Source organism: Leifsonia sp. Ger2509 (genome assembly GCF_055231915.1).
This window is the reverse complement of record NZ_JBUYVB010000003.1, coordinates 512447-568060: the sequence shown is the minus strand read 5'-3', so window position 1 is coordinate 568060 and position 55614 is coordinate 512447. Positions and strand designations below refer to the sequence as shown.

Annotated in this window: 61 protein-coding genes (2 of these 61 only partly in view); 34 read left to right on the top strand and 27 right to left on the bottom strand. The window is 67.3% G+C overall.

From position 1 onward, the window contains the following. Positions 1–12 carry the beginning of a serine hydrolase domain-containing protein gene (locus ACV7NN_RS03000; RefSeq protein ID WP_463348101.1) on the bottom strand. 1080 nt of this gene lie to the left of the window's left edge, so only the first 12 of its 1092 coding nucleotides appear in the window; it begins with the start codon at positions 10–12; the stop codon falls past the left edge of the window. A gap of 94 nt (positions 13–106) precedes the next feature. Then, positions 107–1321: a citrate/2-methylcitrate synthase gene (locus tag ACV7NN_RS02995; protein ID WP_463348100.1), complete on the bottom strand. Its 1215-nt coding sequence runs from the start codon at positions 1319–1321 to the stop codon at positions 107–109. Positions 1322–1412: 91 nt separating this feature from the next. Here ACV7NN_RS02995 and ACV7NN_RS02990 point away from each other — a divergent pair, with 91 nt between their 5' ends. Beyond that, positions 1413–2681 carry a citrate/2-methylcitrate synthase gene (locus ACV7NN_RS02990; protein ID WP_463348099.1) on the top strand — a complete coding sequence of 423 codons (1269 nt, stop codon included), beginning with the start codon at positions 1413–1415 and terminating at the stop codon, positions 2679–2681. Positions 2682–2812: 131 nt separating this feature from the next. Then, complete coding sequence (locus ACV7NN_RS02985; RefSeq protein ID WP_463348098.1) at positions 2813–3451, top strand: putative glycolipid-binding domain-containing protein; 639 nt, start codon at positions 2813–2815, stop codon at positions 3449–3451. A 21-nt stretch (positions 3452–3472) separates the two neighbouring features. Here the strand turns inward: ACV7NN_RS02985 and ACV7NN_RS02980 are convergent, their stop codons facing one another. Together ACV7NN_RS02980 and ACV7NN_RS02975 are read right to left on the bottom strand one after the other, a co-directional pair. Further along, positions 3473–4777, bottom strand: a complete 1305-nt coding sequence (locus ACV7NN_RS02980; protein WP_463351224.1) for an MFS transporter — start codon at positions 4775–4777, stop codon at positions 3473–3475. An 80-nt stretch (positions 4778–4857) separates the two neighbouring features. Next, the gene (locus ACV7NN_RS02975) at positions 4858–5298 is read right to left on the bottom strand and encodes a hypothetical protein (protein WP_463348097.1); all 441 of its coding nucleotides are present in this window, start codon (positions 5296–5298) and stop codon (positions 4858–4860) included. A 152-nt stretch (positions 5299–5450) separates the two neighbouring features. On the opposite strand from ACV7NN_RS02975, the gene ACV7NN_RS02970 reads away from it, so the two are divergent. From ACV7NN_RS02970 to ACV7NN_RS02950, 5 genes are read left to right on the top strand one after another with little or no spacing between them, the layout of a single operon-like run. Beyond that, positions 5451–5804: a hypothetical protein gene (locus ACV7NN_RS02970; protein ID WP_463348096.1), complete on the top strand. Its 354-nt coding sequence runs from the start codon at positions 5451–5453 to the stop codon at positions 5802–5804. Position 5805: 1 nt separating this feature from the next. Then, complete coding sequence (locus tag ACV7NN_RS02965; RefSeq protein WP_463348095.1) at positions 5806–6789, top strand: FAD:protein FMN transferase; 984 nt, start codon at positions 5806–5808, stop codon at positions 6787–6789. Next, the gene (locus tag ACV7NN_RS02960; RefSeq protein WP_463348094.1) at positions 6782–7339 is read left to right on the top strand and encodes a ferric reductase-like transmembrane domain-containing protein; all 558 of its coding nucleotides are present in this window, start codon (positions 6782–6784) and stop codon (positions 7337–7339) included. The genes ACV7NN_RS02965 and ACV7NN_RS02960 overlap by 8 nt, the downstream gene beginning before the upstream one ends. Continuing rightward, positions 7336–8589 (top strand): NADH-ubiquinone oxidoreductase-F iron-sulfur binding region domain-containing protein, encoded by a 1254-nt coding sequence (locus ACV7NN_RS02955; protein ID WP_463348093.1) that lies wholly within the window; start codon positions 7336–7338, stop codon positions 8587–8589. The genes ACV7NN_RS02960 and ACV7NN_RS02955 overlap by 4 nt, the downstream gene beginning before the upstream one ends. Positions 8590–8601: 12 nt before the next feature. Continuing rightward, positions 8602–8829, top strand: a complete 228-nt coding sequence (locus tag ACV7NN_RS02950) for a ferredoxin (RefSeq protein WP_463348092.1) — start codon at positions 8602–8604, stop codon at positions 8827–8829. Between the two features lie 13 nt (positions 8830–8842). Here the strand turns inward: ACV7NN_RS02950 and ACV7NN_RS02945 are convergent, their stop codons facing one another. The 6 genes from ACV7NN_RS02945 to ACV7NN_RS02920 all read right to left on the bottom strand — a co-directional run bounded on the left by ACV7NN_RS02945 (position 8843) and on the right by ACV7NN_RS02920 (position 15723). Beyond that, on the bottom strand, positions 8843–9916 hold the full coding sequence (locus ACV7NN_RS02945; RefSeq protein ID WP_463348091.1) for a hypothetical protein: 1074 nt from the start codon (positions 9914–9916) through the stop codon (positions 8843–8845). Next, a complete protein-coding gene (locus tag ACV7NN_RS02940) occupies positions 9913–10539 on the bottom strand; it encodes an ATP-binding cassette domain-containing protein (RefSeq protein WP_463348090.1) in 627 nt (208 codons plus the stop codon). The genes ACV7NN_RS02945 and ACV7NN_RS02940 overlap by 4 nt, the downstream gene beginning before the upstream one ends. Beyond that, positions 10530–11351 carry a peptidoglycan-binding domain-containing protein gene (locus tag ACV7NN_RS02935; protein ID WP_463348089.1) on the bottom strand — a complete coding sequence of 274 codons (822 nt, stop codon included), beginning with the start codon at positions 11349–11351 and terminating at the stop codon, positions 10530–10532. The genes ACV7NN_RS02940 and ACV7NN_RS02935 overlap by 10 nt, the downstream gene beginning before the upstream one ends. A 220-nt stretch (positions 11352–11571) precedes the next feature. Then, on the bottom strand, positions 11572–12156 hold the full coding sequence (locus tag ACV7NN_RS02930; RefSeq protein WP_463348088.1) for a hypothetical protein: 585 nt from the start codon (positions 12154–12156) through the stop codon (positions 11572–11574). 633 nt (positions 12157–12789) lie between these two features. Next, on the bottom strand, positions 12790–13098 hold the full coding sequence (locus ACV7NN_RS02925; RefSeq protein WP_463348087.1) for a lactococcin 972 family bacteriocin: 309 nt from the start codon (positions 13096–13098) through the stop codon (positions 12790–12792). 177 nt (positions 13099–13275) lie between these two features. Then, entirely contained in the window at positions 13276–15723 is a 2448-nt protein-coding gene (locus ACV7NN_RS02920; RefSeq protein ID WP_463348086.1) for an ATP-dependent DNA ligase, read from the bottom strand. A 105-nt stretch (positions 15724–15828) separates the two neighbouring features. On the opposite strand from ACV7NN_RS02920, the gene ku reads away from it, so the two are divergent. Both ku and ACV7NN_RS02910 read left to right on the top strand, forming a co-directional pair. After that, positions 15829–16668 (top strand): non-homologous end joining protein Ku, encoded by an 840-nt coding sequence (gene ku, locus ACV7NN_RS02915; protein ID WP_463348085.1) that lies wholly within the window; start codon positions 15829–15831, stop codon positions 16666–16668. Beyond that, entirely contained in the window at positions 16665–17630 is a 966-nt protein-coding gene (locus ACV7NN_RS02910) for a DNA topoisomerase IB (protein ID WP_463348084.1), read from the top strand. Before ku ends, ACV7NN_RS02910 begins: the two co-directional genes overlap by 4 nt. Positions 17631–17644: 14 nt before the next feature. Here ACV7NN_RS02910 and ACV7NN_RS02905 read toward each other — a convergent pair whose 3' ends face one another. Next, complete coding sequence (locus ACV7NN_RS02905; protein WP_463351223.1) at positions 17645–19051, bottom strand: MFS transporter; 1407 nt, start codon at positions 19049–19051, stop codon at positions 17645–17647. Between the two features lie 244 nt (positions 19052–19295). Between ACV7NN_RS02905 and ACV7NN_RS02900 the strand changes: the two genes are divergently transcribed. Next, positions 19296–20207 carry a sigma-70 family RNA polymerase sigma factor gene (locus tag ACV7NN_RS02900; protein ID WP_463348083.1) on the top strand — a complete coding sequence of 304 codons (912 nt, stop codon included), beginning with the start codon at positions 19296–19298 and terminating at the stop codon, positions 20205–20207. A gap of 47 nt (positions 20208–20254) precedes the next feature. On the opposite strand, the gene ACV7NN_RS02895 is transcribed toward ACV7NN_RS02900, so the two are convergent. The 3 genes from ACV7NN_RS02895 to ACV7NN_RS02885 form a co-directional block, all read right to left on the bottom strand. Next, complete coding sequence (locus tag ACV7NN_RS02895) at positions 20255–20428, bottom strand: hypothetical protein (protein WP_463348082.1); 174 nt, start codon at positions 20426–20428, stop codon at positions 20255–20257. A gap of 108 nt (positions 20429–20536) precedes the next feature. Beyond that, positions 20537–20881, bottom strand: coding sequence for a DUF7882 family protein (locus ACV7NN_RS02890; RefSeq protein WP_463348081.1), 345 nt, complete (start codon positions 20879–20881; stop codon positions 20537–20539). A 103-nt stretch (positions 20882–20984) separates the two neighbouring features. Beyond that, the gene (locus tag ACV7NN_RS02885) at positions 20985–21542 is read right to left on the bottom strand and encodes a MarR family winged helix-turn-helix transcriptional regulator (RefSeq protein WP_463348080.1); all 558 of its coding nucleotides are present in this window, start codon (positions 21540–21542) and stop codon (positions 20985–20987) included. A 77-nt stretch (positions 21543–21619) separates the two neighbouring features. On the opposite strand from ACV7NN_RS02885, the gene ACV7NN_RS02880 reads away from it, so the two are divergent. Genes ACV7NN_RS02880 through ACV7NN_RS02855 form a run of 6 tightly spaced genes read left to right on the top strand, consistent with a single transcriptional unit; the run spans position 21620 to position 26705 of the window. Next, positions 21620–22690, top strand: a complete 1071-nt coding sequence (locus ACV7NN_RS02880) for a polyprenyl synthetase family protein (RefSeq protein ID WP_463348079.1) — start codon at positions 21620–21622, stop codon at positions 22688–22690. Next, on the top strand, positions 22687–23601 hold the full coding sequence (locus ACV7NN_RS02875) for a phytoene/squalene synthase family protein (RefSeq protein ID WP_463348078.1): 915 nt from the start codon (positions 22687–22689) through the stop codon (positions 23599–23601). The genes ACV7NN_RS02880 and ACV7NN_RS02875 overlap by 4 nt, the downstream gene beginning before the upstream one ends. Beyond that, on the top strand, positions 23598–25187 hold the full coding sequence (crtI, locus tag ACV7NN_RS02870; protein WP_463348077.1) for a phytoene desaturase family protein: 1590 nt from the start codon (positions 23598–23600) through the stop codon (positions 25185–25187). Before ACV7NN_RS02875 ends, crtI begins: the two co-directional genes overlap by 4 nt. Continuing rightward, positions 25184–25507, top strand: a complete 324-nt coding sequence (locus ACV7NN_RS02865; protein WP_463348076.1) for a lycopene cyclase domain-containing protein — start codon at positions 25184–25186, stop codon at positions 25505–25507. Before crtI ends, ACV7NN_RS02865 begins: the two co-directional genes overlap by 4 nt. After that, on the top strand, positions 25504–25824 hold the full coding sequence (locus tag ACV7NN_RS02860) for a lycopene cyclase domain-containing protein (RefSeq protein ID WP_463348075.1): 321 nt from the start codon (positions 25504–25506) through the stop codon (positions 25822–25824). The genes ACV7NN_RS02865 and ACV7NN_RS02860 overlap by 4 nt, the downstream gene beginning before the upstream one ends. Further along, positions 25821–26705 (top strand): prenyltransferase, encoded by an 885-nt coding sequence (locus tag ACV7NN_RS02855; RefSeq protein WP_463348074.1) that lies wholly within the window; start codon positions 25821–25823, stop codon positions 26703–26705. Before ACV7NN_RS02860 ends, ACV7NN_RS02855 begins: the two co-directional genes overlap by 4 nt. Here ACV7NN_RS02855 and ACV7NN_RS02850 read toward each other — a convergent pair. Genes ACV7NN_RS02850 through ACV7NN_RS02835 form a run of 4 tightly spaced genes read right to left on the bottom strand, consistent with a single transcriptional unit; the run spans position 26695 to position 28797 of the window. Beyond that, positions 26695–27504 carry an alpha/beta fold hydrolase gene (locus ACV7NN_RS02850; protein WP_463348073.1) on the bottom strand — a complete coding sequence of 270 codons (810 nt, stop codon included), beginning with the start codon at positions 27502–27504 and terminating at the stop codon, positions 26695–26697. The genes ACV7NN_RS02855 and ACV7NN_RS02850 overlap by 11 nt on opposite strands. Further along, positions 27501–27995, bottom strand: a complete 495-nt coding sequence (locus tag ACV7NN_RS02845) for an SRPBCC family protein (RefSeq protein ID WP_463348072.1) — start codon at positions 27993–27995, stop codon at positions 27501–27503. The genes ACV7NN_RS02850 and ACV7NN_RS02845 overlap by 4 nt, the downstream gene beginning before the upstream one ends. Then, the gene (locus ACV7NN_RS02840) at positions 27992–28366 is read right to left on the bottom strand and encodes an ArsR/SmtB family transcription factor (RefSeq protein ID WP_463348071.1); all 375 of its coding nucleotides are present in this window, start codon (positions 28364–28366) and stop codon (positions 27992–27994) included. Before ACV7NN_RS02840 ends, ACV7NN_RS02845 begins: the two co-directional genes overlap by 4 nt. Before the next feature lie 59 nt (positions 28367–28425). Then, a complete protein-coding gene (locus tag ACV7NN_RS02835; protein ID WP_463348070.1) occupies positions 28426–28797 on the bottom strand; it encodes a glyoxalase superfamily protein in 372 nt (123 codons plus the stop codon). A 202-nt stretch (positions 28798–28999) separates the two neighbouring features. Here ACV7NN_RS02835 and ACV7NN_RS02830 point away from each other — a divergent pair, with 202 nt between their 5' ends. Together ACV7NN_RS02830 and ACV7NN_RS02825 are read left to right on the top strand one after the other, a co-directional pair. After that, positions 29000–29947: a J domain-containing protein gene (locus tag ACV7NN_RS02830; RefSeq protein WP_463351222.1), complete on the top strand. Its 948-nt coding sequence runs from the start codon at positions 29000–29002 to the stop codon at positions 29945–29947. Positions 29948–30016: 69 nt separating this feature from the next. Then, a complete protein-coding gene (locus ACV7NN_RS02825; protein WP_463348069.1) occupies positions 30017–30406 on the top strand; it encodes a VOC family protein in 390 nt (129 codons plus the stop codon). 5 nt (positions 30407–30411) lie between these two features. Here ACV7NN_RS02825 and ACV7NN_RS02820 read toward each other — a convergent pair whose 3' ends face one another. From ACV7NN_RS02820 to ACV7NN_RS02810, 3 genes are read right to left on the bottom strand one after another with little or no spacing between them, the layout of a single operon-like run. Further along, complete coding sequence (locus ACV7NN_RS02820) at positions 30412–31254, bottom strand: DUF72 domain-containing protein (protein ID WP_463348068.1); 843 nt, start codon at positions 31252–31254, stop codon at positions 30412–30414. After that, complete coding sequence (locus ACV7NN_RS02815; RefSeq protein WP_463351221.1) at positions 31251–31634, bottom strand: RNA-binding S4 domain-containing protein; 384 nt, start codon at positions 31632–31634, stop codon at positions 31251–31253. Before ACV7NN_RS02815 ends, ACV7NN_RS02820 begins: the two co-directional genes overlap by 4 nt. Beyond that, the gene (locus ACV7NN_RS02810) at positions 31631–32077 is read right to left on the bottom strand and encodes a hypothetical protein (protein WP_463348067.1); all 447 of its coding nucleotides are present in this window, start codon (positions 32075–32077) and stop codon (positions 31631–31633) included. The genes ACV7NN_RS02815 and ACV7NN_RS02810 overlap by 4 nt, the downstream gene beginning before the upstream one ends. 72 nt (positions 32078–32149) lie before the next feature. Here ACV7NN_RS02810 and ACV7NN_RS02805 point away from each other — a divergent pair, with 72 nt between their 5' ends. After that, positions 32150–32671, top strand: coding sequence for a hypothetical protein (locus ACV7NN_RS02805; protein ID WP_463348066.1), 522 nt, complete (start codon positions 32150–32152; stop codon positions 32669–32671). Here the strand turns inward: ACV7NN_RS02805 and ACV7NN_RS02800 are convergent. Beyond that, the gene (locus ACV7NN_RS02800) at positions 32658–33482 is read right to left on the bottom strand and encodes a DUF1295 domain-containing protein (protein ID WP_463348065.1); all 825 of its coding nucleotides are present in this window, start codon (positions 33480–33482) and stop codon (positions 32658–32660) included. The genes ACV7NN_RS02805 and ACV7NN_RS02800 overlap by 14 nt on opposite strands. A 58-nt stretch (positions 33483–33540) precedes the next feature. On the opposite strand from ACV7NN_RS02800, the gene ACV7NN_RS02795 reads away from it, so the two are divergent. From ACV7NN_RS02795 to ACV7NN_RS02780, 4 genes are all read left to right on the top strand, one after another. Continuing rightward, complete coding sequence (locus ACV7NN_RS02795; protein ID WP_463348064.1) at positions 33541–34161, top strand: CDP-alcohol phosphatidyltransferase family protein; 621 nt, start codon at positions 33541–33543, stop codon at positions 34159–34161. Between the two features lie 4 nt (positions 34162–34165). After that, positions 34166–34672, top strand: coding sequence for an FHA domain-containing protein (locus ACV7NN_RS02790; protein WP_463351220.1), 507 nt, complete (start codon positions 34166–34168; stop codon positions 34670–34672). A gap of 38 nt (positions 34673–34710) precedes the next feature. Continuing rightward, positions 34711–35409, top strand: coding sequence for a transcriptional regulator FtsR (ftsR, locus tag ACV7NN_RS02785; RefSeq protein ID WP_463348063.1), 699 nt, complete (start codon positions 34711–34713; stop codon positions 35407–35409). 120 nt (positions 35410–35529) lie between these two features. Next, positions 35530–36078 carry a MerR family transcriptional regulator gene (locus tag ACV7NN_RS02780; RefSeq protein ID WP_463348062.1) on the top strand — a complete coding sequence of 183 codons (549 nt, stop codon included), beginning with the start codon at positions 35530–35532 and terminating at the stop codon, positions 36076–36078. An 80-nt stretch (positions 36079–36158) separates the two neighbouring features. Here ACV7NN_RS02780 and ACV7NN_RS02775 read toward each other — a convergent pair whose 3' ends face one another. Beyond that, a complete protein-coding gene (locus tag ACV7NN_RS02775) occupies positions 36159–36965 on the bottom strand; it encodes a ParA family protein (RefSeq protein ID WP_463348061.1) in 807 nt (268 codons plus the stop codon). 79 nt (positions 36966–37044) lie between these two features. Between ACV7NN_RS02775 and ACV7NN_RS02770 the strand changes: the two genes are divergently transcribed. The 5 genes from ACV7NN_RS02770 (at position 37045) to ACV7NN_RS02750 (ending at position 44653) form a co-directional block, all read left to right on the top strand. Next, complete coding sequence (locus tag ACV7NN_RS02770) at positions 37045–40452, top strand: pyruvate carboxylase (RefSeq protein ID WP_463348060.1); 3408 nt, start codon at positions 37045–37047, stop codon at positions 40450–40452. Positions 40453–40527: 75 nt separating this feature from the next. After that, positions 40528–41868 (top strand): MinD/ParA family ATP-binding protein, encoded by a 1341-nt coding sequence (locus ACV7NN_RS02765; RefSeq protein WP_463348059.1) that lies wholly within the window; start codon positions 40528–40530, stop codon positions 41866–41868. Continuing rightward, positions 41858–43279 carry a mycothione reductase gene (locus tag ACV7NN_RS02760; RefSeq protein WP_463348058.1) on the top strand — a complete coding sequence of 474 codons (1422 nt, stop codon included), beginning with the start codon at positions 41858–41860 and terminating at the stop codon, positions 43277–43279. The genes ACV7NN_RS02765 and ACV7NN_RS02760 overlap by 11 nt, the downstream gene beginning before the upstream one ends. 16 nt (positions 43280–43295) lie before the next feature. After that, positions 43296–43787 carry a peptide deformylase gene (gene def, locus ACV7NN_RS02755; RefSeq protein WP_463348057.1) on the top strand — a complete coding sequence of 164 codons (492 nt, stop codon included), beginning with the start codon at positions 43296–43298 and terminating at the stop codon, positions 43785–43787. Between the two features lie 20 nt (positions 43788–43807). Then, positions 43808–44653 (top strand): NAD-dependent epimerase/dehydratase family protein, encoded by an 846-nt coding sequence (locus tag ACV7NN_RS02750; RefSeq protein ID WP_463348056.1) that lies wholly within the window; start codon positions 43808–43810, stop codon positions 44651–44653. 103 nt (positions 44654–44756) lie between these two features. Here ACV7NN_RS02750 and ACV7NN_RS02745 read toward each other — a convergent pair whose 3' ends face one another. Then, entirely contained in the window at positions 44757–46586 is a 1830-nt protein-coding gene (locus ACV7NN_RS02745) for an AMP-dependent synthetase/ligase (RefSeq protein ID WP_463348055.1), read from the bottom strand. Positions 46587–46766: 180 nt separating this feature from the next. Between ACV7NN_RS02745 and ACV7NN_RS02740 the strand changes: the two genes are divergently transcribed. From ACV7NN_RS02740 to ACV7NN_RS02730, 3 genes are all read left to right on the top strand, one after another. Continuing rightward, positions 46767–47717, top strand: a complete 951-nt coding sequence (locus tag ACV7NN_RS02740; protein WP_463348054.1) for an ROK family glucokinase — start codon at positions 46767–46769, stop codon at positions 47715–47717. Positions 47718–47752: 35 nt separating this feature from the next. After that, positions 47753–48442, top strand: a complete 690-nt coding sequence (locus tag ACV7NN_RS02735; protein ID WP_463348053.1) for a lysophospholipid acyltransferase family protein — start codon at positions 47753–47755, stop codon at positions 48440–48442. 120 nt (positions 48443–48562) lie between these two features. Continuing rightward, complete coding sequence (locus ACV7NN_RS02730; RefSeq protein ID WP_463348052.1) at positions 48563–49912, top strand: class II 3-deoxy-7-phosphoheptulonate synthase; 1350 nt, start codon at positions 48563–48565, stop codon at positions 49910–49912. 18 nt (positions 49913–49930) lie between these two features. Here ACV7NN_RS02730 and pknB read toward each other — a convergent pair whose 3' ends face one another. Further along, positions 49931–51844: a Stk1 family PASTA domain-containing Ser/Thr kinase gene (pknB, locus tag ACV7NN_RS02725; RefSeq protein WP_463348051.1), complete on the bottom strand. Its 1914-nt coding sequence runs from the start codon at positions 51842–51844 to the stop codon at positions 49931–49933. Between the two features lie 67 nt (positions 51845–51911). Continuing rightward, on the bottom strand, positions 51912–52949 hold the full coding sequence (locus tag ACV7NN_RS02720; protein WP_463351219.1) for a LysM peptidoglycan-binding domain-containing protein: 1038 nt from the start codon (positions 52947–52949) through the stop codon (positions 51912–51914). Between the two features lie 303 nt (positions 52950–53252). Here ACV7NN_RS02720 and ACV7NN_RS02715 point away from each other — a divergent pair, with 303 nt between their 5' ends. Continuing rightward, entirely contained in the window at positions 53253–53594 is a 342-nt protein-coding gene (locus tag ACV7NN_RS02715) for an Rv2175c family DNA-binding protein (protein WP_463348050.1), read from the top strand. Between the two features lie 28 nt (positions 53595–53622). Here ACV7NN_RS02715 and ACV7NN_RS02710 read toward each other — a convergent pair whose 3' ends face one another. Next, complete coding sequence (locus tag ACV7NN_RS02710) at positions 53623–54741, bottom strand: polyprenyl synthetase family protein (RefSeq protein WP_463348049.1); 1119 nt, start codon at positions 54739–54741, stop codon at positions 53623–53625. Positions 54742–54816: 75 nt separating this feature from the next. On the opposite strand from ACV7NN_RS02710, the gene ACV7NN_RS02705 reads away from it, so the two are divergent. Together ACV7NN_RS02705 and mraZ are read left to right on the top strand one after the other, a co-directional pair. Beyond that, entirely contained in the window at positions 54817–55206 is a 390-nt protein-coding gene (locus tag ACV7NN_RS02705) for a DUF3040 domain-containing protein (RefSeq protein ID WP_463348048.1), read from the top strand. Between the two features lie 254 nt (positions 55207–55460). Beyond that, positions 55461–55614: the start of a division/cell wall cluster transcriptional repressor MraZ gene (mraZ, locus tag ACV7NN_RS02700; RefSeq protein ID WP_463348047.1), read on the top strand. 278 nt of this gene lie beyond the right edge of the window; only the first 154 of its 432 coding nucleotides appear in the window; the start codon lies at positions 55461–55463; its stop codon lies off the right edge, out of view.

Below are 55614 nucleotides of genomic sequence, written 5' to 3'. Positions count from 1 at the left end.
GACGTCTGACACTCTTCGCGTGTACGTTCGCGCGGGTGCCGCGAGGCCGAGAGCGTCACTTCCGGCCGAGCGGGTCAGGCGTACCGTTCACGCTCGACCGCACGTGTCACGCTCGATCGCCCGGCGCAGGCGCCGGCGCGGCAGGCACCGGCGCGGCCGGCGCGGACCCAGCCGGCGGGTGAGCGGGCGGCCCGACGTACCGCGACGACGGCCGGATGATCTTTCCCTCGGCCGCCTGCTCGAGGATGTGCGCCGTCCAGCCGACGACACGCGCCGCCGCGAACGTCGGCGTGAACATCTCCCGCGGAATCCCGCAGAGCTCCATCACGACCGCAGCGTAGAACTCGACGTTCGTGTGCAGCTCCCGCCCGGGTTTGAGCTCGGCCAGGAGCGCGAGCACCCGGGATTCGACGGCGGTCGCGAAGGCCACCCGCTCGCCTCCGAAGCCGAGTGCGATCGATCGGAGCATCCGCGATCGCGGATCTTCCGTGCGGTACACCGGATGCCCGAACCCCATGATCCGGTCGCCGGACAGCACGGCATCCGTCACCCACTCGTCGATCCGGTCGGGGGTCCCGATCGCATCGAGCGTGTCGAGCGCCCGGCTGGGTGCGCCCCCGTGCAACGGGCCGGACAGGGATCCGATCGCCCCGACGACCGCCGATCCCAGGTCTGCCCCGGTTGAGGCGATCACCCGCGCCGTGAAGGTGGAGGCGTTGAAGCCGTGGTCGATCGCGGCCGTCATGTAGGCGCTGATCGCATGCTCGGTGCGCGCATCCGGGACCGTGCCCGACAGCAGGTACAGGTAATTCGCCACGTGTCCGAGGTCGCGCCGTGATGGGAGGACGCGTTCGCCGCGACCCAGCCGGTGGAGGGCGGCGAGGACCGGGGGAGTGACCGCTGCGATCCGGATGGCCGCGTCGGCCCGCGCATCCGCGGACGTGTCGAAAAGCGGACGGATACCGTCCGCTGCCGCCAACGCACCGAGCGCGATCCGCAGCCCCGCCAGCGCATCCGAGCCTGTGACGTGCGAGATCGAGGGAAGCATCGCGCTCACCGCATCCGGAATCGACCGCGCCGCGGCCACGCGCCGCCGGAACGCCTCCAGCTGGGCGCGCGACGGCAGTTCGCCGAATAGCAGCAGGTACCAGGCCTCCTCGAACGTGCGCGAGCTCGCGAGTTCCACGGCCGAGTACTGCCGGTAGTGGTAAAAGCCTTCGTGTCCGCGCACGTCGCCGAGCGCGGTCTCTGCGGCGACGACGTTGGTGAGTCCTCGGGGCACCTCGATGAGCGTGTCGTCCATGCGGTCGGTGGTGAGCATCGCCGTCTCCCTTGTCTCCGTTGGTGCTATCGTCAGTCTGATATTGCTCTAAGCGCACGTCAACGTTGATTCGATCAACCTGGAGGACGCTATGACCGAGACGGACCTGCCGACGCTGACGGCCGAGCAGACGGCCGCGCGGCTCGGAGTAAAGCTCGAGACCCTCTACGCGTATGTCGCGCGCGGACGCCTCGGCCGCACACGAGGACCGCACGGCTCGGCCTTCGACCCCCTCGAGGTGGAACGGTTCGCAGCAGCGCGCCGACCACGCACCACGCCCGCAGTGAGTCAGGGGATACACGGCCACTCCGACGGACGGCCGCTCATGGTCGTCGAGACCGACCTCGCCCTGATCGAGGACGACCAGCTCTTCTACCGTGGCCGCGATGCGACCGAGCTCGCGGCGCACGAGCCATTCGAACAGGTCGCCCACTGGCTGCTCACCGGTGTCGACGATCCGGATGCGCGATTCCGCGCGCATCCGGAGGCGGTCGCGCGGGCGCGTTCTGTCACGGATGCGATGCCCGCCTCCGCCACACTCCGGGACCGACAGCAGGTGGCCGTCACGACGCTCGCAGCTCTCGATCCCCTTCGCCATTCGCTCGACCCGGCCGACGTCGTCCCGGCGGGCGAAGCGCTCGTCGCGGGGATGGTGGCCGTGCTTCCCGACGCAGGTCCTGTCCCCGCCTCGGCGTTCGGCGCGGCATCGGGTCCACGCGATTCCCGCCTCGCCGACGTGCTCTGGTCGAAACTCTCTGCACATCCAGTGCAGCCAGCCGGCATCGCGGCCCTCAACGGCGCCCTCATCCTCCTCATCGACCACGACATGTCCATCTCGACGCTGGCCGCGCGTGCTGCCGCATCGGCCCGTGCCAACGTGTACGCCCTCGTCACAGCCGGTCTCGGCGCACTGGACTCGCTGCTCCATGGCAACGCGAGTGTCGAGGCGGCCCGGATGCTCGCGCGCATCGTCGCTGGTGAGACCCCGGAGCGCGTCGTCGCGGACACGGTCGCCGCGCGCGGCGGAGCCGTTCCCGGGTTCGGGCAGCCGCTCTACTCCGGTATCGATCCACGGGCCCGCGCAATCCTGGGGATGCTCGCCGACATCGAGGGAGCACAGCCCGTGCTCGAGGCGGCGCAGCGGACGGCGCGGGTGATCTTGGCGCGCACGGGGGCGCATCCGAACGTCGACTTCGCGCTGGCCGCCCTCACACTCGCGACCGGCATGCAGGCCGACGCCGGCGAAGTGATCTTCGCGACAGCGCGCTCGGTCGGCTGGATCGCGCACGCTCTCGCCGAATTCCGGGAGCGGCCGCTGCGGCTGCGCCCTGTCGGCCGCTACGTCGAGCCGGTCGCGTGAACTCATTGAGCCCGGGAAAAGTCCGCCTGATTCGCCCGAATCGCGGATTTTTCCCGGGCTCGACTCCTGTTGGGAGCGTCGGGGGATGCGCGTAGCGTGTCGAGCGGACCGAGCGACCAGAGGAGGGGCCCGTGAGTACGAACCCGGAACGCACACGATTCGTCGCCTGGCACGGCGACGAGGACCCCGACCGGCTCGAAGCCGCCACGATCACGCTCGCGGCCGACCGCTTCAGCGCGCTCGGCACCTCGCGCGCCGCCGACTACACGACGAGCTGGTCGCTCGAAACGGGTCCTGGATGGGTGACCGAACGTCTCGAGGTCGGAGTCACCGGCCACGGCTGGTGGCGTCACCTCACCCTCATTCGCGAGCCGTCCGGCCGCTGGCGCTTCGAGGTCGAGCTGGACGGCGACGCCGGCCTTCCCGCGCCCGGCATCGTGGATGCCGCGTCGATCGAGGGCGCCCTGGACTGCGATCTCGCTCTGTGCCCGGTGACGAACTCGATGCCGATCCTGCGGCTGGGGCTCCTCGACGCTGCAGGAACCGAGACTCCGCTGGTCATGGCGTGGGTCGATCTGCCGTCCCTGCAGGTCATCCGCAGCGACCAGGTCTACCGCGGAATCCGGCCGTTCGACGCGGGGGAGGACTCCGCGCTCGTGCGGTACGAGAGCGCCAACCGTTCGTTCATGGCCGACCTCACCGTCGACGATGACGGCCTCGTGATCGACTATCCGTGGCTTGCGAAACGGATCGCACCGACCGGCGAATGACACGCGCGCGCGGCGGGAGCCTCAGGGGGTGGGGGAGAGGGCGTCGTAGTGGCGGAAACTGCGCTGGACGCGCACGATCACGCCGACCGCCACGATGATGACGAGACCACCGAGCAGCGGCGGGAACCAGAGCACGCCGGTCAGCGCGAGGACGCCGACGTACAGGTCACCGAGGCGCGGACCGCCGGCGACGACGACCGTGAAGATGCCCTGCAGGCGGCCGCGCATCACGTCCGGAACCGAGGCTTGCAGGATCGTGGTGCGGAAGATGGCGCTCACATTGTCGGCGGCGCCCGATCCGGCCAGGAACACCGAAGCGATCACCAGGGCGGGCAGGTTGGCGTCCGCGATGTTCTGGCCGACAGCGCCGCCCTTGTTGCCGAAGGCCACGACCGCGAGCACGATGCCGAACCCGAGGATGCAGCCTCCGTACGCCATGATTGACCGCCCGACTGCCCGTCCCTGCCAACGCACATGCCCGATGCGGCCGGAGAACACACTGCAGACGAGCGTACCGACCGCGCCGGCGGCCGTCAGGATGCCCACGGTCACCGGCCCGCCGCCGATGAGCAACGCTCCGACCGCCGGGAACAGGGCGCGGGGCTGCCCGAAGGTCATGGCGATGATGTCCAGGATGAACGTCATACGGATGTTCGGAGCCGACTTCAGGAATCGCAACCCGAACATCACCGATTCGAGCCCAGCGCTCTGCCGCTCGCCTTCCGGGATGATGCGGGGAAGGGTGAAGATCCCGAGGAACGCCGCCGTGAACAGGACGACGTCGATCGTGTAGGTCCACGGGATGCCGACGGTAGCGACCAGGAGGCCTGCGAGCGCGGGGCCCACCGTCACCATGACGCCCATACTGATGCCGCTGAGCGCGCTGGCGGCGGGGAGCAGCCGGTTCGGCAGCAGGCGGGGCGTGATCGCCTGCCGCGTGCTGCCGATCACGGTGGCCGCGACCGCGTTGATCGTCGTGAGAACGTAGAGCGGCCAGACGACGCGGATGTCGAGCCAGGCGAAGACGGCGATCCCTGCGGTCGAGGTCCACGCGAGGATCGCGGACACGAGTGCGACGGTCCGCCGGTCGAATGCATCGGCGAGCACACCGCCGTACAGGCCGAAGACGACCATCGGCGGCAGTGCGAACAGCGCCACGAGGGAGACGGCGAGGGTCGAACCCGTAATGGCGAAGATCTGCAGGCCGACGGCCACGATCGTCATCTGGCCGCCGATGCCGGAGATGGCGCCTCCGACCCACAGGCGCGCGAACGCCGGGGATTCCTTCAGCGGCGAGAGGTCGACGAAATGGCGCCTTCGGGACAGTGTCGGGCCATCCGGCCCTGCGGGTGGTGCGTGCGGTTCGAGCGGCTCCGCGTCGTCGCTTCGGTCGCGGATCCGGCCGCTCAGAATCGGGGCTTCTTGCTGAGCGCCACCGCAGCGACCGAGAACACGACACCGGCGAGCATGATCGTCACGGTGACGGCCTGCAGCACGACCATGAAGAACGGCAGGAAGGGTGTGACGGATACCCAGAGCCAGAGGATCGCTCCGATGAGCGTGATCACGTAGCTGAACGTGCGGCGTGCGTAGAGGGCGTTGAGGGCCACGACCGTCGCGGCGATGGAGACCTGGAACAGGGGGAGTGCGTTCTGCGGCTGGTAGGTCCAGGTGGCGACGAGGCTCCAGACGCCGAAGACAAGTGTCGCCAGCACGACCAGTGTGGCGAGCAGGTTGCCCAGGGCGCTCGGCAGTTCAGCGCTGAGGCTGCGGACGAGTCCGCCCACTTCGTCGTCTTCGACGATCTCGATGGTCTGCTGGGTCGGTGCGATCTCTGCGTGGCTCACAGCGAGAATCCTACGCTGCGACGGCCCTCATCCGCGAAGCGCTCCGCCACCGGGTCCTAGACAAATGATGGGTAACGCTCAGGGTGCTTGGACGCCGATGTCCGAAAGTCGATTCATCAACAGGAGAACACTCGACCCCGGAGGTGGAAGACATGGATACTCGCTCAGCAGGCAAGCGCACAGCGGCACGGGTGACGGCGTTCGTCGGGCTTTCGAGCCTGGCCGCAGCAGGCATCACGTCGGTCGTGCTGTTCTCGGGTTCGCAGTCGACGGCGTCCACAGGATCGTCGACCTCAGGGTCCGGGACCTCCCATTCGTCGTCGGATGATTCGTCGACGGGCTCGTCCTCGTCGGACGACTCGTCGACCGGCTCCGACTCGTTGTCGACCGGCACCGGTTCCTCATCGTCGGGTTCCTCCTCGTCGTCAGGAACCAGCTCGTCCGGTTCCTCATCGGTCGGCCAGAGCCAGGGCGGCCCGTCCCAGGGCCAGTCCTCGGGGTCGTGACATGAGTGCTGCCACCGCCGACTGGGATCTCTGGAGCACGACCGCCCACCTCGTCGTGACCAAGCCGAGCGTTCTGGCGCGGGCCGAGCGCATCGCGCGCGAAACCACCGATGCTGTCGGGCTGGCCTGCAGCCGGTTTCGCGACGACTCTGAACTCTCACGGGTGCAGTCCGTGCCCCGCTCGGGTGCGTCCATGCGGGTGAGTCCCCTCCTCGCCGACCTCATCCGTGCCGGATTGTGGGCCGCAGCGCTCACGGACGGGGCCGTAGATCCGACGCTCGGGAACGATCTGCTCGCGCTCGGCTACGACCGCGACCTCGCCCGTCTGGAACCGTCGCCGGTGAACCGCCCGTTCACGGTGGCGACGGTGCCGGCACGCCGTCCCGGCTGGCGAGGTGTCGGCCTCGACGGGAATCGCCTGACCCTTCCCGACGAGGTGCGACTCGACCTGGGAGCTTCGGCCAAAGCGTTCGCCGCCGACCGCATCGCCGAGCGCATCGCGACCGAACTGGGCTGCGGCGTGCTCATCTCGCTCGGGGGCGACATCGCGACCGCGGGACCCGCCGTAGGTGGCAGCTGGGAGATCCTGGTGCAGGACACCCCTGCGGATCCCGCCCAGCAGGTCGCCCTTCCCGCGCGTAACGCCATGGCGACGTCCAGCACGCGCAAACGGCGCTGGAGCCAGTCCGGGATCCCACGACACCACATCCTCGACCCGCGGTTCGGACTCCCGGTCGACCCGGTCTGGCGCAGCGCGACGGTCGCGGCATCGTCGTGCCTGCGCGCCAACGCGCTGAGCACGGCCGCGATCGTGCGGGGGGCGGATGCACCCACCTGGCTGGGCAGGATGGGCGCGGATGCGCGCCTCATCGACCAGGCCGGTCGCGTCGTCATCACCGGCGGCTGGCCCGCGGACCCCGAACACACCGCCTCCGCCGCACCTCGTTTCGCTGCCCGAACCCTCTCGGAGGTCCACCATGGATGAGGCGCTCTGGGCCTTCGGCCGCGCCAGCGGTCTCATCGCGCTCGGCCTGTTCACCGTCTCGGTGCTGCTGGGCATCACCAACCGGTCCGGGCGTCCGCTGCCCGGGATGCCGCGGTTCTCCGTGGCGCTCGTGCACCGTAACGTCGCACTGCTCGCATCGATCTTCCTCGTGCTCCACGTGGGCACCCTCATTCTCGATCCGTTCTCGAAGCTGACCATCGCGGACACCGTGGTGCCGTTCCTCGGCGCGTTCAAGCCGTTCTGGCAGGGTCTCGGCACGGTCGCCTTCGACCTCGTGATCGCGATCGTGGTCACGGGCCTGCTGCGTCGCCGGATCGGTGTCCGCACGTTCCGGTTCGTGCACTGGTTCACCTACGCCATGTGGCCGATCGCGGTCCTTCACTCGATCGGAAACGGAACCAACGGTACGAGCGGATGGTTCATCCTCTTCTCCGTCGTCGCATCCGCACTGGTGCTCGCCGCCGTGATCTGGCGCGTCTCGGCGCGCTTCGGCGAGACCGCCCGAACCCGGCAGGAGACCCTCTCGTGACCATCGTCGACGACAACCCGCGCGTCGGACTCCAGGACGAGGTGCCCGTGGACCTGAACCGTCTCTTCGCCGCCGGAGCCGGCGCAGACTACTCGACCCATCTCCGCGCACACGGGGCATTCGACCCGCGAGGTGCCGCCCTGCCTCTGCAGCGCGAGCTGGAGCGGTCCGGGCTGACCGGCCGCGGCGGCGCCGGGTTCGCCGCCTGGCGGAAATTCGATGCCACCGCGGCGGCCGCGGGCGAACGCGCCTTCGCAGGATCGGCGACGGTGATCGCCAACGGTGCCGAAGGAGAGCCGCGCAGTTGGAAGGATGCGGTGCTCCTGAAGAACGCCCCCCACCTCGTCATCGACGGTCTGCTCGCCGCGGGCGCCGCGCTCGGGACCTCGCGGCTGTACGTCTATGCGTCGCCGGCGAGCCTGGAGACCGTGAGCGCGGCGGTCGCCGAACGACGCGACGCGCGCGGGATCACCCTCGTCGCCGCGCCCGACACGTTCATCTCGGGTGAGGCGTCGGCGGTCGTCAACTCGATCGAGAACGACGATGCCCGTCCCCGCGATCATGTGCGCCGACTCAGCGAGAGCGGTCTGCGCAAGCGCCCCACTCTCGTGCACAATGTCGAGACGCTCGCCCATGTCGCGCTGGTCGCACGGCACGGAGCGGACTGGTTCCGCTCTGCGGGAACCGCCCGCGACCCGGGAACCCGACTCGTGACGGTGTCGGGGGATGTGGGGCGCGAAGGCGTCTTCGAGATCGCCGGCGACACGCGGGTGCGGGATGTGCTCGCCGCGGCGGGTGTCGACCGCGCGAGCGCCTCCGCCGTGCTCGTCGGCGGCTATCACGGCACGTGGTTGCGGGGGGACCAGCTCGACCTGCCGATCTCGGTCGCCGGACTCGCCCCTGCCGGCGCGTCGCCCGGTGCGGGGGTGCTCGTCGTATTGGGCCGCAACCGGTGCGGACTCGCGGCGACAGCCGACATCGTGGAGTACCTGGCAGCCGAGTCCGCACAGCAGTGCGGACCGTGCATGTTCGGTCTCCCGGCGCTCGCTCAGCGGATGTCCGGACTGGCCGCCGGGCGTGTCAAGCGCGACGCGGTGGCGGACGCCATCCGTCTCGCCGACTCCGTCACGGGCCGCGGCGCCTGCCACCATCCCGACGGCTCAGCGCGTCTCGTACGGAGTGCGCTCGTAACCTTCCATGACGATGTCCAGGCGCACCTTCATGGCCGCTGCACACGGGCTGCCGGCTGAGGAGGATGTGAGATGGCCGGAACACGACTGCACATCGACTGGACCGCCTGCGATGGGCGCGGACTGTGCGCCGAGCTCTTGCCGCGCGTCATCACCCGGGACGAGTGGGGTTACCCGGTCGCGCGCGGCGGCGATGCCTCGGCGCGCAGCGACATCCCGATCCGGGCGGCGGATCTCGAGGCGGCGGACGAGGCCGTTGCGCTGTGCCCGCTCGTCGCCCTGCGGCTGCTCACCGACTAGGGTCGCTGCGGCCTCAGCGCTCTTTGAAGTACCGGAACAGGTGCTTCTCACGCGTCAATGACAACGCAACGGTCGTGCCGGCGGCGACACCACACAGCGCGGCCAACGGAATACGGAGGCCCGACACCAGCGTGGACATGACGTCCTCAGGATTGCCGGTTGCGGCGAACAGTGCGGCGGCTGCAGCGCAGACGCACAGGACGGGCACGACCCAGCTCGTCGTTTCGAGGCTGACCGTGGCTGCGAGGCCACTTCGACGTACCCCGCAGTGGAGACTCGAGGCGAATTCCATCCGTCTCAGCCTGACAGCGAGGAGACCGAGCGTTGCGCTGGCCACGAATGCGGCGGGAACTGTGAACCGCGTGATCCGATCGTCGAGGCGTCGCTGGCCGTCGAAGCTCGTGCCGAGGCTGGCGTTGAGCTGGCCGAGCACGGGTTTGGTCTCGCCGGTCGTGGCCGACGGCTTGAGAGTGGTCAGGAGGACGGAGGCGAGGTTCGGCATCGCCGGCCAGACGTCGACCCAGCATTCATCGAAGGCTCGGTCCGTCGACGTGACGATGAGAGCCGCGTAGCCGTACCCAAGCCGTCGGCCGTCATCGGGGTAGTCGTACGTCCCCGCGACCTTTGTCGCTCCGCTGGTCGTCTCGAGGATGTCACCCGTGCTGCGCCCCAACGTCTCCGCGGCGTCGGATGACAAGATGACACCCACGCCATGCACCGGCTGGTTCGTCAGGAGGCGCGCGAAGCCAGCGGTCACCTCTTTGACGGCGATCGGCGAACTCGGCAACGCCGAGGCGCGTATTCCGGGCTCTCGGTTCCGCACCGCTCCGGCCGCAGTGACCCCATCGATCGAGTTCAGTGACTCGCAGGCGCTGCCCTCAATGTTCCCTTCGGCGGCGAGTGTCAGCGTCGACGCGCCGGACGTGCGGAACCGGTTCGCGTCCTCGACGATCTGCCGGATGGCGAGTTGGTCCGCACAGAGAAGAGTCACGGCCACGACGCACAGTGCGAATGCGAACGTGAGCGTCCGGGTCGTGCCAGAGCGGATGTTCCTCCAGGACTCGCGAACGATCGCCTGCGCCTTCATCCGCGATCCCTCGACGCCGACGAGGCGAGCGCGCCGAGGTCGATGTGGTCGGTGCAGGCATCCCGTGTCCGGGCGTCGTGGGTGGCCACTACGACGATGGTGTCCGCGTCGGCGGTCAGGGCGATCGCTTCGTTCACAGTGCCGGCGGTCGACGGGTCGAGCTGAGCGGTCGGTTCGTCGACGAGAAGGATGCTCCGCCGGCCGGCGATCCCGCGTGCGAGCATCAACCGCTGGGCTTCACCGCCCGACAGCTCCCGAAAGGGGCGCTCGGCGACCTGGTCGAGTCCGAAACGCCGGAGCAGTTCGATTGCTCGCTCGTCCGCTTCGGTCGGCGCGTAACCGTGAGCGAGATAGGGAAGGGCGACGTGGTCGACTGCGCTGCGTCGGGCGACGCCGTGCGGGTTCTGGAACACCCAGCTCACCGTCGTTGCCGTGTCCGTCGTCACTTCGCCTTCGGTCGGATGGGTCCAGCCGGCAAGGATGCTGAGGAGGGTGCTTTTGCCCGACCCGGATGGGCCGGTCAAAGCGTAGACGTGACCGGGGACAAGCGTCGCGTCGAGCCCCCGGAACAGCCAGGGTCGGCCCGGGAACTTGTGCCCCACATTCTCCAGCGTCACCGACATGACGGCTTCTTCCTCGGCGCGATGTCCACGACTGTCGGGTGCGTTCGCCCCTCAAAGAGGACGAACGTTTGTCCGAGTTGCGATCCGGCCACCGTGACGGGGATGCTCGTGCCGCCGGACCTCACGCACCCCTGGGACGCGACGACGCCGTAGACGGAACTCGGTGGCACCACCGCCACAGCGATGGGCGAGGTGAGAGCCAGGCTCACGCTGATGCTCGGGTTCTCTTCGCCGGGCTGAAGTGCTCGTGAACCAGCGCTCGCTGTCAGGATGCCCAGGGCTTCGCCGACCAGTTCGCCGTCAGTCGTGACCGGGATCTTCGTATCCAACACGGTGACGACCCGGTCACCGGCGACCAGATCGGTCGGCCATGCTCGGATGGCGGCCTGCGAGATCGACCCGGCCAGATGCGAGACGGGAGCTCCCTGATCGACCGTCGTACCGGCAGACGCGTCGCACGCGGAGAGCGTCGCTGTCGGCGACGGGATCCAGACGATGCGCGACAGCGGTGTTCCGGGCGTCGAATCCGTGGTGCTCCCGATGTCGCGGAATGCGGCCGCGAGGGCCGAGGCCGTGGATTTTCCCATGACGCCATCGACGTCGACGGTATGGCCGAGCCGCGTCAGTTCGGTTTGCAGCGCCCGAACGTCGTCGCCGCGGTCACCGGGCGCCAGGTCGCGCCAGAGCGGTATGGATGTCGACAGGGTGAGCATCGGCTGACCGTCGATGGACAGCAGCGAGGTACCGGACGCGATCTCAGCCCCGACACGGCAGTCCGAGCGAGTGATCCGCCCGCTTCGCGGTGCCGTCACGGGGACATCCGGCTGGCGGGAGATCTCAAGTTCAACCGATCGTTCGTCACTGAACGTCGATGCGATCACCGGTGCCGTCGATGCGTCCCGTGCTGGACTGAGAACGCCCGGCGATGAAGGCGCAAGGTAGATCGCAGTCCCCGCTGCACCGAGCGCCAGCGCAGCCACTGCGCCCACGAGCCCCGCAGTCCACGAGCGCGCTTGCGGGCGACGATTCGAGTTATCGCCCATTGATCAGTCCAAGCGGGTCCGAAGCACAGTCGTCGTACGCCTTGACCAGGCTCGATTCGTTCACAATCGAAAAGGCTCCCGTGTCGAGGTCGCGACGATAATCGTCATGCGTGTACGTTCCAGGGACTTCGCCACTCTCCACAAGGCATGCGGCCATGATCGCGTCGTCGTCAAGGTTTTCCGGATTCTTCTTGATCCAGAAATAGAGGGATGAGATCAGGTCTTCGCCTGCCTCTCTGGAGCACCGCACTTCTGCCGCGTGCGCCTTGTCCGGTCCGAGCGACGGTGAGAATGTGGTCTCCATCCCTCCGTCGGGCTTGAACTCGGTGAACGTCACGCCCGCCGCCGCGAGACAGCGCCGGAACTTATCGGTCATCTCCGCCTGCTCCTGGTCCGTTATGGTTCCGTCCTCGAGCACACCACGGACGAAGTCGGATGTGGCCTCCAGGTAGTGTTCTCTGAACTCTGCGGCCCAGGGCCCCGAAAAGGTCGGAATATTATCGTCCTTCTCGGGGCCCTGCGGACCGTCGGTCGCGCAGCCGATGAGCACGGCAACAGCTGGGATGATCCCCAATGTTCCGATTCTTCGGCGCCGCGTGCGAGTCCGCATTGGGCGGTCCTTCCTACTGCCCATAGACCAGCCCTAGCGGGTCAGTCGCGCACTCTCTGTACGCCACTCGCCCCGACTCCGAATCGTCAAAGGAGAAGTGGCCCACTTCGTTTTCTCTTGCGTACTGAGTGACGTCATAGTCAGGCGGGACCACGCCCTTCCTGATGAAACACGCAGTCATGATGGTGTCGTCGTCGAGCCGCTCGGGGTTCGCTCGGACGGTCTTATACAGGTACCCAATCGGGAACTCACCGGACTCATCCGAACAGCGACTCTCTGCCGCATGGGCACGGTCTGGCCCGAGAGAAGGGGAGAACGTGTATTCGGACAGGCCTTCCGAATTGGATTCTGTAAATGTGAGGCCGGCCGACGTCATGCACGATCGGTATCGGTCCGTCATTTCCGCGTACTCTTGATCACTAATCTTGCCGTCTTCGAGCGCTTGTCGAATGAAGTCAGACTTTGCGTCGGCATAGAGTTCAGCGAACTCGGATGCCCACGGCCCTTCAAATCCTGGAACGGTACGCGCTTCAGTCGTTGTGCACCCCCAGAGGCATGTGAGCCCGACGAAGACGCAGAGCGCTCGGGTGGTCGCCCTCACTGGACGTCGTAATATGCCGTATTGCCAAAGCTGCCTGCTGAACGTGAGGCATTCGCTGGCTTTCGTGGATCTATCCAGTCGGTCTTCGCACACCCGGAGGTAGCGCATGCGGATGCTTTGTGGCGTCTGGTGTTGTGCAGATACTCCGAGTACACCTGCTCGTTGCTACCGCCGACCCAGCGAACGCCGTAGTTCCATGTCCCGCCCTCCGGGTAGGACGTCGTGGCGTTCGCGGCGACCCCTCCGCCGAGGACGAGTGCGGCGACGATGCCGGCTACGGAAGCTGTCTTTCCGAGTGTTTTCATTGCTATCCCAAGCACTGCTCTGTGATGCCGCGGCACGGTGCCACGGCCCGTCGATCAGGTAATCAGGGCCCGGGCAACCATGGGCGTGGGAGAGCCCGATTTGGGCGTGTTCCACAGCGGTTTAGGCGTTCCTCATTCCGCTTCGGGCAGCCGAGTAGGCAGGGATCGGCGTGACGCCTATGCCTCCGCGGTGTTGATCTCCGCGACCGTCTTGTCGGGCCTCAGGCCTCGCCACGACGGCTGCCGCAGCCGCCGCGTCGGCGTCCACTCCGCGAACTCGACCTCTCCGACCAGGTCGGGCCGCACCCAGTGAGCGTCACGTGCATCCAGCGACGGTACATCCGACACCGGTGGCGTCTTGCGAGCCCGAGGTCGCAGGAGCTTCATCAGGTCGTCGAGTTCCGCATCCGTGAACCCGGTGCCGACGCGGCCGACGTAGCGCAAGCCGTCACCGTCGGGGAAGCCGAGCAGCAGCGAGCCGACCGTGTTCGCGCGTCGTCCGTTGCCCGGGCGCCACCCCGCAATGACGATCTCGAGGTCGCGATGGTTCTTGATCTTGATCCAGGTGCGCGACCGGCGCCCGGCCGAATACGTGCCATCGCGCTCCTTCGCCATGACGCCTTCGAGGCCGAGCTCCTTGCTGCTGGCGACAGCGTGGGCGAGGTCCCCGGCGAACGCCGGCGGAACCTGGATGCTGCTTCCCTTGCGCGGCCGCACCAGCTTCTGCAGCGCGTCCCGTCTCTCGTCGTAGGGCTTCTTCAGGAGCGTGGTCCCGTCGAGTTCGAGCAGATCGAAGAGCATGAAATGCGCCGGCGCCCGCTTCATCGCCGCTTCCACCTCGTGGGGGCGTGTGAGCTTCATGCGCGTCTGCAACAACCCGAAGTCGGGGCGGCCGGAGGCGTCGAGCGTGACGATCTCGCCGTCGAGCACGGCGGTATGGTCGCCGACGAGCTCGACCAGCTGCTCAAGCTCCGGATAGCTCACCGTCTGGTCGATCCCGTTGCGGCTCGTGAGATGCAACCCACTCTCGTCCACCGTGGCGATGGCGCGGATGCCGTCCCATTTCATCTCGAACGCCCAGTCCGATTCGTCGAAGATGTCCGCGGCGCTGCCGAGCGTCGCGAGCATCGGCGCGATGGTCGACGCGGGTGCACGTGGGGCCGACGAGACCGGCTCCCGTTTGGTCGCTGAGGCGGCGCTCCGCGGCTTGGCGTCCTTCTCGTCGGCGGGCTTCATCAGGTGGATCAGCCAGTTCTGGTCGGCTTTGCCCTCGCCGCCGGTGTGGATGAGCGCGAACCGCTTGTCGCCGTCGAGACCGCCTCCATGCGATCCGTGCAGCGTGACGATGACCTCCTTGCCGTCGCGCCACTTCTCGACGTCGTAGTCGCCGGCATCCCAGATGTCCACATGCCCTGCGCCGTATTCCCCGTGCGGAATGTCTCCCTCGAACGCCCCGTATTCCAAAGGGTGGTCCTCGACGTGCACGGCCAGGTGGTTGGTGCCGGTGTCGGTCGGGACGCCTTTGGGGAGCGCCCAGCTGACGAGCACCCCCTCGTGCTCGAGTCGGAAGTCCCAGTGCAGCCGCCGCGCGTGGTGCTCCTGGATGACGAACGTCCGACCGGTCGTCGAATGCGGGACCGCATCCGGCACCGGCTCCGGCGTCTTCGAGGCGTCGCGCTTGCTGCGATACGTCGTGAGGCGGTCCGCCGCTGCTGCGTGCGGGTCGTCGAGCTCGGCAGCAGACAACTCGCCGAGTGGGTCGCCGCGTTTCTTCACCCGGCGGAGGACCTCCTCGAAGTCGAGATGCGCGAGGTCCTTCGACGCGAGCTCCTTCCAGGTACGCGGCGCCGCGACCGTCGGATGCAGACGCCCACGGAGCGAATACGGAGCGATGGTCGTCTTGGCGGCGTTGTTCTGGCTCCAGTCGACGAACACCTTGCCGGAGCGGATGGCCCGTTTCATGTCACTGACCACCAGATCGGGGTGATCGGCTTCGAGCGCACGCGCGAGTTCGTGGGCGACGGCGGAGACCGCCTCCGAATTCTGGCTGCCGTCGAGCGCGGCATACAGGTGGATTCCCTTGCTGCCGCTCGTGACCGGGAACGGGTCGAGCCCCATGTCGGTGAGGATGTCGCGGGCGAAGCGGGCGACCTCGGCGCACTCCGCGAGTGTCACGCCCTCGCCGGGGTCGAGGTCCAGCACCAGGCGATCGGGATTCTTCGGCTGTCCGTTGCGGCCGAACCGCCACTGGGGCACGTGGATCTCGAGCGAGGCGATTTGGGCGAGCCAGACCAGGGTGGCCCGATCGTCGACCAGCGGATAGGTGTTGGTGCTGGTCTTGTGCGAGATCGTCCCGCGGTGCAGCCAGTCGGGCGCGGAGGAGTCCAGGTTCTTCTGGAAGAACACTTCGCCCGGGTCGTCTTCGGTGCCGACTCCGTGAACCCAGCGTTTGCGCGTCGCCGGCCGTCCGCGGGTGTGGGGGAGCATGACGTCCGCGACTGTGGCGTAGTAGTGGATGACCTCGGCCTTGGTCGTCCCGGTGGCCGGATACATGACCTTGTCGAGGTTGGTGAGCTTCAGCCGGTGGCCGTCGATGTCGACGATCTCGGTGTCTGTGGTCGCCATTCCGTCCTCGTCCGTCCGTCGGGGTCGCCGTGCGCACAACGCTACGCCGGGCCAAAACGTCAAGTAAAGGTTGAAATAGGGCCGATCAGTGGTGGAATAGGTGCCATGAGGGCCATTTGGACGGGCGCCATCACCTTCGGACTCGTGAACGTACCGGTCAAGGTGTACAGCGCGACGGAGGATCACGACGTGCAGCTGCACCAGGTGCACGATGCCGATGGAGGGCGCATCCGCTATCAGCGCCGCTGCGAGATCGACGGCAAGATCATCCCCTACGAGCACATCGCGAAAGCGTACGAGGCGGGGGACAAGACCATCATCCTCACCGACGAGGATCTCGCGTCGTTGCCCGCCGAGCGCAGTCGCGAGATCGACGTCGTCGAGTTCGTGCCCAGCGACCAGATCGACCCGATCATGTTCGACCGCAGCTACTATCTCGAACCCGACTCGAAGTCGGTGAAGGCCTACACGCTGCTGCGCAGGACTCTCGAGGATGCGGACCGCACGGCGGTCGTCCTGTTCGCGCTCCGGCAGAAGACGCGCCTCGGAGCGCTTCGCGTGCACGGCGATGTGCTGATGCTCCAGACGCTGCTCTGGGACGACGAGGTGCGCGAAGCCAACTTCCCTGCGCTCGAAGAGCGCACGCGCCTGACCGAACGCGAGCTCGACCTCTCGAATGCGCTGATGGAGAGCTTCGCCGGCGACTTCGCGCCCGAGAAGTACGCGGACGAATACCAGGAGGAGCTGCGCAAGCTCATCGACGCCAAGCTCGAACGGGGCGACGCCGTCGACACGGCCGAGACCTTCGGCGAGGAGGCCGAGAAGCAGGCGGGCGGAGGCGAGGTCATCGACCTGATGGAGGCGCTGCAGCGCAGCGTCGACCGGAGCCGCGCATCCAAGAAGCCTGCGAAGGCCGCTGCGGGCAAGAAGCGCAAGCCGGCGTGACCCGCCTCCGGCACAGCGACCCGGCAGGACCCGGATACCGTCGTCTCTCGTCGCGCACGGGCCCGCGGTACGTCGACGAGGCCGGCAACCCGATCGTCGACGAGCGCGAGCTGGAGCGCATCCGCTCGCTCGTCATCCCGCCAGCCTGGACCGATGTCTGGATCTGCGCGGAAGCCAACGGGCACATCCAGGCCGTCGGCACCGACCAGGCCGGGCGGCGGCAGTACCTCTACCACGAGTCGTGGCGGCGGCGTCAGGACCGCATCAAGTTCGACCGCGCACTGCAGCTCGCCGGGACACTCCCCGCGGCCCGCAGGCGCGTGACCCGCGACCTGCGCGTCGACGGTCTGGGCAGCGACCGTATCCACGCCGCCGCGTTCCGGATCATCGACTTGGGCTCGCTGCGGATCGGAAGCGAGGAGTACCTGCACGCCAACGGAAGCCGCGGCCTCACGACCCTCCTCTGCCGGCACGCGACGATCGCGGGCGACGAGGTGACACTGACCTTTCCGGCGAAGAGCGCACAACGGTGGATCTCGACGATCACGGATTCCGATGTCGCGCGCGTTCTCGGCGAGATCGTGGAGGAGCGCGGTCCCCGTTCGCGACTCCTGTCGTGGCGCGACACGCGCTGGCACAACATCCGCCCCGCCGACTTGAACGAGTACATCAGGGCTGCGGCCGGAGGCGAGTTCACCGCCAAGGACTTCCGTACCCTCCACGGCACCATCGTTGCGGCAGAAGCGCTCGCGCAGCTGGGCACGGCAGGCACGGACTCTCAGCGGAAGAAGCGGATGACATCGGCCGTTGCCGAGACCGCCGCCGCTCTCGGCAACACGCCGGCCATCGCCCGCAACAGCTACATCGATCCGAGGGTCTTCGACCGTTACCGTTCGGGTGAGCTCATCGATGTCTCGGGCGGCCGTGCACCGGAGCCGGCGCTGCTGGAACTGATCGGCTGAGCCGACACCGATCGTCAGCCTTCCGGGCTGGATTTCGAGAGCGGCTCGGCGATGTCCTCGAGCGTCTTGCGTTCCGCATCGACACCGAGGAAGACCTCGACGAGACCCGCGGCGATCATGAGGCCTGCACCGATGTAGTAGCCGATCGCGACCGCCTGGATGCCGCCGTTGATCAGCTGCCCGAAGAGGATGGGGCCGGTGATGCCGCCGATTCCCGTGCCGATCGCGAAGAAGAAGGCGATCGCCATCGCCCTGGTCTCCATCGGGAAGATCTCGCTCACGGTGAGGTAGGCAGCGCTCGCACCCGCTGACGCGAAGAAGAAGACGACCATCCAGCAGACCGTGAGCCAGAACGCGTCGAGCGCTCCCGCCGAGAACAGCATCGCGGTTCCGACCAGCAAGACGCCCGACCCGATGTAGGAGGCCGAGATCATCAGTCGACGGCCGAGCGAGTCGAAGAAGTGACCGAGTGCGATCGGACCGAGCAGGTTGCCGATCGCGATCGGCACGAGCGACCAGGGCGCGACGTCGGCAGGAACGTGGAGGAGCTTGGTGAGCACGAGCGCGTACGTGAAGAAGACGGCGTTGTAGAGGAAGGCCTGGCCGATGAACAGCGACAGGCCGAGCACGACCCGCTTCGGATACTGGGTGAACCCGACGCGTGCGATCTCGCCGAACCCGGTGGACCTTCGCTGCCGGATCTCGATGGCCTTGTCGTCCGTGACCTCGGGGAGTCGCTGCTCCGTCTGCTCCTCGATGTCGTGCTCGATCTCGGTGACCAGCTTCTCCGCATCCTGGTCGTGGCCGTGGATGAACATCCACCGCGGCGACTCAGGAACGTTGCGCCGGACCAGCAGAATGACCAGGCCCAGCACGGCGCCGAGACCGAACGCGAGCCGCCAGCCCAGCTCCGGCGGGAAGATGCTCGTGTCGAGCAGGAACACCGTCAGCACGGCTCCGAACGCCGTACCGAGCCAGTACGAGCCGTTGATGGCGAGGTCGACGGTTCCGCGACGGCGGGCCGGGATCAGCTCGTCGATCGCCGAGTTGATGGCCGCATACTCGCCGCCGATGCCCGCGCCGGTGAAGAACCGGCAGATGAAGAACACGATCGGCGTGAACGAGAAAGCGGTCGCCACTGTCGCCAGCAGGTAGAGGCCGAGCGTGATGATGAAGAGGCGCTTTCGGCCGAATCGGTCTGTGAGATAGCCGAAGACGAGGGACCCGGTGCAGGCCCCTGCAACATAGATCGCCGCGGCGAGACCGACCTGCGCGGTCGTGAGTCCGAGGCCGCTGGAGGGCTCTGTGAGACGGCTCCCGACCGCGCCGACGATCGTGACTTCGAGACCGTCGAGTATCCAGACGGTGCCGAGGCCGACGACGACGAGCCAGTGGAAACGGGACCAGGGGAGCCGGTCCAGGCGCGCCGGGATGAGGGTGGTGATCGTCTTGAGCTTCGTCGCATCGGTAGTCACGTGATGAACGTACGATCGTCGCCCGGCCGCCGTCAGGGGTTGACAGTACATCCGCGTCGTGGTGGCCCCTAGCCGATCGGCGAGCACGATGTCAACCCCTTTCGGGGGACGTATCCGCATGTTTAGCCTTGGCGTGGCCCGGGTGCCCGACTGTACCCGACCACGACAAGAGAACACGACGGAGACCGCCATGACTGCCCTCGAAGTAACGACTGATCCGGTTCGCGACTATCTCAATTCCATCGGCCGCACACGGTTGCTGACGGCCGAAGAGGAAGTCTCTCTCGCAAAACGCATCGAAGTGGGCGTCCTCGCCGACGAGCGCCTGCTCACCCGTACCGGCCTGACGCCCGCACAGCGTCGTGAGCTCATCTGGCTCGCCGAAGACGGCCGTAAGGCTTTCGACCGCTTCATCGAATCCAACCTGCGCCTCGTCGTGAGCATCGCCAAACGCTATGCAGGACGCGGCCTGCCGGTCATGGATCTCATCCAGGAAGGGAATCTCGGGCTGGTTCGCGCGGTCGAGAAATTCGACCACCGCACCGGGAACAAGTTCTCGACCTACGCGACGTGGTGGATCCGCCAGTCGATCCTTCGAGGCATCGCGGACACGGCGCGGATGATCCGCATCCCTGTGCACACGGTGGAGAAGATCGACAAGCTCGACCGCATCCGCCGCGACCTCGGCGGTGAGCTCGGCCGCACTCCCACGCTCGCTGAACTGTCCGAGGCCTCCAACCTCCACCCCGACCAGGTCCGCAAGCTCGAGCGGAGCAATTCGGAGACCGTCTCGCTCGCGGTGCCGGTCGGTGAGAACGACGGCGCGGAACTCGGCGACCTCATCGAGGACGACGACTTTCCTGGTCCTCCGGAGGCGGTCGAGTTGTCGTTCCGGCACGACGACCTCGAGAAGCGGCTGAACACCCTCCCGCCGAGGGATGCGCGGGTCGTGCGGCTGCGGTTCGGTCTCGACGGACACAAGCCGCTGACCCTCGACGAGGTCGGGGAGCTCTACGGAATCACCCGCGAGCGTGTACGTCAACTCGAGACGCGCAGCCTCGAACGACTCCGGTGTCCCGAACTGCGCGAGTATCTCGCTTGACGGCGTGACGCCCGACCGGGTGCCGCACGAAGTGCCGTCGCCAGGTCTCAGGCCAGGTGTGGGTTCTCGTGCTCCGCAGTGGCCTGGTCGAAGGGGATGTCGCCGGGACGATCACCGTTGGTCTCGTCGGTGTCGGCCGTGGCTCCGCCTGCGGGCGCGGTCGTGGGCGTTGCGTCCTCGGGAGTCCCGGAACCAGGGGTTCCGGGGTCTGTGGCTGCCATGAACTCAGCCTCGCTTTCCTGCTGCTACCAGCGCCGCCGTCCGGCGCCAGAACCCACGCTAGGCGCGTCAGCGCAGAAGGACAACCGAGTGTTTGCCCAGAGTTGAGATTATCGGCGTTGCGAAGTGATCTCGGCGCTCGCCTCGTCGCGTCCGAGGGCCCCGATCTCTTCGGTGAGCTGGAGCCCTTGGGCGCTGTTCGACGACAGCGTGAGGGCTTCGAGCCATTCCTTGTTGATCTTGGGCTGCCGGCCGCCGTTGTACCGGAAGAGCAGGGGAATGGCGGGGTCGATCCAGATCGCGCTGCGGCCGTCACCGACGCTCTGCTCGTCTCGCCACGAGAAGAAGAAGCCTTCTTTGCGCCGGAGCTTCAGGCCGATGACGATCTGAAGGTGCGCGAGGACGCGGTCCTCGAATCCGATCTCGGTCGTCGTGCCGTAAATGAGCTTGCCCATGCTGAGAAACTACAACACCACATCGTCGTACATGCATTTCTTGTGGGGATGCAGGGTCGGCCCAAATTGTCAATCCCCTCTGCCGACTTTCTCGCGGCCGGAACTACGCTTCCGCCGGCGGGTCGGCGATCGCGCTCAGTTCGGTGAGAAAGCGAATGACCACGTCCCGCTCGGCGGGTGTGAGCTTCTTCGCGACCTCGAACCGACGGGCGTGCTGGCGCCCGACCGTGCGGCGGACCTCTTCGTGGGTCTCATCGGTGATCGCGATCGTGATGACGCGTCGGTCGGTGGGGTGGGCGCGACGGGCGATGTGGCCGGCGTGTTCGAGCCGGTCGAGGAGTTTGGTGGTGGATGCGGTCGAGACATGGAGGTGCTCGGCGAGAGCGCCCGCGGTGACATCGACGCCCTGGTTCATCGAGGCGATGATGTAGCGCAGCGCCTTCATGTCGGTCTCGTTGAGCTTCATGTGCGTGCGGGACGCGAAGTTGAGGCGCTGTTCGGCCTCCCGCCAGTCCCGGATCGCCGTCAGGACGTCGACGACCTGCTGGAGTTCCTTCTCGTTGAGGTCGTCGTGGGTGACCAATTCCTGCCGCGGATCGATCACACGCGGGTCGAGCAGCGAACCGGAGATCCGCCGCGCGTCGTCTCGTCCGGATGCCATGGAAACATCCTATTGCATCGGCAAGAAGCGTGCTAAGTTATTTACTAACTTGGCTAGCTAAAGGAACGGTGACGACCATGCAGACCCGGACGGAGTCGTCGGCCGAGCGTCTCGATCTGATGATCGACGTCGAGCGGCGCATCCAGGAATTCTTCGCTGTCCAGGTGGCCGGAGCGGTCGGGTATGGCAGCGAATACGAGCACCTCTGGCGGGCGGCGTCCCGCGCGAGCGGCGGCGGCAAACGCACGCGCCCCGCGCTCGTCCTCATCTCTCACCAGGGGCTCGGCGGTGTCGACACGGCGGGGGCCGTCGATCTGGCAGTTGCGTTCGAGCTGCTGCACACGGCATTTCTCCTGCACGACGACGTGATCGACGGTGACGAGATCCGTCGCGGAGTGCCGAACCTCGTCGGCGAATTCGGCCGGGATGCCCGGCGCCGGTCGCTCGGCGACACCGAAGCCGACCAGTGGGGGCGGACCGCAGCGATCCTCGCCGGTGATCTGCTCATCCACTTCGCGCAATCATTGGTCGCCAGGCTCGACGTCGACCATTCCGTGAGGACGGCCGTGCTGGATGTGTTCGACCGGGGCGTCTTCGTGACGGCCGCCGGGGAGCTTGCGGACGTGTCCTTCAGCATCGGGATGAGCGATGCGCGGCTGACCGACGTGCTCGCGATGACGGAGCGCAAGACGGCGGCGTATTCGTTCGAAGCGCCACTCGTCGCGGGAGCTCTCCTGGCCGGAGCGGATGCCGGTTGCCTCGCCGCGCTGGCGGACTATGGCAGGCTCCTCGGCATTGCGTTCCAGCTCGGCGACGACCTTCTCGGCACCTTCGGTGTGGAGGCGGTCACGGGCAAGAGCGCCAGCGGCGACCTACGCGAAGGCAAGGAGACGCCGATCATCGCCTACGCCAGAGGGACGGAGGCGTGGCCGGACATCGAGCTGCTGCTCGGTCGTCCCGACCTGAGCCAGGACGACGCGGCCGCAGTTCGATCCCTCCTTGAGCGCTGCGGGGCTCGGGACTTCGTTGAATCGCTCGTCTCCGACTACGTTCGCGATGCGATCGCAGCGCTCGGCGCGGCAGTCCCCGCCGCGCTCGCCCTGCAACTCGCAGAGTTCGCCGAGAGCTGCGTCGGGAGGATCGCATGACCCGCGAGGACACGGCTGTTGCGCGCACCGCGCCCGGTAGCCCGACCGATCTCGCCCTCTACCGCCGGGCAGCTCACGCCAGTTCCGCGCAGGTCATCCACGAGTATTCGACGTCGTTCGGGATGGCCACCCGGCTGCTCGCACCAACGGTGCGGCCGCTCGTCGAGGACATCTACGCGCTCGTGCGGATCGCCGACGAGATCGTCGACGGCGCTGCAGGGCAGGCTGGGCTCGACCTCGCGGGGCAGCGGGAGCTCCTTGACGCCCTGGAGGCGGAGACCGAGCGGGCGATGCGCACGGGGTACAGCACCAACCTGGTCGTCCACGCGTTCGCGACGACCGCGCGGCGGATCGGGATCGGGTCCTCCCTCACAGCGCCGTTCTTCCAGTCCATGCGGCGCGACCTGAGCCCTGTGGACTTCTCGGCCGACGAACTGGCGGCGTACATCTACGGCTCCGCCGAAGTGATCGGCCTGATGTGCCTGCGCGCTTTCCTCGATGAACAGCTGATCGACGATGCCCGCCGGGCACGACTCGAGTCAGGAGCGCGCCGGCTCGGGGCGGCCTTCCAGAAGATCAACTTCCTCCGCGACCTGGCGGTGGACTGGGCGGAGCTCGGCCGCAACTATTTTCCCGGCATCGATCCCTCTCAGCTGACGGAGCGCCAGAAGCTCGAGGTCGTCGCCGACATCGACGCCGATCTCGATGCGGCGGCAGAGGCGATCCCCGAGCTGCCGGACACCTGTCGCCGCGCGATCGTCGCGGCCTACGGGCTGTTCGCCGAACTGAGCGACCGCCTCCGTGCGACGCCCGCACGGTCCCTCGTGGTGACACGCGTGCGTGTGCCCACCCGGACCAAGCTGGCCATCCTGGTCCGCGCCACCGCCGGGTGGGGCGGGGGAGTGCGGTGACGGTCGCCGTCCGTCAGGAGGCTGTGCGGGTCGTCGTGATCGGTGCGGGGATAGCCGGCCTTGCGACCGCGGCGCTCCTCGGACGCGAGGGCTACCGGGTGACGGTGGTCGAGGCGCGTGCCGAGATCGGCGGCCGTGCGGGTTCCTGGGAACGCGACGGGTTCCGGTTCGACACCGGCCCGTCGTGGTACCTGATGCCGGAGGTCTTCGATCATTTCTTCCGCCTGCTAGGCACGAGTGCGAGCGAACAGCTCGATCTCGTGCGGCTCGACCCCGGCTACCGCGTCTTCTTCGAAGACGAGATCGAACCTCTCGACATCGCCGCAGATCGTCGTGCGAATCTCGCGGCATTCGAGCGCCTCGAGCCCGGCGCAGGAGCGGCCCTCGACCGCTATCTGCGGAGCGCGCGGGAGACGTACCGGATGGCCGTCGACCGCTTCCTGTACAACACGTTCGACTCGTTCCGGCCCCTGCTGGCGCCTGCTGTGCTCGGCCGTTCTCCACGGCTCGCTCGCCTGCTGCTGCAGCCGCTCGACGCGTTCATCCGGCGCTTCGTCCACGACCGGAGGCTCCAGCAGGTGCTCGGCTACCCGGCTGTCTTCCTCGGCACATCTCCGTTCGACGCGCCCAGCATGTATCACTTGATGAGCCATCTCGATCTCGAGGACGGCGTTCTCTATCCGCGGGGCGGATTCGCAGCGCTCATGGAGCGGATGGAGCAGCTTGCGCGCCGGGAGGGCGCGCAGATCGTGACGGGGACACGTGCGACAGCGATCGCATCCGTCGTCGCGAAGGTCGGCGACGACCGACCGCGCGTTACCGGGGTCGAGGTCTCCGATGCTTCCGGCACGCGGCGCATCCCGGCCGACATCGTCGTCTCGGCGGCCGACCTGCACCACACCGAGACGGTGCTGCTGCCACCGGAGCTCCGCACATATCCGCAGCGCTGGTGGGATGCGCGCATCTCCGGGCCCGGCGCTGTCCTCGTACTTCTGGGCGTGACCGGTGAGCTTCCCGCCCTGGCCCACCACAGCCTCTTCTTCACCGCGGACTGGAAGGGAGACTTCGGCCGGATCTTCGGAGATCCCTCCTCCGTGCCCGATCCCGCCTCGCTGTACGTCTGCCGCCCCAGCGCCACCGACGCCCTCGTCGCCCCGGAGGGTGCCGAGAACCTCTTCGTGCTGGTACCCGTGCCCGCCGCTGTCGCCATCGGCCACGGCGGTCTCGACGGCAGCGGATCGCCGCAGGTGGAGGCCATCGCCGACGCGGCCATCGAACAGGTGGCACGGTGGGCCGGCATCCCCGATCTGCGCCGAAGGATCGTCGTGCGGCGCACGATCGGCCCGGCCGATTTCGAACGCGACCTGAACGCGTGGAAGGGCGGTGCCCTCGGACCCGCCCACACGCTGCGGCAGAGCGCGTTCTTCCGGGGCCGCAACTTCTCAGCGCGAGTCGCCGGTCTCTACTACGCGGGCGGAAGCACCGTTCCCGGAATCGGCCTGCCGATGTGCCTCATCAGCGCGGAGCTCGTGGTCAAGCGGCTGCGTGGCGACCGGTCGTCGGGACCGCTGGCGGAGCCGCTGTGAGCATCCTCTATCTCGTATTCCTCGTGGGCGCCCTGGGCTGCATGACCCTGCTCGACCGGCGTTTCCGTCTCTTCTTCTGGCGCGATGCGTGGCGTGCGACGGTGGTGGCGACGATCGGCCTGGTGTTCTTCGTCGTCTGGGATCTGGCCGGTATCGCGCTCGGCATCTTCGAGCGCGGCGCGTCCCCGATCAGCACCGGCGTGCTGGTGGCGCCCGAGTTCCCGATCGAGGAGCTCTTCTTCCTCGCCTTCCTCTGCTACCTCACGATGAACCTGGTCTTGGGCGTGCGGCGGATTCTCGATGTCAGGCGGCGGCGGTGACGTACGCGCTTCTGTCCTCCGCCTTCCTCGCGATCGCCCTGGTCGTGCTGGCCGGCGCGCTGGCCGCCGTACGAGATCGCCGAGCGCTCATCCGACGCTGGTCCGGCCCCGTCGCGATCGCCGGTGCCGTGCTCATCCTGCTCACGGTCGTCTTCGACAACCTGATGATCGCCGCAGGTCTCATGCGCTATGCAGATCGCGCCGTGTCGGGACCGACGGTCGGACTCATGCCGGCCTGGGACCTCGCGTACCCCGTGGCGGCCCTCATCCTCCTGCCTGCGCTGTGGCTCCTGTTCCGAAGAAGGAGCGCCGAGTGACCGACACAGCGACCCTGCATGTCGCGCGACAGCTCCTGCTGACCTCACGCCCGCTCAGCTGGATCAATTCAGCGTTCCCTTTCGGGGCCGCCTACCTGCTGACGACCGGGAAGGTCGACGCGACGCTCATCGTCGGCACGCTCTATTTCCTGATTCCGTACAACGTGGCCCTCTACGGGATCAACGATGTCTTCGATCTCGAGTCCGACCAGCACAACCCGCGCAAGGGCGGGGTCGAAGGCGCCGTGCTGGATCGGCGGCTCCATCGCAGAGTGCTGATCGCGGCAGCGGCGACCAACGTTCCGTTCCTCGTCTGGCTGGTTCTCGTGGGGCCGCCTGCGTCGTGGCTCGTCCTCGCCGTCAGCCTGTTCGCGCTTCTCGCATATTCGGTTCCCGGATTGCGGTTCAAGGAGGTCCCGTTCCTCGACTCGATGACCTCGAGCACCCATTTCGTGAGTCCGGCCTTCTACGGTCTCGTGCTGGCCGGCGCCGTCTTCACCCCGCAGTTGTGGGCGGTTCTGGTCGCCTTCTTCCTCTGGGGAATCGGCAGCCATGCCTTCGGTGCGGTTCAGGATGTCGTGCCCGACCGTGCAGGCGGCCTCGCTTCCATCGCGACCGTGCTCGGCGCCCGGCGCACGGTGCGGTTCGCCATCGTCGCGTGGGCACTCGCCGGACTCACGATGCTCGTGACGGCCTGGCCCGGACCGCTCGCGTCCGCGCTGGCGGTCCCGTACATGCTGGCCGCCGCGCCGTACTGGTCGGTTACGGATGCCGACTCCGCCGCCGCGAACGGAGGCTGGCGCCGCTTCCTCTGGATCAATTACGCGTGTGGGTTCGTCGTCACGCTGCTCCTGATCTGGTTCGCGGTGCTCACTCCGTGAAGAATGACACGAGCCGGGGTGCGATCGCCTTCTCCGACACCTGGTGCGTCTGCCCGTCGAGCACGGCGAAACGGGATCCGGGGATCGCGGCGGCGACCGCATCCTGTGCGTCGCGCATCGGACCCGGCGCCTTGCCGCCGACCATCACCAGCGTCGGCACCGGTATCGCGGCGAACCTCTCGACGGGTGCCGTGAAGGAGCCCATGACCTGAAGGTCGTAGCGGAGCGTCGGTGCGACCGCCTTCATCTGGTTCCACACTTTCGGCATCGCGCGCATCATCACCGGGACGAATGCCGGCGCGCCGACCATCGTGACGAGGAAGTAGCTCACCGCGGCACCGCGTTTGTCCTCGGCGATGAGCGCGTTCATGTGGGCGAGATGGTCCACCGACGGGTCTTTCCATCGCGCCGCGACGTACGGTGCCTCGTAGGTCGCGAGCTTGCGCATCCGCACGCCCCGCGCCGCCGCCTCCAGCGAGAGGCCGGCGCCCGAAGAGATGCCGTAGACATAGGGATCACCGCCGGCGGCGCCCAGGACGGCCTGCAGGTCCTCGACCTCGCGCTCGGGACTGTACGGCAGCGTGTCGCCGCTGTCGCCCCGGCCGCGCCGGTCGTAGGCGAAGACGGTGTACCGGTCCGCGAGTGCCGCCGCGAGCGGGCGGGACGGGCCGAATGCGCGGTGGCACAGCGCGCCGTCGACCAGAACCACGGCGGGACCGTTCCCGACGCGTTCGAACGCAATCGTCGTCCCGTCGGCGGATGCGACCGTCTCCGTCTGCAGGGCTGTCTGCTCCGTCATCGGTGCTCTCCCGTCTCCGGTACCGCTCCCGCGGCGAGGATCCTGTCGATCTTGTCGAACGATTGGAGCCAGCCGGCCTCGGTGGCGTGCAGCATCTCCGGGTCGAAGGGACCCTGGTGGAGCGTGATCCGCGTACGGTCACCGTGGTCGTGGAACTGGATGCGCAGGGTCACCGCGTCGAGGGCGCCCATTCCTGTCTCGGCGGACCCCTCGATCACGATCAGCTCCGGCTCCACGAATTCGACGATCGTCGCGCGCATCGGAAAGGAGCCGCCCTGCGCATCGTCGACCATGGCGAGTTCCCACCGGCCCCCGACGTAGGGTTCGACGACGATCGTGTCGAGTGGCACCGAGAAGCCTGTCGGCCCGAACCAGGTCGCCAACTGTTCCGGCTGCGTGAAGAAGCGGAAGACGAGTTCCCGTGGCGCCTCGAACGCCCGGCTGATGTAGACGTCGGTATCGGCGACTCCACTCGGTCTGCTGTCGGTCATCGTTCCGCACCTTCCCCTTCGTTGTTGCTGTCGTCGTCGACAGCTTTCTCCCGCGCCTGGTATTCGGCAAGGGCTGTATCGAGCTTGTCGAAGCTGGAGTTCCAGAACCGCCTGTAGCGCTCCATCCACATCGTCGCCTCCTTCAGCGGCGCCGCCTCAAGGTGGCTGAGGCGCGAGGTAGCGACTCTGGTACGCGTGACGAGCCCGGCGCCTTCGAGCACCTTGAGGTGTTTGGATATGGCTGGCTGGCTGACGGCGAAGGGCTCGGCGAGTGCCGCGACGTTCGCGTCGCCGTCCATCAGCCGGAGGAGGATCTCACGCCGGGTCGGGTCGGCGAGAGCCGAGAAGACGGCGCTGAGCTGGTCTGCCATATCTATAACCAATCGGTTCTATAACCTATACGGCAAATATACAGCTCAGCGCTGCGCTGTCAAGACCGCGGAACGAGTTCCTGCAGGGTCCAGCGGTTTCCATCCGGGTCGGAGAAGGTCACGAAGTTGCCCCAGGGCTGCTGGTCGACGTCGCTGGCGTCGACACCGTTCGCGACGAGGTGTGCCCGGGCCTCTTCGGCGTTCGGGATGACCACCTGGATACCGCGCTGCGAGCCCGGCTCCATGTCGCTGAGGCCGCGACCGAAGGCGATCGAGCAGGCGGAGCCCGGGGGAGTGAGCTGGACGAAGCGCACCTCGTCGCTCACGGTCTGGTCGAAGTCGGCGTTGAAGCCGACCTGGTCGACGTAGAAGGCCTTCGCGCGATCCACATCGGTGACGGGGACGAAGATGAGTTCGATCTTCCAGTTCATGGCATTCCTTCTCTCGGTGGGGGATCGCAGATCGTTCGCGATCCGTCGTACTCTCTGATTCGAGCCTAGGCAGCATTGCGGTCATTTTCTGTCCGCAATAGAAATCCGTCACAGCCGGTTGTAAGCGGACTTGGAGCCGCCGTTCGGTATCGTCATGAGCGAGCGAACAGCCGCCGACGAATACGAAGGACCCGCACGCAGCATGAGTGAGAGCCCCGCGTCGCCGACACCGTACGAGGTGCTCGGTGTGAGCGCGACGGTGAGCCATGACGAGTTGCGTCGCGCCTACCGCCGCCTGCTCAGGCAGACGCATCCGGACACCGGAGGAAGCGCCGTGCGGTTCACCGAGGTGCAGCGTGCGTGGGAGCTCGTCGGGGACCCGACCGACAGGGCCGCGTTCGACCGCGGGGAGAGCATCCAGGATGCGGCGGCTGCGACCTCGGGCGGCACAGCCGGACACGGCTTCAGTGCGACCTTCGCCGCGCCGACGCCGCACGGCACCGCGGTTCGCGCCCGAACCTACGGCCACCCGGGCGGCCAGGCCCGCGAGCACTACCTGCGTCTCATGCGCGAATGGGTTGGACGCGGCAGGGAACTGTCCGACCCGTATGACCCGGCGCTCGTGCGATCAGCGCCCCGTGAGATCCGAGCGCTTCTGGCCAAGGCCCTCGCCGAAGAAGCGACGGCAAGGGCGGTCTCCGGCCTGGGCATCGGCTTCACCATCTGGAACGACGTCGCCGTCCATCCCAAGTCGGACTCCAAGCTCGATCACATCGTGCTCGGCCCGGCCGGGCTGTTCGCCGTGCGCAGCGAGGACTGGGGCTCCGAGGTCAAACTCTCCAAAGGCGAGATCGTCGGGGCCGGGCTCGCCGGCGACGAGGAGCCGTTCCACGAGCTCCATCGTGACGCCAAGACGTTCTCGCGCTCCGTCGGGGTTCGGTTCACCGGGCTGATCGTCGTGGTGCCCGACGGCGCACTCGACGTTCCGTACGACCGCGTCCAGCGGGGGCGCCTCGCCGGTTCGTTGCTCATCCGCCGCTCCCTTCTTCCCCAGGTCCTGCGCAACGGTGCGTCCGGGGCCGAGCGGCAGAGCGTCGACCGCGTCTTCGACCTGCGCACGCGGCTCATCGAGGGGATCCGCTTCGTCTGAACCGCCGGAGCCGACCCGGGGGTAGCGTGGGTGACGGCGGTGACGAGACCGCCGGCGAAGGAGCACTCCATGTTTGCACCGGTCAACAGCTTCAGCGGATTCAGCGTCGACGACATCCCGGCCGCCAAAGCGTTCTACGGCGAGACCCTCGGCCTCGACGCCAAGGACGGGGCGATGGGCAACATCGACCTCACCCTCCCTGGCGGCGCGACCGTCTTCATCTACCCGAAGCAAGACCACCAGCCCGCGAGCTTCACGATCCTCAACTTCGTCGTGGAGGACATCGACGCCGCGGTCGACGAGCTGAACTCGAGAGGCGTCGTGACGAAGATCTACGACGACGGATCGTTCCCCACGGATGAGAAGGGCATCGCGCGCGGCAAGGCTGTCGGCCAGGGGCCCGACATCGCCTGGTTCCGCGACCCTGCGGGCAACGTGCTCTCCGTGCTGCAGGACTGACCGGCTCAGCGCGCCAGTCGTTCCCGCAGGCTCATGGCGTCGTAGGGAGCCCTGACCTTCATATCGTTGTCGAAGTAGACGTAGACATCGCGCCCGACGCCGTCTGGGCAGGCCGCTCCGCTCACCCAGCCCGAGATGTCGTGCGCCCACGCATCGAGGGACTCGGGTGTGTAACCGCTCGCGTAGAGCTCCTCGTCGCCGTGGAGGCGAAGGTACTGGAAGTCCGACGTGACCTCCCGCATCAGCGGCCAGCGCCCGGCGGTGTCCGCGACGACGATCGCGATGCTGTGGCTTCGCGCGAGCGCGAGGAAGCGCTCGTCGACGAAGCTGTCGTGCCGCACCTCCATCGCATGACGGAGAGGTCGGTCGATCGTCACCGCGGTCCAGGTGCGCTCTTCGTCGAGCGTCGATGTCCGGCCGAGCGCGGCGGCCTCGAGTGTCGTGCGCGGGAGCGCCGTGAAGAACCCCTCGATCAGCCCGCTCTCGAACTGCAGGTTCGGCGGCAACTGCCAGAGCAGGGGCCCGAGCTTGTCGCCGAGCGTAAGCAGACCGGATGCGAAGAAGCTGCTGAGCGCCTCCTTGGGCTCCTTCAGGCGGCGGATGTGCGTGACATAGCGACCGCCCTTGATCGAGAACACGAAATCGGCCGGCGTCTCTTCGGCCCAGCGCCGGTAGCTCGACGGCCGCTGCAGCGCGTAGAAGCTTCCATTGAGTTCGATCGAGTCCAGTCGCTCCGCCACGAAACGCAACTCGTCCTTGTGGGGGAGACCCTTCGGATAGAACGTCGAGCGCCAGGGGGCGTACGTCCAGCCGGAGATTCCGACCCGCGCCCGCGCCGTCCCGGTCACGCGCCGTGACCCCGCAGGCGGTCGAGCACGCGCCGATCGCGTTTCGTCGGGCGTCCGGCGCCGCGCTCCCGGACCACTGCGGCCGGCACTTCCACCGGCGTGACCGGCTTCGGGGTCAGGTCGTCGAAGCACTCGACCGCAACGGATGCGCCCACCCGTTTGACGATCAACCGACGCACGATGACGATCCGCTCGACGCCTCCTTCGCGGACCCGCACTTCGTCGCCGATGCGAACGGCCTGGGCAGGCTTCGCCTTGTCCCCGTTCACCCTGACATGTCCACCACGGCACGCGGCCGCGGCAAGCGATCGGGTCTTCGTCAGGCGCACCGCCCAGACCCAGCTGTCCACCCGCACAGTCGCGGAGACCTGCCCGCTCATCGTGCGTCGGCCAGCTGCGACTTCCACTTCACGAGACTTCGCACCGTGCGGGACGGGTCGTCGGCCAGTCGCTCCATCACATCCCCGGGAACGAAATAGTTGACCGCGACCCACCCGCGGACCGTCTCGGACCGGTCGGCGGCAAGCATCCGGAGCACATCGCAGGGCGTCGCCTCGTTCCGGGCGAGGCACGACCTGACGCCCTCATCCGGATCGGATGCGAGCGCGAGGAAGACGTCGTCCGGCGTGTTGTAACTGCTCGCCACCGACTCGCGGATCTTCGGGTTCTCGTGGACCGCGAGCAGCCGCAGGCGGTGGAGCTTGCTCTCGGTGACCAGGGGAGACGGGTGCAGGGCAGCGGCCTCCTCCGGCGTGAGCATCACGGGCGCGTGCGCACGCATGGCCTGCCGCTGGGCCGGGGTGTTGAAACGGATGCACGACATCTTTCAAAGCTACGCGCTCGACCGAGCGTTCGCAGTCAGGTTTCCGCATGTCGCGCGGGTTATCGTCGACGCATGAGAACCTTGCTGGCCGGGCTCGATCGGATCGCCGGCGGCCGCCATGCCGAGTACACGATCCCGGCGGAAGCGCGCGACGATCCGCGCACCCGGCGCGCCTTCGTCGTCATCACCTGGCTGCTCGTTGCGGAGTTCGTCCTCGGGCTCGCCGCGGTCGTGGTGGCCCTGGTGCTCCAGCTGGGCGGTCATCCCGTCCAGTGGGCGGTGTGGATGCGCTCCGCCGTCGTCCTCGGAATGACCCTGACGCTGTTCTACTTCGCCTGGCGAGCCCAGGGCGGCTACTACTGGGCGTACTCGCGGCTGCGCCTCTTCAGCAAGATCTTCCCGGTCGTCACGCTGGTGATCGCGGCGATCCCCGGCTTGTATCCGCTCTGGATGGTGACCGAGCAGATCCTCTTCAGCCTCATCCTGATCGGGGTCGCCGACTTCCTCGACTCCGATCACATGCGTGCGGCCTTCCCGAAGCCGCGGCGTCGCCCATCCGTCATCACCACCCAGGGCGTGGTCACCGAGCGGTGACGGCATCGCGCGTGCCGCGGCGGGGCCACGGGACGACCGGCGACGTCGTGCGCTGGTACTCGGCGTATTCGGGATAGCGCGACAGGGTGATGCTCTCGGTGAAGACCGTCGACCCGACGAACAGCGCCGTCAGCAGCACGGCACCGATCACGGTCCACTGCAGCAGGGATCCGGCCGCGATCGCACCGAAGAGGAACACCACCCACCACTGGGCTTGCTCGAAGAAGAAGTTGGGGTGACGCGAAAAGCGGAACAGTCCGGTCTGGACGAACCGGGGACGCGGTGTCCTCCCTGCGGCGGTCTCCGCCTTCTTCCAGGTCTGGAAGTTCCACTGCTGCTGGTCGGCGACGGTCTCCCCGACCAGGAACGCCAGGAACACGATCACGGCGAGGACATCGAGGACGCCGAGAGGGCTCCGGTGCTGGAAGGCGGTCCAGGCCGGCAGCGTGATCAGCAGGAGCAGGATGTTCTGGTAGATCACGATGAAGAACAGGTTGAACACGGCGAACTGCCACGCCGCCATGCGGCCGCGCAGGGTCTCCCAGCGGTAATCCTCACCGCCCGGGGCATAGCCGCCCTTGCGGGCGAAATTGAAGGTGAGCCGGATGCCCCAGAGGGTCACGAGGGCCGCCACCAGGTTGAGCCGCGCATCCGCGAGGCCCGCCGCGCCCGCGAACACCCAGACGTAGACGACGGGCACGATGGACCAGATGCGGTCGACCCAGGAATGTTCGCCGGTCGCCAGCGACAGGATCCAGGTCAGGGCGCAGGCGGCGGCGAGAATCCAAAGGCACACGAGAACAGGGTCCACGGCTGAATCCTAGTCGGCGCCGGGATTACTAGACTCGAAGGCTGTGGAAGGAAACGGTGTGACCCAGGTGAGCTCGCGGGTGTTCACGCTGCCGAATATCCTGAGCTTCTTCCGCCTGGCACTCGTTCCGGTCTTCCTCGGGTTCATCATCGCCGGCGAGGACGCCCTGGCCCTGCTGGTGCTCATCGTCTCGAGCATCACCGATTTCCTCGACGGGTACCTCGCGCGTCGCCTGAACCAGGTCTCGCGGCTCGGACAGCTGCTCGATCCCGCGGCCGACCGGCTCTACATCTTCGCGGCCCTGATCGGCCTGGCATGGCGCGACGTGCTCCCCTGGTGGCTGGTCGCGGTCATCCTCGCACGTGACATCATGCTGGCCGTGCTCGGCGTCATCCTCGCCAATCACGGCTTCGGCCCTCTGCCGGTGCACCATCTCGGAAAGGTCGCGACCTTCTGTCTTTTCGTGGCCCTACCCCTCCTCATGTTGGGGGAGGCGTTCGATGCGTTCGCACCGATATCGTTGCCTCTCGGATGGGCGTTCGCACTCTGGGGCGCATTCCTGTACTGGTGGGCCGGAATCGTCTACATCGGCGAAACTCGCCGAGTAATACGGATTCCCGCCCGTGCCGGGTCCGGACCATCCGATACGCTGGAAGGAGAGGAGGTCGACGGTGCCTGATGAAATGAACGAACCGGAGAACAAGCCGGAGAACAAGCCGGAGAACAAGCCCGAGAACCCCCTGCGCGACGCGTCTCGGGGTAATGAGGATACGACAGCACGCTTCGGCGAGGAGTTCGTCTCGCAGATGTACCCGGTCGACGGAGACGTGTCCATCGAAGAGCAGGAGGCGATCGCAGCGCTGCCGTCAGGCTCTGCGCTGCTCATCGTGCGACGTGGCCCGAACACCGGTGCGCGCTTCCTCCTCGACGCCGATGTGACCACGGCGGGCCGCCACCCCGACGCCGACATCTTCCTCGACGATGTGACGGTTTCGCGACGTCACGCCGAGTTCACCCGTCGGGGCACGGTTTTCGAGGTCAAAGACCTCGGCTCGCTCAACGGCACCTACTACGACGGCGTCCGGATCGAAGCCGCCCTCCTCTCCGACACCGCAGAGGTGCAGATCGGCAAGTTCCGCCTCACCTTCTACGCTTCCAGGCACGACCTCGCCGCTCCGGCGTCAAGCTAGATGCGTTCCGCACGCCTCACAGCGGGAGACGCACCCTAGTGGCGCGGCAAGCCGCTCAGGCTCGTACCGCTGGGTCGGCCTTGCTCAGCATCGGTCAGGTCCTCGCGCACCTGACCCCCGAGTTCCCCGACCTGTCGTCGTCCAAGCTGCGCTTCCTCGAGGAGCGCGGGCTCGTGTCGCCCGCGCGCACCGCATCCGGCTACCGCAAGTTCTCACCTGCCGACGTCGAGCGTTTGCGCATCATCCTCGGGATGCAGCGCGACCACTACCTGCCGCTGAAGGTGATCCGCACCTATCTCGACGAGCTGGATGCCGGGCTGTCGCCCGCGATGCCGGGCGCGGCGAGCGCATCCGGGCCTTCCATGCTCGCCACCGGCCGTCGCTTCAAGAAGGCCGACCTGCTGCGCGAGGCCGGGGCATCGAACGCGCTTCTGCAGGACGCGGTGTCCGCTTCTCTGATCGTGCCGGCGGAGGTGTACGGCGAAGACTCGTTCGGCGTGCTCAAAGCCCTCGTCGAACTGCAGAAATGCGGCATCGAACCGCGGCACCTGCGCGGCTTCCGGGCGGCGGCGGAGCGTGAGCTCGGGCTGATCGAGAGCGCGCTGGTGCCGATCGTGAGACGCAACGATGTGTCGGGCCGCGCGCAGGCCGCGGAGCTCGCCAGGGAGATCGCGGCCCAGCTCGATGTGGTGCGCGACAGCCTCATCCGCTCGGCACTCGGCCGGCTCGGCCCGTGACCGACTTCGACACGCCGGGCTTGTTTCGCCGAATGTCATTGATAGCGACCCTGAGCATGGGTACCGTGGTTGAAGCGCCGTCGAACCGGCGCGGTCCAGTTCTGGGTGAGAGGCAAACGAATGAGTGAACTCAGTCGAAACAACGACTCGCCCAAGTACGACCTCGGCCTGCTGTTCACCGACGGTCTCCCCGAGATGGATGACACGTCCGGGTATCGCGGTGCCGTCGCGGCGCGTGCGGCCGGCATCAGCTACCGCCAGCTCGACTACTGGGCACGGACGGGGCTCGTCGAGCCCACCGTGCGCGGGGCCGCCGGCTCCGGATCGCAGCGTCTCTACGGGTTCCGTGACATCCTCGTCCTCAAGCTCGTGAAGCGCCTCCTCGACACCGGGATCTCGCTGCAGCAGATCCGCACCGCCGTCAACCAGCTCCGCGAGGCGGGCGTCAACGATCTGGCCCAGACCACGCTCATGAGCGACGGTGCGAGCGTCTACCTGTGCACGTCGAACGACGAGGTCATCGACCTGGTCAGCCGCGGGCAGGGCGTGTTCGGCATCGCGGTCGGCAAAGTCCTCCGCGAGGTCGAGAGCAGCCTGGTCGAACTCGACACCCAATCGGTCGACCAGATGGACGAGCTCGCGGCTCGTCGCGCCGTCAAAGCATCCTGAGTGCTCGGCGGGCTGCCGCCGACAAAGACTTTGCTCTAGTTGCGCCTGAGCGCAGGGCACAGTTCGCGCAGTGAGGCCGACTAAGCCTGGTTCGCGTACTCTCCGATGCGCGCGGTGCGCAGCACACGCTCGAGCAGCAGGTCGAAGTTGTGCGCCATCTCCTGTGCGCTCTCGCCCGGCCAGACGTGGAGGGGCTTCGCCGCGCCCTGCGCCTGCTGGAGCGAGGTGCGCTCGGGCAGCTGCGGGCTCAGCACGAGGGGCCCGAACATGTCGCGGAGCTCCTTGATGCGGAACTGGTGCTCGAGCGACTGGACGCGCGCCCGGTTGACGATGATGCCCAGCGGCTGCAGTCGCGGAGACAGGCCCCGGCGGATCTCTTCGATTGCGCGCAGCGCACGGTCGGCGGCGGCCACGGAGAACAGTCCGGGCTCGGTAACCACTGTCACGCGGTCGCTGGCCGCCCAAGCCGTGCGCGTGAGCGCGTTGAGCGATGGTGCGCAGTCGATCAGCACGAGGTCGTAGTCGTGTTCGACATTCGCGAGGGCCTCTTCGAGCTTCCAGATGTCGCGGATGCTCGGGTGCGGCCCGTCGAAGTTGATCGCCGACGGCGACCCGATCATGACGTCGATCTTGCCTGTGCGGCCCTTGGTCCAGCCGCTCGGAGCGATGGCCGCGCGCACGATCTTCTCTTTCGGCGATGCGAGCACATCGGCGACGTTGAGGTGACCGGCGACAGAGATGTCCATGCCGGTCGAGACATCGGACTGCGGGTCCAGGTCGACGACGAGTGTGCGCAAACCTTTCGCGAACGCCGCGGAAGCGAGGCCCAGCGTCACCGTTGTCTTACCGACACCACCTTTGAGGGAACTAACGCTGAGTACGTGCACAAGTAGCTACGTTACCTTCACTAGTCTTAGAGAACCTAACCGTTTGCTGTGTGGCGTGCCCCCTGCTCGAAAGGTCCCTATGTTCCGCAAGATCCTCGTTGCCAATCGCGGTGAAATCGCAATCCGGGCGTTCCGGGCCGCCTACGAACTGGGCGCCCAGACGGTGGCCGTCTTCCCGTACGAGGACCGGAATTCCATGCACAGGCTCAAGGCCGACGAGGCGTACCAGATCGGGGAGCCCGGGCACCCGGTGCGCGCCTACCTCGATGTGAAGGAGATCATCCGGGTCGCCAAGGAGTGCGGCGCCGACGCGATCTACCCGGGCTATGGCTTCCTCTCCGAGAACCCCGACCTGGCCGAGGCTGCGAGCGAAGCCGGCATCACCTTCATCGGTCCGCCCCCGCGCGTTCTCGAGATGGCGGGCAACAAGGTGACCGCGAAGGAGCACGCGATCGCCGCCGGTGTGCCCGTGCTCAGGTCGACTCCTCCGTCGAAGGACATTGACCTGCTGATCTCGCAGGCCGACGACATCGGGTTCCCCATCTTCGCCAAGGCCGTCGCAGGCGGTGGCGGTCGCGGCATGCGCCGCGTCAACACGAAGGATGATCTCCGCGGCGCACTCGAAGAGGCCATGCGCGAAGCGGACAGCGCCTTCGGCGACCCCACGATGTTCCTCGAGCAGGCCGTTCTGCGCCCGCGTCACATCGAGGTGCAGATCCTCGCCGACGCATCCGGTAACACCATGCACTTGTTCGAGCGCGACTGCTCGGTGCAGCGCCGCCACCAGAAGGTGATCGAGATCGCCCCGGCACCGAACCTCGACGAGGAGACGCGCCAGGCCCTGTACCGCGACGCCGTCGCGTTCGCGAAGTCTATCGGCTACGTCAACGCCGGCACCGTGGAATTCCTGCTCGACACTGCGGGGGACCGCGCGGGCGAGCACGTGTTCATCGAGATGAACCCGCGCATCCAGGTCGAGCACACGGTCACCGAGGAGATCACCGACGTCGACCTCGTCCAATCCCAGATGCGTATCGCGGCGGGGGAGACCCTCGACGACCTGGGTCTCAGTCAGGAGACCGTGCACATCCGCGGCGCCGCGCTGCAGTGCCGCATCACGACGGAGGACCCGACGGCCGGTTTCCGGCCCGACACCGGCAAAATCACGACCTACCGTTCGCCCGGCGGCGGCGGCATCCGGCTCGACGGCGGCACGATCAACCCAGGCGCCCAGATCAGCCCTCACTTCGACTCGATGCTCGCGAAGCTGACCTGCCGTGGTCGTGATTTCGGGGCCGCGGTGAGCCGCGCCCGTCGTGCGCTGGCCGAGTTCCGCATCCGCGGCGTGTCCACGAACATCCCGTTCCTGCAGGCAGTCCTCGACGACCCCGACTTCATCGAGGGCAACGTCAGCACGTCGTTCATCGAGGAAAGGCCGGAGCTCTTCCGCGGCCGCGAGTCGAAGGACCGCGGCACGAAGTTGCTCAACTGGCTGGCCGACGTCACGGTCAACCTGCCCAACGGTGCCCGCCCCGAGACGGCGGAGCCGGAGGACAAGCTCCCGAAGATCGACCTGAGCGCGCCCGCGCCGGCCGGATCGCGCCAGCGGCTGCTCGAGCTCGGCCCTGCCGGGTTCGCGCGGGACCTGCGCGCGCAGACCGCTCTCGCCGTCACTGAGACGACCTTCCGCGACGCGCACCAGTCGCTGCTGGCCACGCGAGTGCGCACCCGTGACCTGCTCGCTGTCGCGCCGTACGTTGCCAGGCTCACTCCCGAGCTCCTCTCGATCGAGGCGTGGGGCGGCGCCACCTACGACGTCGCACTGCGGTTCCTCGGCGAGGACCCGTGGGACCGTCTGGCCGCCCTGCGCGAGGCGCTGCCGAACATCAATATCCAGATGCTGCTCCGCGGCCGCAACACCGTCGGGTACACGCCGTACCCGACTCAGGTCACGGATGCGTTCGTGCGCGAGGCCGCAGCCACCGGTGTGGACATCTTCCGTATCTTCGACGCGCTCAACGACGTCTCGCAGATGCGTCCGGCCATCGAATCCGTGCTCTCGACCGGCACGGCCATCGCCGAGGTCGCCGTCTGCTACACCGGCGACCTGCTCGACCCGAACGAAGACCTCTACACGCTCGACTACTACCTCCGCCTCGCGGAGCAGATCGTCGCCTCCGGTGCGCACATCCTCGCCATCAAGGACATGGCCGGGCTGCTGCGCCCCGCAGCCGCCGAGAAGCTCGTCTCCGCCTTCCGCGAGAAGTTCGACCTGCCCGTGCACGTGCACACCCACGACACTCCGGGTGGCCAGCTCGCGACGCTTCTCGCGGCGAGCCGTGCCGGTGCGGATGCGGTGGATGTGGCCAGCGCGCCGATGGCCGGCACGACCAGCCAGCCCTCCGCATCTGCCCTCGTCGCGGCCCTCGCCCACACGGAGCGTGACACGGGGCTCTCGCTGGCGGCCGTCAGCGATCTCGAGCCGTACTGGGAGGCCGTCCGCCAGGTGTACCGCCCGTTCGAGTCCGGCCTCCCGGGCCCGACGGGGCGCGTCTACAAACACGAGATCCCCGGCGGCCAGCTGTCCAACCTGCGCCAGCAGGCGAAGGCTCTCGGACTAGCCGAGGATTTCGAACTGGTCGAGGACATGTACGCGGCGGCCAACCGCATCCTCGGGCGAATCCCGAAGGTCACCCCGTCGTCGAAGGTCGTCGGCGACCTGGCGCTTCACCTCGCCGCCGTCCACGCCGACCCGGACGATTTCGCCGAGAACCCGCAGAACTACGACGTGCCCGATTCGGTCGTCGGGTTCATGGCGGGCGAACTCGGAGAGTTGCCGGGTGGATGGCCGGAGCCGTTCCGCAGCAAGGTGCTCGAGGGCAAGACCGTCAAGGTGGGCGTCGAAGACCTCAGCGAAGCCGACGCGGCGGCGCTGAACGGCTCGAGCGCCGAGCGTCGCGCGACCCTCAACCGGCTGCTCTTCCCGGCTCCGACCCGCATCTTCGAGCAGATCCGCGAGCTGTTCGGCGATCTCTCCGTCGTCGACACGATCGACTACCTGTACGGCCTCAAGCAGGGCACGGAGCACGTCATCGAGATCGACAAGGGCGTGCGCCTGTACATCGGCCTCGAGGCGATCGGCGAGGCCGACGACAAGGGGATGCGCACGGTCATGACCACGCTCAACGGGCAGCTCAGGCCCGTGTTCGTGCGCGACCGCGGCATCACGGTGGAGGCGAAGGCGGCCGAGAAGGCGGACAGCGCGAAGCCCGGCCAGGTCGCGGCGCCGTTCTCGGGCGTCGTCACGCTTCAGGTCGCCATCGGAGACGTGGTCGCTGCCGGACAGGCCGTCGCGTCGATCGAGGCCATGAAGATGGAGGCGGCCATCACTGCGCCGATCGCGGGAACCATCGAACGGCTCGCGATCCCGAAGACTCAGCAGGTGGACGCCGGGGACCTCCTCGTCGTCATCACGCCCCTCGTCTGAACCGCCCGACGGGGCGTGATCGGCCTCCACGCTAAACTGAGTCACGGACTGTGACGATTGAAGGAGACTGTTCACGTGGCAGAAAAGCCGGAGAAGCGCGATGCGCAAGGTCAGGTCCTCGAATCCGATTCGACGGATGCGGCGGAGGAGTTCCACGGTGAACTCCTTCCCGACGAAGGCACTGACCTCGCGGTCACGCTTCCGGAGAGCCTGAGCATCGTCGTCGATCTCCCGCCGGCGCCCAGCCCCGAGATCCCCGAGGACGAGATCGCGGTTTCGATCGACGACGTACCGGTCGACCCTGGTTTCGTCAACGCGAGCGAGCCGACGACGATGTCGATGGCCATCGTCACACCGCGCGTCACCACGGGCCCCACCGCAACCGTTGCCGACGGCTCGGAGTCCGTCCAGCACGCGGAGCAGTTCTCCCAGTCCCGTCGTGACCGTCTCCGGGGCGAGCACTCGACGCAGCCGGAGCCCGCGGCCATGCTCACTGCCGACCGCCTCCTCGAAGTGAACCGCAAGACCCGTCCGGCCCCCGAGGGCGGCTGGAACCGGTTCGTCTACGCGATCACGTTCCACACGGTGAACCTGGGCGACTCCGCCAAGGTGCGGGCGCGCAAGGAGCTCGACCACCGCATCCAGAAGCAGTTCGAAGGCGGAACGCGCTTCGTCCCCGTGCTCACGCGCAAGGGCGGTGTCGGCAAGACCACCGTCACGACCCTGCTCGGCATGGCACTCGCCGATGCGCGCGAGGACCGGATCATCGCCGTCGACGCCAATCCCGACCGCGGCACGCTGTCCGAGCGAGTGACCAAACAGACCCGCGCGACGGTGCGCGATGTCGTGCACAAGGCACCGAGCATCACCGGCTTCACCGACTTCTCCGCCCTGGTCTCGCGCGACGAGACGCGCCTCGACATCCTCGCCTCCGACACCGACCCTCTGCTGTCCGAAGCGTTCGACGAGAACGACTACAACGTCGTCGCCGATCTGGCGGCGCGCTTCTACTCGATCGTGCTGACCGACTGCGGCACCGGCATCGTGCACTCCGTCATGCGCGCGACCCTGCAGCGCGCGGACTCGCTGGTCATCGTCTCGGGCGGCAGCGTCGACGAGGCACGGCTCGCGTCCGAGACGCTGACCTGGCTGGAGGCCAACGGTTACGGCGACCTCGTGCGCAATGCCATCGTCGCCCTCAACACGGCGACCCAGGGCACCAACCTGGTCAAACTCGACGAGATCGAGTCGCATTTCCGTTCGCGCGTGCGCGAGATCGTGCGCATCCCGTACGACCCGCAGCTCGCAGCCGGCTCCGTGGTCTCGTACAAAGATCTGAAACCGTTGACGAAGGACGCCGCCCGCGCGCTCGCGGCCCTCGTGGTCGAAGGTCTGCCCGCCAACCGTGGCTCCTGAGCCTGCCCCAGGCGACGGGGCGGATGCGCGCACCTTCGATCTGATCGTCGTCGGTGCAGGTTCCGGCAACGCCCTGGTCGGGCCCGAATTCGCCCACTGGTCGGTGGCGCTGATCGATGATGGGGAGCATTTCGGGGGTGCCAGCCTCAACGCTGCGTCGATTCCGAGCAAGATGTTCGCGCACGTCGCCGATGTGGCGGCGGCCGCCGAGGCCGGTTCGCGTCTGGGACTGAGCGCATCCGTCGACCCTGTCGACTGGGCGCGCGTGCGGGACCGGATCTTCTCCCGCACCGACGCAGTCTCCGAGGCCGGCCTGCTCTTCCGCGACGCCACCTCGCCGAACGTGACCGTCTTCCGCGAGACGTTCGGCTTCGAGGACCAGCACACGCTCATGAGCGCCAGCGGAGTGCGCCTCCACTCGGACCGCATCGTCGTCGCCGCAGGGTCCAGGCCGCGACCGCTTCTCGCGTCGTACGATCCAGATCCCGCCATCCTCGATTCCGACGAGGTCATGCGCATCGAATCGTTGCCCGAATCGCTGGTCATCGTCGGCGGCGGCCCGGTCGCAGTCGAGTTCGCCCACATCTTCTCGTCGTTCGGTGTCGAGGTCACGGTCGTCACACGGTCGGAGCGGCTGCTCACCCGCCTCGACGTCGCCGTCGCGGAACGCTTCACCGAGAGCGCCGCCCGGCGCTGGCGGCTCCTCACCGAGGAGCTCGTCGAGGCGATCGACCGCGTCGGCGATCATCTTGTCGTGACGCTCGAGTCCGGCCGTCAGGTCGAGACCGAGCTCGTTTTGGTGGCGCAGGGCCGCACTCCGAACACGGACACGCTCGCTGCGTCGGCAGCGGGCTTCGACCTGTACAGCGACGGACGCCTGGTCGTCGACAGCAGGCAGCGGATGCTCAGCCGCGGCGCGCCCGTGGCCGGCCTCTACGCGCTCGGCGACATCAGCTCGGCGACGAAACTCAAGCACGTCGCGAATCATGAAGCGCGCGTGGTGGCCCACAACATCCTGCACCCGGACGCGCCGATCGGCGGCGACCCGGGTCCGATCCCTGCAGCGATCTTCAGCATGCCGCAGATCGCTCATTTCGGGCTGACGGAAGCGGATGCGCTGGCCGACGGCATCGACGCCGTCGCCGTCACCCAGGACTACCGCCACACAGCCTACGGCTGGGCGACCGAGGACGAGACCGGTTTCTGCACCCTCGTGGTCGAGCGGGAGACCGGTGAGATCCTCGGCGCTCACATCATCGGTCCGGAGGCAAGCATCCTGATCCAGCCCCTCGTGCAGGCTGCGAGCTTCGGGATGTCGGTTCGCGGACTCGCCCGGGGACAGTACTGGCCGCACCCGGCCGCGAGCGAAGTCGTCGAGAACGCCCTGCTGAAGGCCGAGGAGGCCCTGTGACAACGAAGGAAGATTCGTGACAGAACGTCAGATCCGCCTGTTCGGAGATCCCGTGCTGAAGACGGTGTCGGACCCGGTCAAGACTGTCGACGCCGGCGTGCGCGGACTCGTCGAAGACCTGATCGACAGCGTGCTGCCGCCCGGCCGTGCCGGTGTGGCCGCGCCCCAGATCGGGGTGAACCTGCGGGCGTTCAGCTACAACATCGACGGGGAGGTCGGGTACATCATCAATCCCGAGCTCGTCGAGGTCTCGGGCGAACCGGAGCTCGTCGACGAAGGGTGCCTGTCGGTTCCCGGCCTGTGGTTTCCGACGATGCGCTATCCGTTCGCCAGGGTCACCGGGACCGACCTGGAGGGCAAGAGCATCGAACTCTCGGGCACCGGGGTGATGGCTCAGGCTCTGCAGCACGAGACCGACCATCTGAACGGCACGCTCTACCTCGACAGGCTCGACAAGGAGAGCCGTCGCGAGGCGATGAAGCAGGTTCGCGAGAGCGAGTGGTTCTGACCACTACCTAGACTGGGTCCATGCGCATCGCGGTTACCGGTGGATCAGGAAAATTGGGGCGCACCGTCGTGCGCACTCTCGCGGCCGAAGGCAACGAGGTCATCAATCTCGACACGGCAGGGGAGCGTGGTCCGGGGTTCGTCAAAGTCGATCTGACCGATTTCGGGCAGACGCTCGATGCGATACTCGGCGTCGACGACAAGCATGACGGCTTCGACGCCATCGTGCATCTCGCCGCCATCCCCGCTCCGGGCATCCTGGGTGACGCGGCGACGTTCCACAACAACATCCGCGTCACCTACAACGTGTTCCAGGCGGCGCGCAGGGCGGGCATCCGCAACATCGTGTACGCGTCGAGCGAGACCGTCCTCGGCCTGCCGTTCGACGTGCCGCCGCCGTACATCCCGGTCGACGAGGACTATCCTGCACGCCCGGAGAGCACGTATTCCCTGGTGAAGCACCTCGAAGAGCAGATGGCCATCGAACTGGTGCGCTGGGACCCGGAGCTCAAGATCGTCGCGCTGCGGTTCTCGAACGTGATGGATGATTCGGACTACGCCGAATTCCCGTCGTTCGATGACGACCCCATGCTGCGCAAGTGGAACCTGTGGGGGTACATCGACGGTCGCGACGGCGCGCAGGCCGTGCGTCGGTCCCTCGACTGGGATGCGACCGGCTTCCACCGCTTCATCATCGCCGCCGCCGACACCGTGATGAGTCGTCCGAACGTCGACCTCGTCTCGGAGGTGTTCCCCGGCGTGCCGGTGAAGGGCGATCTCGGCCTCAACGACACCCTCCTCTCGATCGACAAGGCGCGACGTGTCCTCGGTTACGCGCCCGCGCACTCCTGGCGCGACGCGGTCTAACCCGGGCGTCCTCGAACCCCACCGAGCACAGGAAAATGGGCCTTATGCCGAACGCATAAGGCCCATTTTCCTGTGCTCGATCTACCTGACCCGGGCGAGCGGGTCAGTGCGAGAGCGAGATGCCCTGTGTGGCGGGCGAACCGCTGTAGATCCCGTCAACGACGTCGGCGAAGTCTTCGAGGATGACGTGGCGCTTGATGCTGAGCTTCGGCGTCAGGTGACCGCTCGACTCACTGAGCTCTGTCGAGAGCACCACGAACTTGCGGATGGACTCGGCCCGCGAGACATGGGTGTTCGCCACGTCGACCGCCCGCTGGATCTCCGCCAGAACGGCTGGGTTCACCGACGCCTCCCTCAGCGTGAGCTCCTTGTCCTCGCCGTTGTTCGCGAGCCACGCGGGCAGCATTTCCGGGTCGAGGGTGACGAGGGCCGCGATGAACGGCTTCTGGTCGCCGACGACGATCACCTGGCTGACCAGCGGGTTCGCCCGGATCGGGTCCTCGAGCGCCGCGGGGGAGACGTTCTTGCCGCCCGCCGTGACGATGATCTCCTTCTTGCGGCCGGTGATCGTGAGGAAGCCGTCGGCATCGAAGCTGCCGAGGTCGCCGGTCTTGAACCAGCCGTCCTCGAACGCCGCGGCGGTCGCCTCCGGGTTCTTCCAGTACTCCTTGAACACGTCGACACCCTTGACCTGGATCTCACCGTCGTCGGCCAGGCGCACAGAAACACCCGGCAGTGCGGGCCCGACCGTGCCGATCTTGAACCTGGTCGCGAGGTTCACCGTTGCGGGGGCCGTCGTCTCCGTGAGGCCGTAGCCTTCGAGGATCTTGATGCCGAGACTGTGGAAGAAGTGGCCGAGGTGGGCGCCCAGCGGGGCGGAGCCCGACACGGCGTACTTCACCCGGCCGCCCATTGCATCCCGGAGCTTGCTGTAGACGAGCCGGTCGAACAGGGCGAACCGCAGGCGCAGACCGAGCGGGATCCTGCCGCCGGCCTCGACCGCCTTCGAGTGCTCGACCGCGACCTCTGCGGCCTGGCGGAAGATCTTGCCCCGCCCGCCGGCCTCGGCCTTCTGCTCGGCGGAGTTGTAGACCTTCTCGAACACACGAGGCACCGCGAGGAGGAATGTCGGCTTGAACGACGCGAGCGAGGGAAGCAGCTGGCGGGTGTCCGGCTGGTGTCCGACCTTCACGCCCGCGTGCACGCTCAGCACGGCGATGAAACGCGCGAAGACGTGGGCGGTCGTGATGAAGAGGAGAGTGGATGCGCCCGGCGCATCCAGCACATCGCGGAGGGCGACCGCGGCGTTGCGGGACAGCTCGACGAAGTTCGAATGGGTGAGCACGCATCCCTTGGGCCGTCCGGTGGAACCGGACGTGTAGATAAGAGTGGCGATGTCCTCGCCGCGCGCCAGGTTGCGGCGTCGCTCGATCTCGGCGTCGGGGACGTCGACGCCCGCAGCGGCAAGCTTGTCCAGGTCACCCAGGTCGATCTGCCACACGTTTCCGATCAGCGGCAGTTCCGGGTGCACCTCGTCGAACTTCGCGAAGTGGTCGGCGGTCTCGAGGATCACGGCGATCGCACCCGAGTCGCTCAGGTTCCAGTGCACCTGCGTCGGCGACGATGTCTCGTAGACGGGGACGAGCACGGCCCCGGCGAACCAGGTTGCGAAATCGATGAGCGTCCACTCGTAGCGTGTCTTGCACATCAGGCCGATCTTGTCGCCCGGCTGGATGCCGGACGCGACGAGACCCTTCGAGAGTGCGATGACCTGGCGGAGGAACTCCGCCGACGTGACGTCCTGCCAGCCGCCGTTCTTCGGGATGGCGAAGAGTGCAGCATCCGGTGTCGCCGCAACCCGGTCGATCAGTAGGTCGGTGGCGTTCGCCTCGGGATCGGCCGGGACGACGGCGGGTACATCGAACTGTTGCACAGGTAACTCCTTCGGTACCGGTGGAGGCCACGGCGCGACCAGTGCAGTTGTGGGTTTCGCACCAAATGGCCATCGGCAAATTGGTTAACTACACTCTAGATGGTGCGGGTAGCGACCTCTTGAGCCCTGGTACCCCACATCCGAGTCACTCACTCCCACCTTCGAGAAAGGCGCCCGTCTGTGCATTCGATCGGTATCGACATCGGTGGGACGAAGATCGCGGGGGCCGTCGTCGACGAGTTCGGAGCGATCGTCCGTGAGGACCGCCGGCCGACGACCGCCGGTCAGCCGGAGGAGATCGAGACCGCCGTCGTCGAGATGATCGAGCGGCTGTCAGACGGACCGGAGGAGATCGTGGCGGCCGGGGTGGCAGCCGCCGGTTTCATCGATGCGGCCCAGTCGATCGTCTACTACGCGCCGAACATCAACTGGCGGCACGAGCCCTTCCGCGAGAAGCTCGAAGCGCGCCTCGACATCCCCATCATCATCGAGAACGATGCGAACGCTGCCGGATGGGCGGAGTTCCGTTACGGCGCAGGTCGCCTCGTCAGCGACATGGTCATCCTCACCATCGGCACCGGAGTCGGCGGCGCGATCGTCAGCAACGACCGCCTTTTCCGTGGCGGCTTCGGGGCCGGCGCAGAAGTCGGCCACATGCGGGTCGTCCCGAACGGACTTCCGTGCGGATGCGGCGCCCACGGCTGCATCGAACAATACGGTTCCGGGCGTGCGCTCGAGCGCTTCGCCGGTGAACTGGCCGACGCGGGCGGGATCGGACAGGCACTCGCCGATGTCCGTGCGCGCAAGGGCGCCCTCAAGGGCAAGGACATCAGCAGGCTGATCCTCGACGGCGACCCCGGCGCGATCGCGGCGCTGCGGCAGCTCGGCGACTGGCTCGGCCAGGCCTGCGCCAGCCTCGGCGCGGTGCTCGATCCGCAGCTCTTCGTGTTCGGCGGCGGTGTGGCGCAGGCCGGCGACCTGCTCCTTGAACCGATCCGCCTCGCGTACCTCGAGAACCTGCCGGCGCGGGGATACCATCCGGAGCCCGAGTTCCGCATCGCCGAGCTGGTGAATGATGCGGGGGTCGTCGGAGCCGCGGATCTCGCGCGCCTGCACGCTGCGCAGCGTTAGGCTGAGGCTCACTCGTCGAGGAGAGTTACGCGCCCATGTTCTACTGGATCATGAAGCACCTGATCGCAGGTCCGCTGCTGAAGGGCATCTTCCGACCGTGGGTCGTCGGCCTGGAGAAGGTGCCCAAGACGGGCGCGGTTATCCTTGCGAGCAACCACCTCTCGTTCATCGATTCGATCTTCCTTCCGCTGATCGTCGACCGTCGCGTGTCGTTCCTCGCGAAGAGCGAGTACTTCACACGCAAGGGTTTCAAAGGCTGGATGACCCGCAATTTCATGCTCGCGACCGGTCAGCTGCCGATCGACCGGTCGGGCGGCAAAGCGTCGGAGGACTCCCTGAACTCGGGGCTCGCCGTGCTTGCGCGGGACAAGATGCTCGGCATCTATCCTGAGGGCACGCGCAGCCCCGACGGCAAGCTCTACCGAGGGCGCACCGGGGTCGCCCGAATGATCCTCGAAGGCGAGGTGCCGGTCGTTCCGGTGGCCATGATCGACACGGAGAAGATCATGCCGATCGGCCGGCGCATCCCCAAGATCGGGCGGATCGGGCTGATCTTCGGCGAGCCGCTCGACTTCTCGCGCTTCGAAGGGATGGAAGGCGACCGGTTCATCCTCCGGTCGGTGACCGACGAGATCATGTACGAACTGCATGCGCTCAGCGAGCAGGAGTACGTCGACGTCTACGCGACGAGCGTGAAAGAAAAGCGGGGCACGCTTTCGCGATAGGCTCGGGGCACGGCGCCGACTCCGTTCGGCGCCTTCCTGCCACCCCGAGGCGAACGGCCGTAGCCGCGCCCACGATCACGAAGCGGAAGTCCAGTGCTAGACACCACCGAACCCGTCGTAATGGCTGACGAGTCTGTGATTGCCGGGCTGGACTATTGGCGCGGCCTCGAGATCAAGCAGCAGCCGCACTGGCCCGACCTCGAGGCGGTGCGTGCCGCATCCGCCGAGATCGCAACGCTGCCACCGCTGGTCTTCGCCGGTGAGGTGGACCAACTCCGCGAACGGCTTGCGCGCGCGGCAGAGGGCAAGGCATTCCTGCTGCAGGGCGGTGACTGCGCCGAGACCTTCGCCGGCGCGACGGCCGATCAGATCCGCAACCGGGTCAAGACCGTGCTGCAGATGGCGGTCGTGCTGACCTACGGCGCTTCCGTGCCCGTCGTCAAGATGGGGCGCATGGCTGGCCAGTTCGCCAAGCCGCGCTCGAGCGACACCGAGACACGCGGCGGAGTGACCCTCCCCGCCTACCGGGGCGACATCGTCAACGGCTACGACTTCACGCCCGAATCGCGGGCCGCGGACCCGAGCCGGCTGGTGAAGGGGTACCACACCGCCGCATCCACCCTGAACCTCATCCGCGCGTTCACCCAGGGTGGTTTCGCCGACCTGCGCCAGGTGCACAGCTGGAATCGCGGATTCGCAGCGAACCCGGCGAACCAGCGCTACGAGGGCCTGGCGGGCGAGATCGACCGGGCCATCAAGTTCATGGAGGCGGCAGGCGCCGACTTCGACGAACTGAAGCGCGTGGAGTTCTACTCCAGCCATGAGGGACTGCTCATGGACTACGAGCGCCCGATGACGCGCATCGACTCCCGCACCGGCACTCCGTACAACACGTCGGCCCATTTCATCTGGATCGGTGAGCGCACGCGCGACCTCGACGGCGCTCATGTCGACTTCCTCTCGAGGGTTCGCAACCCGATCGGCGTCAAGCTCGGGCCCAGCACGAGCATCGACGACATGCTGCGACTCATCGACAAGCTCGACCCCGAACGCGAGCCGGGTCGCCTGACCTTCATCACGCGGATGGGCGCGGGCACGATCCGGGACGCACTCCCGCCGCTTCTCGAAGCGGTGAAAGCGAGCGACGCCAATCCGCTCTGGGTGACCGATCCGATGCACGGCAACGGACTGACCACGCCGAACGGCTACAAGACGCGTCGCTTCGACGATGTCGTCGATGAGGTCAAGGGCTTCTTCGAAGCCCACAGGGCGGCAGGAACGAACCCGGGCGGCATCCACGTCGAACTGACGGGCGACGACGTCACCGAATGTCTGGGCGGCTCCGAGCAGATCGACGAGGCGACCCTCGCCACCCGCTACGAGTCCCTCTGCGACCCGCGCCTGAACCACATGCAGTCGCTGGAGCTGGCGTTCCTCGTCGCCGAAGAGCTGGGCGGCCGCAACTCGTAGCCGCGACTGCTTCGCAGGTCAGAAGCCCGCGAAGTTGACGGTCACCGCGGAGCCTTTGGGCGCTTGCGTTCCAGCGTCAGGGGTGGTCTTCGACACGACGAACGCGGCGGGCGCCACGTCTGCGAGAGCGTTGTACTTCAGCTGGAACCCTGCGTCCTGCAGGGCCTTCTTCGCGACGTCCCAGGTCTGGCCGACCACGTTGGGCACGGGGACCGGCGCAGGTCCCCGAGACACCTCCAGGGCGAGCGTGTCGCCTGGGCGAACAGGGCCGTCCTTCTGAGGGTTGGCCGAGATGACCGCATCCTTCGGGACCGTGTCGCTGTACGATTGCGGCCCTGGCGTGGTGTGCAGCCCGACCGCCGCGAGCTTCGCCGTCGCATCGGCGACCGATGCCCCCTTGACGCTCGGTATCGCACCGACGGAGACCACGAGGTTCACCTTCATGCCCTGGAAGTAGGGACCGCCGTTCGACAGATCCTTGCCATCGGCCGACGAGGCGGAGATGACGGTGCCGTTCGCCACATCCGAATTGAACTGTTTGTCGACGGTTCCGACGACCGCTTTCAGCCCGGTGATCTGCTCGATCGCCGCGTCCTGGGTGAGACCGGCAAGCTTCGGCACCTGGATCGGCTGCGGTCCCTGCGACACGTTGATCGTGACGATGCTGCCGCGATTGGCATGCGTACCCGCCGCCGGGTCGGTGCTCGCGACCAGTCCTTTCCCGATGGTCGTGCTGTACGCGGTGCCCTGCTTCGTCTCGAAGCCGACGTCCTTCAGGGCGGTGGCCGCTGCATCCGGGGATTTCGAGGAGACATTGGGGATCGCGACCATGGAGCCGGGACCCGAACCGAAATACCAGCCGGTGCCGCCGGCGACGCCTGCAAGAAGCAGCAGCAGGATGAAGAGCCACCAGCCGCGGGCACGCCGCTTCTGGGCGGTCTGGGTGAGGCGGGTGACGTTGTCGGGTGTCGACGAGGCGACCTGCTGGCGGATGGCCGGGTTGATGATCTGCGTGTCCGAGTCAGCGGTGCCTGCGACGAGGGCAGGCGGCATCACCATCGTGGACTGGAACGGCGCCGTCTCGCCCCGGATCGACTTCTCCGCTTCGATGACGCGATCGAGCATCTCCCGTGCGTCCTTGGGCCGATGGTCGGGGTCTTTGGCCGTCGCCCAGAGCACGATCTCGTCGAGCTCCGGCGGCACCGCCGGATTCTTGCTGCTCGGAGTAGGCACGGTGTCGTTGGCGTGCTGGTATGCGATCTGCATGGGCTGCTCGCCCTGGAAAGGCTGCTCGCCGGTGAGCATCTCGTACATCATGATGCCGAGTGCATAGATGTCGCTGCGGGCATCGGCGACGCCGCGGGTCACGAGCTCGGGGGAGAGATAAGCGATGGTGCCGAGAAGCGCCTGACCGGTGGCGGTGTTCGCCGAGGCCGCACGGGCGAGCCCGAAGTCGCCGATCTTGATGCGGCCGTCGTCAGCGAGCAGGACGTTCTCCGGTTTGAGGTCGCGGTGCACGATGCCGGCCTTGTGGGCGGCAGCGAGGCCGCTGAGCACCGCCTCCATGATGTCGATGGTCTGCTCGGGGGTGAGCTTGCCGTAGTCCTTCAGCAGGTCCCGCAGGGTGATCCCCGGCAGGTACTCCATCACCAGGTACGCCATGTCCGAGTCCTGGCCCTGGTCGAAAACGTTCACGACGTTCGGATGCGCGAGCCGTGCGGCCGAGCGTGCCTCCTGAACGAAACGGCTCTTGAACGTGTTGTCGTCGGCGAGGTGACCGTGCATGACCTTGATCGCGACCCGGCGCTCGAGGCGCAGGTCGGTGGCCAGGTAGACCGTCGCCATGCCCCCTCGGGCGATCCGTGAGCGCACCTGATAGCGACCGTCGATGAGACGGCCGATCATCGGGTCGGTCTGGCTGGTGGTCACCATCCGAGTCTAAGGAAGGGGATGCTCGCGAACCGGACAAAACACCGTGAACGCGGGGCAGAAGACGGCGTCAGCGCAGCTCGGTGACCCAGGCGCGAGCGGACGTCTCCCACTTCGCGTACGCATTCGGGAAGGCGGAGAGCTGGACGGCCTGCGCCGCTTGGGCGACGGTCATGGAACGCCAGCCGTGGATGTCAAGGAGTCCGCGCGTGCGACCCGGGTTCGGGTTGTTGGGGCCGCCGAAGAAGGCAAGCGCTGCCCGGTAGGGGTCCATGACCTGCGCGGGAGTTCCCCAACCGGTGCTCGGGCGCTGCTGGAAGATGCCGAGCGAGTCGCGGTCCCCGTAGTGCACGTTGCGGAGGCCCGACTCCTGCGCTGCGGCGGCGAGGGCGATCACGAGCCCGTAGTCGTCGACGCCGTCGCGGCGGCCGACGGAGACGATGATCGCCGCATTGGCACGCATCTCGTCGGTCATCGCGATGACCTCGCCCGGCGTCGGTGCCGGTGACGGGGCGGCGGGGGCCGGGGTCGGCCGGGCGGCGGGCGAGTGCGGTGCGGGACGGGAAACCGGGACGTCGTGGGATGCGGCGGCGAGGCCGAGTGGGATGGTGATCGTCTGCCCGGGGAAGATGAGGCTCGAGCGATCGAGGCCGTTGGCCGAGAGCACCGACTGGGTGGGGACACCGTGCGCCTGGGCGATGCCGCTGATCGTGTCGCCGGCGACGACGACATGTCGCGCGACCGTCGGCCTGTGGGTGACGGGGGCTGCGCGCTTCGGGGCGGATGCCGGTGACCCGACGAGCGCCAGCACCTGGCCGGGGAAGATGAGACTTTTCCAGCTCAGTCCGTTGAGGGCGAGCACGCTCGCCGTCGACAAGCCGTATCGCCCGGCGATGCCGCTCACGGTGTCGCCGGACGCGACGGTGTAGCGCGAGGGAACGGCGGTCGCTGCGAATCGAGGCGCTGACGTGGCATCCTTCGGCGCGATCCTCGAGGTGACGGATCCCGTGCCAGTGCCGGGCGCATCCGGGGACCTGACCTTCGACCGGTCGCTCTCGCGTTTCACTGGCGTGGAGGCCTGCGCGGGCGTGACCAGGCTCAGCGTCATCGCAAGTGAACTCACGATCGCGATGGGCACAGTGGCCAGCACTGTGCGCGCGGATCGGCGCCCCTGGCGTGAGGCGGCGTGGCGCGGCCCGTCTGCGCTCTCCGCGTGTCCAGAGTCTGCCGGTCCATCGGACGCGGCGTGAAATGCCGACATCGTGACCCCCGTCCGTTCGCCTCGTCGGTCTTCAACGCTGACACACAATGTATAAGGAGTCAATTAGTGTGGCTATTGTGATTTGAGTTTACGCAATCGTAACAAACGCGGGCGTTCGTCAGCAGGCGCCGAGCGTGGCACTCTAGGAGGGTGACCGAGCAATCCGCCGCCCGAGAGTGGCTGACCATCCCCGATCTCGTCGAACGCCTGGGCCTGTCCGTCAGCCGGGTTCGCAGGCTCATCGAAGACCGGCACCTTGCGGCCGTACGCGTCGACGGCGTGCTCAAGGTCCCCGCGGACTTCCTCAAGGACGACGAGCCGCTGACCGAACTCCGCGGGACACTCATCGTCCTCGGCGATGACGGTTTCAACGATGACCAAGCGGTCGCCTGGCTGCTCGAGTACGACGACACCCTCGGCGTCGCGCCCATCGACGCACTGCGGGCCGGACGCAAGGCGGAAGTGAGGCGGGTCGCTCAGGCCCTGGCCTGAGTGGCGAACTCGAGCCCTGACGCGGCTGTCAGTAGTCGCGGCGGGTGACCGTGGTCGCGAGTTCGCGCAGCTGCGTGCGCGCCTGTTCGCCGAGCGGTGCTGTGTCGACGGCCGCGATGGCGCGCTCGACGTTCTCCGTGATCATGCCTTCGATGGCATCGACCGCGCCGCTCTCACGGATGGTGCGCTGCAGCATGTCGACCTGCTGTGCGGTGAGCCCGGGATCGCCGAGCAGTTCGTCGAGAATGCGACGCTGCCCGTTCGACAAGGCCTTCCGCGCCAGGGCGATGAGCACTGTGCGTTTGCCCTCGCGCAGGTCGTCGCCGCTCGGCTTGCCGGTGACGGACGCGACCCCGAACACTCCGAGGAGGTCATCCCGCAGCTGGTATGCGATTCCGAGCGGAAGACCGAAGCTCCGCAGGGAGTCGATCTGCCCGACGGTCGCACCGGCGAGCTGTGCGCCGATCACGAGGGGCGCCTCCACGCTGTACTTCGCAGATTTGTAGACGATGACCCGCTCAGCGCGGGAGAGGTGCTCTTCTTCGTCCTGGGTGTTCCAGGCGCGCTCCTCGAGGATGTCGAGGTACTGGCCGGCGGTCACTTCGATGCGCATCCGGTTGAATTCCGCGCGGGCGGCTCGACGACGCGAAGCGCTGGGAAGCTCCTGGAGGCCTTCGTCGAAGAGCTCGTCACTCCAGCTGAGGAGCAGGTCGCCGAGGAGCAGGGCCGCGCCGGAACCGAAATCGGAAGGACTTCCTGTCCAGCCTCCGTCACGGTGGAGCGCCTCGAAACGACGATGGGCGGCCGGGGAACCACGACGGGTGTCCGAGTTGTCGATGATGTCGTCGTGGACGAGTGCCGCCGCGTGGAAGAGCTCCAGCGCGCTCGCAGCCGAGACCACGGGAGCGAGCGCACCGGTCGACTCGATGAGGGCGGAACCGGGGTCGGAGCCGAGCGAGCGGGTGCTCTGCCAGCCCCAGTAGCAGAACAGCGCCCGGAACCGCTTTCCGCCGCTGAGAAAGTCCCGAGAGAACGCTTGGATCGGGGAGAGTTCAGCCCCGATCGAGACGAGAATGGGGGAGCGGGTGTCGAGGAACTCATCGATTCTGGACTGCACCATGTCGACGAATCGTATGCTTTCTCCCACACGCCTAGCCTAGCTACCCCAGCGGGGTTAGAATCAGCTTCACAACGCGTCGAACCCGAGCAGAGGGGGACCTGGATGCCGCTCTCAGAACACGAGCAGCGCCTCCTCGAAGAGATGGAGCGCAGCCTCTATCACAACGATGCAGACTTCGTCGCCACGGTAGGCGCCCGACGTGGTCGGCCGGCATACCGGTCGATCGTCCTCGGCATCCTGCTCGCGGTGGTCGGTGTCGGTGTGCTCATCACCGGTGTGTTCATCCAGGTGCCGATCGTCGGGGTGCTGGGCTTCGTCCTGATGTTCGCCGGTGTGCTCCTGGCAATCGCCCCGCCCCGGCGAGGTGCGACGGCGCCGGAAGACGTCACCGACCGAACGGCGAACCGCAACGGCGGCACCGGGTCGGCGCAGCCGGGCTTCATGGACAAACTCAACGACAGGTGGGACAAGCGGCAGGACGGCCACAACTAGCCGCCCCCTCCACTCGCCCCCACCGGCGGAACACAATCTGGGTCGATCTTCGGATCGGCCCTTTTTTTGTGCCCGGAGACCACGCGCGAACTCCCGGGTCCTCCATTTCCCTCCACCGCTCAGTTCCCTGATTTTTCAAGGCGGAATGACCCCAATGTGGGGCTAACTGAGCGTATTTCATTGAATCGTGGATGGTAGTGGAGTAAAGTGGAGGCACACCGCAACCTTGGCCGGAAGAGTGGGGGGAGAAGCCGATGTTCCTTGGCACGTACTCTCCTAAGCTCGACGAAAAGGGGCGCATCATCCTGCCGGCCAAATTCCGGGATGAGCTCGCCTCCGGCATCGTCATGACCCGCGGCCAGGAGCACTGCGTCTACGTCTTCAGCCAGCGCGAGTTCGAGTCGCTGC

Bases quoted from the DNA above. Each gene is read 5' to 3' on its own strand.
- ACV7NN_RS02895 (WP_463348082.1), bottom strand. From the start codon at position 20,428: ATGGCAGCCACAGACCCCGGAACCCCTGGTTCCGGGACTCCCGAGGAC.
- pknB (WP_463348051.1), bottom strand. From the start codon at position 51,844: ATGGTGACCACCAGCCAGACCGACCCGATGATCGGCCGTCTCATCGAC.
- ACV7NN_RS02890 (WP_463348081.1), bottom strand. From the start codon at position 20,881: ATGGGCAAGCTCATTTACGGCACGACGACCGAGATCGGATTCGAGGAC.
- ACV7NN_RS02880 (WP_463348079.1), top strand. From the start codon at position 21,620: ATGCAGACCCGGACGGAGTCGTCGGCCGAGCGTCTCGATCTGATGATC.
- ACV7NN_RS02940 (WP_463348090.1), bottom strand. From the start codon at position 10,539: ATGTCGGTGACGCTGGAGAATGTGGGGCACAAGTTCCCGGGCCGACCC.
- ACV7NN_RS02960 (WP_463348094.1), top strand. From the start codon at position 6,782: ATGGATGAGGCGCTCTGGGCCTTCGGCCGCGCCAGCGGTCTCATCGCG.
- ACV7NN_RS02825 (WP_463348069.1), top strand. From the start codon at position 30,017: ATGTTTGCACCGGTCAACAGCTTCAGCGGATTCAGCGTCGACGACATC.
- ACV7NN_RS02805 (WP_463348066.1), top strand. From the start codon at position 32,150: ATGAGAACCTTGCTGGCCGGGCTCGATCGGATCGCCGGCGGCCGCCAT.
- ku (WP_463348085.1), top strand. From the start codon at position 15,829: ATGAGGGCCATTTGGACGGGCGCCATCACCTTCGGACTCGTGAACGTA.
- ACV7NN_RS02735 (WP_463348053.1), top strand. From the start codon at position 47,753: ATGTTCTACTGGATCATGAAGCACCTGATCGCAGGTCCGCTGCTGAAG.
- ACV7NN_RS02835 (WP_463348070.1), bottom strand. From the start codon at position 28,797: ATGAACTGGAAGATCGAACTCATCTTCGTCCCCGTCACCGATGTGGAT.
- ACV7NN_RS02900 (WP_463348083.1), top strand. From the start codon at position 19,296: ATGACTGCCCTCGAAGTAACGACTGATCCGGTTCGCGACTATCTCAAT.
- ACV7NN_RS02950 (WP_463348092.1), top strand. From the start codon at position 8,602: ATGGCCGGAACACGACTGCACATCGACTGGACCGCCTGCGATGGGCGC.
- ACV7NN_RS02990 (WP_463348099.1), top strand. From the start codon at position 1,413: ATGACCGAGACGGACCTGCCGACGCTGACGGCCGAGCAGACGGCCGCG.
- ACV7NN_RS02845 (WP_463348072.1), bottom strand. From the start codon at position 27,995: ATGACCGACAGCAGACCGAGTGGAGTCGCCGATACCGACGTCTACATC.
- ACV7NN_RS02730 (WP_463348052.1), top strand. From the start codon at position 48,563: ATGGCTGACGAGTCTGTGATTGCCGGGCTGGACTATTGGCGCGGCCTC.
- ACV7NN_RS02875 (WP_463348078.1), top strand. From the start codon at position 22,687: ATGACCCGCGAGGACACGGCTGTTGCGCGCACCGCGCCCGGTAGCCCG.
- ACV7NN_RS02885 (WP_463348080.1), bottom strand. From the start codon at position 21,542: ATGGCATCCGGACGAGACGACGCGCGGCGGATCTCCGGTTCGCTGCTC.
- ACV7NN_RS02780 (WP_463348062.1), top strand. From the start codon at position 35,530: ATGAGTGAACTCAGTCGAAACAACGACTCGCCCAAGTACGACCTCGGC.
- ACV7NN_RS02815 (WP_463351221.1), bottom strand. From the start codon at position 31,634: ATGAGCGGGCAGGTCTCCGCGACTGTGCGGGTGGACAGCTGGGTCTGG.
- ACV7NN_RS02945 (WP_463348091.1), bottom strand. From the start codon at position 9,916: ATGAAGGCGCAGGCGATCGTTCGCGAGTCCTGGAGGAACATCCGCTCT.
- ACV7NN_RS02750 (WP_463348056.1), top strand. From the start codon at position 43,808: ATGCGCATCGCGGTTACCGGTGGATCAGGAAAATTGGGGCGCACCGTC.
- ACV7NN_RS02995 (WP_463348100.1), bottom strand. From the start codon at position 1,321: ATGCTCACCACCGACCGCATGGACGACACGCTCATCGAGGTGCCCCGA.
- ACV7NN_RS02770 (WP_463348060.1), top strand. From the start codon at position 37,045: ATGTTCCGCAAGATCCTCGTTGCCAATCGCGGTGAAATCGCAATCCGG.
- ACV7NN_RS02970 (WP_463348096.1), top strand. From the start codon at position 5,451: ATGGATACTCGCTCAGCAGGCAAGCGCACAGCGGCACGGGTGACGGCG.
- ACV7NN_RS02705 (WP_463348048.1), top strand. From the start codon at position 54,817: ATGCCGCTCTCAGAACACGAGCAGCGCCTCCTCGAAGAGATGGAGCGC.
- ACV7NN_RS02965 (WP_463348095.1), top strand. From the start codon at position 5,806: ATGAGTGCTGCCACCGCCGACTGGGATCTCTGGAGCACGACCGCCCAC.
- ACV7NN_RS02790 (WP_463351220.1), top strand. From the start codon at position 34,166: ATGAACGAACCGGAGAACAAGCCGGAGAACAAGCCGGAGAACAAGCCC.
- ACV7NN_RS02850 (WP_463348073.1), bottom strand. From the start codon at position 27,504: ATGACGGAGCAGACAGCCCTGCAGACGGAGACGGTCGCATCCGCCGAC.
- ACV7NN_RS02920 (WP_463348086.1), bottom strand. From the start codon at position 15,723: ATGGCGACCACAGACACCGAGATCGTCGACATCGACGGCCACCGGCTG.
- ACV7NN_RS02925 (WP_463348087.1), bottom strand. From the start codon at position 13,098: ATGAAAACACTCGGAAAGACAGCTTCCGTAGCCGGCATCGTCGCCGCA.
- ACV7NN_RS02810 (WP_463348067.1), bottom strand. From the start codon at position 32,077: ATGTCGTGCATCCGTTTCAACACCCCGGCCCAGCGGCAGGCCATGCGT.
- ACV7NN_RS02840 (WP_463348071.1), bottom strand. From the start codon at position 28,366: ATGGCAGACCAGCTCAGCGCCGTCTTCTCGGCTCTCGCCGACCCGACC.
- ACV7NN_RS02720 (WP_463351219.1), bottom strand. From the start codon at position 52,949: ATGACGCTGAGCCTGGTCACGCCCGCGCAGGCCTCCACGCCAGTGAAA.
- ACV7NN_RS02830 (WP_463351222.1), top strand. From the start codon at position 29,000: ATGAGTGAGAGCCCCGCGTCGCCGACACCGTACGAGGTGCTCGGTGTG.